Origin of the sequence: Prosthecodimorpha staleyi (assembly GCF_018729455.1) — a bacterium.
GTDB classification, from domain to species: Bacteria; Pseudomonadota; Alphaproteobacteria; order Rhizobiales; family Ancalomicrobiaceae; genus Prosthecodimorpha; species Prosthecodimorpha staleyi.
The window spans coordinates 186,330-242,682 of record NZ_JAHHZF010000009.1 but is presented as its reverse complement, the minus strand read 5'-3'; the positions used below and the strand labels follow the sequence as shown (position 1 = coordinate 242,682).

The 56,353-nt window shown below is 69.4% G+C and carries 53 protein-coding genes (2 of these 53 only partly in view); 25 read left to right on the top strand and 28 right to left on the bottom strand.

Annotation, left to right across the window (positions count from 1 at the left end):
* The 12 genes from KL771_RS19040 to KL771_RS18985 form a co-directional block, all read right to left on the bottom strand.
* Positions 1–739, bottom strand: partial view of a hydantoinase B/oxoprolinase family protein gene (locus KL771_RS19040; protein WP_261970102.1) — the beginning only. The gene continues 1,052 nt to the left of window position 1, outside the view; the window shows 739 of its 1,791 coding nt (coding positions 1–739); the start codon lies at positions 737–739; the stop codon falls past the left edge of the window.
* Positions 736–2,823, bottom strand: coding sequence for a hydantoinase/oxoprolinase family protein (locus tag KL771_RS19035; protein WP_261970101.1), 2,088 nt, complete (start codon positions 2,821–2,823; stop codon positions 736–738). The genes KL771_RS19040 and KL771_RS19035 overlap by 4 nt, the downstream gene beginning before the upstream one ends.
* 212 nt (positions 2,824–3,035) lie before the next feature.
* Positions 3,036–3,731 (bottom strand): ABC transporter ATP-binding protein, encoded by a 696-nt coding sequence (locus KL771_RS19030; protein ID WP_261970100.1) that lies wholly within the window; start codon positions 3,729–3,731, stop codon positions 3,036–3,038.
* On the bottom strand, positions 3,724–4,446 hold the full coding sequence (locus KL771_RS19025) for an ABC transporter ATP-binding protein (RefSeq protein WP_261970099.1): 723 nt from the start codon (positions 4,444–4,446) through the stop codon (positions 3,724–3,726). The genes KL771_RS19030 and KL771_RS19025 overlap by 8 nt, the downstream gene beginning before the upstream one ends.
* On the bottom strand, positions 4,443–5,417 hold the full coding sequence (locus KL771_RS19020) for a branched-chain amino acid ABC transporter permease (protein WP_261970098.1): 975 nt from the start codon (positions 5,415–5,417) through the stop codon (positions 4,443–4,445). The genes KL771_RS19025 and KL771_RS19020 overlap by 4 nt, the downstream gene beginning before the upstream one ends.
* On the bottom strand, positions 5,414–6,289 hold the full coding sequence (locus KL771_RS19015) for a branched-chain amino acid ABC transporter permease (protein ID WP_261970097.1): 876 nt from the start codon (positions 6,287–6,289) through the stop codon (positions 5,414–5,416). Before KL771_RS19015 ends, KL771_RS19020 begins: the two co-directional genes overlap by 4 nt.
* 204 nt (positions 6,290–6,493) lie before the next feature.
* Entirely contained in the window at positions 6,494–7,678 is a 1,185-nt protein-coding gene (locus tag KL771_RS19010) for an ABC transporter substrate-binding protein (protein ID WP_261970096.1), read from the bottom strand.
* Positions 7,679–7,752: 74 nt separating this feature from the next.
* Positions 7,753–8,709, bottom strand: coding sequence for a dihydrodipicolinate synthase family protein (locus KL771_RS19005; protein WP_261970095.1), 957 nt, complete (start codon positions 8,707–8,709; stop codon positions 7,753–7,755).
* Between the two features lie 25 nt (positions 8,710–8,734).
* A complete protein-coding gene (locus KL771_RS19000) occupies positions 8,735–9,589 on the bottom strand; it encodes an IclR family transcriptional regulator (RefSeq protein ID WP_261970094.1) in 855 nt (284 codons plus the stop codon).
* A gap of 98 nt (positions 9,590–9,687) precedes the next feature.
* Positions 9,688–11,577: a hydantoinase B/oxoprolinase family protein gene (locus tag KL771_RS18995; RefSeq protein WP_261970093.1), complete on the bottom strand. Its 1,890-nt coding sequence runs from the start codon at positions 11,575–11,577 to the stop codon at positions 9,688–9,690.
* Positions 11,574–13,661, bottom strand: coding sequence for a hydantoinase/oxoprolinase family protein (locus KL771_RS18990; RefSeq protein ID WP_261970092.1), 2,088 nt, complete (start codon positions 13,659–13,661; stop codon positions 11,574–11,576). Before KL771_RS18990 ends, KL771_RS18995 begins: the two co-directional genes overlap by 4 nt.
* Complete coding sequence (locus tag KL771_RS18985; RefSeq protein WP_261970091.1) at positions 13,661–14,509, bottom strand: fumarylacetoacetate hydrolase family protein; 849 nt, start codon at positions 14,507–14,509, stop codon at positions 13,661–13,663. The genes KL771_RS18990 and KL771_RS18985 overlap by 1 nt, the downstream gene beginning before the upstream one ends.
* Positions 14,510–14,938: 429 nt before the next feature.
* Between KL771_RS18985 and KL771_RS18980 the strand changes: the two genes are divergently transcribed.
* Genes KL771_RS18980 through KL771_RS18960 form a run of 5 tightly spaced genes read left to right on the top strand, consistent with a single transcriptional unit; the run spans position 14,939 to position 19,844 of the window.
* Complete coding sequence (locus KL771_RS18980) at positions 14,939–16,081, top strand: glycosyltransferase family 4 protein (protein ID WP_261970090.1); 1,143 nt, start codon at positions 14,939–14,941, stop codon at positions 16,079–16,081.
* Positions 16,071–16,502 (top strand): PqqD family protein, encoded by a 432-nt coding sequence (locus KL771_RS18975; RefSeq protein ID WP_261970089.1) that lies wholly within the window; start codon positions 16,071–16,073, stop codon positions 16,500–16,502. The genes KL771_RS18980 and KL771_RS18975 overlap by 11 nt, the downstream gene beginning before the upstream one ends.
* Positions 16,499–17,515, top strand: coding sequence for a hypothetical protein (locus KL771_RS18970; protein ID WP_261970088.1), 1,017 nt, complete (start codon positions 16,499–16,501; stop codon positions 17,513–17,515). The genes KL771_RS18975 and KL771_RS18970 overlap by 4 nt, the downstream gene beginning before the upstream one ends.
* Positions 17,512–18,168 carry a glycosyltransferase family 2 protein gene (locus KL771_RS18965; protein ID WP_261970087.1) on the top strand — a complete coding sequence of 219 codons (657 nt, stop codon included), beginning with the start codon at positions 17,512–17,514 and terminating at the stop codon, positions 18,166–18,168. Before KL771_RS18970 ends, KL771_RS18965 begins: the two co-directional genes overlap by 4 nt.
* Positions 18,165–19,844 (top strand): nucleotidyltransferase family protein, encoded by a 1,680-nt coding sequence (locus KL771_RS18960; protein WP_261970086.1) that lies wholly within the window; start codon positions 18,165–18,167, stop codon positions 19,842–19,844. Before KL771_RS18965 ends, KL771_RS18960 begins: the two co-directional genes overlap by 4 nt.
* Positions 19,845–20,009: 165 nt before the next feature.
* On the opposite strand, the gene KL771_RS18955 is transcribed toward KL771_RS18960, so the two are convergent.
* Positions 20,010–20,795: a GntR family transcriptional regulator gene (locus KL771_RS18955; protein ID WP_261970085.1), complete on the bottom strand. Its 786-nt coding sequence runs from the start codon at positions 20,793–20,795 to the stop codon at positions 20,010–20,012.
* A gap of 29 nt (positions 20,796–20,824) precedes the next feature.
* Here KL771_RS18955 and KL771_RS18950 point away from each other — a divergent pair, with 29 nt between their 5' ends.
* From KL771_RS18950 to KL771_RS18905, 10 genes are all read left to right on the top strand, one after another.
* On the top strand, positions 20,825–21,586 hold the full coding sequence (locus tag KL771_RS18950; RefSeq protein WP_261970160.1) for an SDR family NAD(P)-dependent oxidoreductase: 762 nt from the start codon (positions 20,825–20,827) through the stop codon (positions 21,584–21,586).
* A gap of 47 nt (positions 21,587–21,633) precedes the next feature.
* Complete coding sequence (locus tag KL771_RS18945; protein ID WP_261970084.1) at positions 21,634–22,848, top strand: ABC transporter substrate-binding protein; 1,215 nt, start codon at positions 21,634–21,636, stop codon at positions 22,846–22,848.
* Positions 22,849–23,079: 231 nt separating this feature from the next.
* Positions 23,080–23,982 (top strand): branched-chain amino acid ABC transporter permease, encoded by a 903-nt coding sequence (locus KL771_RS18940; RefSeq protein ID WP_261970083.1) that lies wholly within the window; start codon positions 23,080–23,082, stop codon positions 23,980–23,982.
* A gap of 4 nt (positions 23,983–23,986) precedes the next feature.
* Entirely contained in the window at positions 23,987–24,913 is a 927-nt protein-coding gene (locus KL771_RS18935; protein ID WP_261970082.1) for a branched-chain amino acid ABC transporter permease, read from the top strand.
* Positions 24,906–25,679, top strand: coding sequence for an ABC transporter ATP-binding protein (locus KL771_RS18930; RefSeq protein WP_261970081.1), 774 nt, complete (start codon positions 24,906–24,908; stop codon positions 25,677–25,679). Before KL771_RS18935 ends, KL771_RS18930 begins: the two co-directional genes overlap by 8 nt.
* Positions 25,672–26,382 (top strand): ABC transporter ATP-binding protein, encoded by a 711-nt coding sequence (locus KL771_RS18925; protein WP_261970080.1) that lies wholly within the window; start codon positions 25,672–25,674, stop codon positions 26,380–26,382. The genes KL771_RS18930 and KL771_RS18925 overlap by 8 nt, the downstream gene beginning before the upstream one ends.
* Complete coding sequence (locus KL771_RS18920) at positions 26,379–27,230, top strand: SDR family NAD(P)-dependent oxidoreductase (protein WP_261970079.1); 852 nt, start codon at positions 26,379–26,381, stop codon at positions 27,228–27,230. The genes KL771_RS18925 and KL771_RS18920 overlap by 4 nt, the downstream gene beginning before the upstream one ends.
* Complete coding sequence (locus KL771_RS18915) at positions 27,227–27,973, top strand: SDR family NAD(P)-dependent oxidoreductase (protein ID WP_261970078.1); 747 nt, start codon at positions 27,227–27,229, stop codon at positions 27,971–27,973. The genes KL771_RS18920 and KL771_RS18915 overlap by 4 nt, the downstream gene beginning before the upstream one ends.
* Positions 27,974–27,975: 2 nt before the next feature.
* Complete coding sequence (locus KL771_RS18910; RefSeq protein ID WP_261970077.1) at positions 27,976–29,688, top strand: FAD-dependent oxidoreductase; 1,713 nt, start codon at positions 27,976–27,978, stop codon at positions 29,686–29,688.
* Between the two features lie 19 nt (positions 29,689–29,707).
* Entirely contained in the window at positions 29,708–30,307 is a 600-nt protein-coding gene (locus tag KL771_RS18905) for a glutathione S-transferase (protein ID WP_261970076.1), read from the top strand.
* 19 nt (positions 30,308–30,326) lie between these two features.
* Here KL771_RS18905 and KL771_RS18900 read toward each other — a convergent pair whose 3' ends face one another.
* The 7 genes from KL771_RS18900 to KL771_RS18870 form a co-directional block, all read right to left on the bottom strand.
* Positions 30,327–32,078, bottom strand: a complete 1,752-nt coding sequence (locus KL771_RS18900) for a dipeptide ABC transporter ATP-binding protein (RefSeq protein WP_261970075.1) — start codon at positions 32,076–32,078, stop codon at positions 30,327–30,329.
* Between the two features lie 37 nt (positions 32,079–32,115).
* A complete protein-coding gene (locus tag KL771_RS18895; RefSeq protein WP_261970074.1) occupies positions 32,116–32,706 on the bottom strand; it encodes a cupin domain-containing protein in 591 nt (196 codons plus the stop codon).
* 104 nt (positions 32,707–32,810) lie between these two features.
* Complete coding sequence (locus KL771_RS18890; protein ID WP_261970073.1) at positions 32,811–34,283, bottom strand: amidase; 1,473 nt, start codon at positions 34,281–34,283, stop codon at positions 32,811–32,813.
* Entirely contained in the window at positions 34,276–34,770 is a 495-nt protein-coding gene (locus tag KL771_RS18885; RefSeq protein WP_261970072.1) for a GlcG/HbpS family heme-binding protein, read from the bottom strand. Before KL771_RS18885 ends, KL771_RS18890 begins: the two co-directional genes overlap by 8 nt.
* 11 nt (positions 34,771–34,781) lie before the next feature.
* Positions 34,782–35,795 carry an ABC transporter permease gene (locus KL771_RS18880; RefSeq protein ID WP_261970071.1) on the bottom strand — a complete coding sequence of 338 codons (1,014 nt, stop codon included), beginning with the start codon at positions 35,793–35,795 and terminating at the stop codon, positions 34,782–34,784.
* The gene (locus KL771_RS18875) at positions 35,792–36,784 is read right to left on the bottom strand and encodes an ABC transporter permease (RefSeq protein ID WP_261970070.1); all 993 of its coding nucleotides are present in this window, start codon (positions 36,782–36,784) and stop codon (positions 35,792–35,794) included. The genes KL771_RS18880 and KL771_RS18875 overlap by 4 nt, the downstream gene beginning before the upstream one ends.
* A complete protein-coding gene (locus KL771_RS18870; protein ID WP_261970069.1) occupies positions 36,777–38,429 on the bottom strand; it encodes an ABC transporter substrate-binding protein in 1,653 nt (550 codons plus the stop codon). The genes KL771_RS18875 and KL771_RS18870 overlap by 8 nt, the downstream gene beginning before the upstream one ends.
* 322 nt (positions 38,430–38,751) lie before the next feature.
* Here KL771_RS18870 and KL771_RS18865 point away from each other — a divergent pair, with 322 nt between their 5' ends.
* The 10 genes from KL771_RS18865 to KL771_RS18820 all read left to right on the top strand — a co-directional run bounded on the left by KL771_RS18865 (position 38,752) and on the right by KL771_RS18820 (position 47,713).
* Positions 38,752–39,456 (top strand): GntR family transcriptional regulator, encoded by a 705-nt coding sequence (locus KL771_RS18865; RefSeq protein ID WP_261970068.1) that lies wholly within the window; start codon positions 38,752–38,754, stop codon positions 39,454–39,456.
* A gap of 25 nt (positions 39,457–39,481) precedes the next feature.
* The gene (locus KL771_RS18860; RefSeq protein WP_261970067.1) at positions 39,482–40,576 is read left to right on the top strand and encodes an LLM class flavin-dependent oxidoreductase; all 1,095 of its coding nucleotides are present in this window, start codon (positions 39,482–39,484) and stop codon (positions 40,574–40,576) included.
* Positions 40,577–40,586: 10 nt separating this feature from the next.
* The gene (locus KL771_RS18855) at positions 40,587–41,126 is read left to right on the top strand and encodes a flavin reductase family protein (RefSeq protein ID WP_261970066.1); all 540 of its coding nucleotides are present in this window, start codon (positions 40,587–40,589) and stop codon (positions 41,124–41,126) included.
* Positions 41,127–41,130: 4 nt separating this feature from the next.
* Entirely contained in the window at positions 41,131–41,979 is an 849-nt protein-coding gene (locus KL771_RS18850; protein WP_261970065.1) for an HpcH/HpaI aldolase family protein, read from the top strand.
* Positions 41,976–42,494: a 4-vinyl reductase gene (locus KL771_RS18845; protein WP_261970064.1), complete on the top strand. Its 519-nt coding sequence runs from the start codon at positions 41,976–41,978 to the stop codon at positions 42,492–42,494. Before KL771_RS18850 ends, KL771_RS18845 begins: the two co-directional genes overlap by 4 nt.
* 25 nt (positions 42,495–42,519) lie before the next feature.
* Positions 42,520–43,314, top strand: coding sequence for a cyclase family protein (locus KL771_RS18840; protein WP_261970063.1), 795 nt, complete (start codon positions 42,520–42,522; stop codon positions 43,312–43,314).
* 38 nt (positions 43,315–43,352) lie between these two features.
* On the top strand, positions 43,353–44,342 hold the full coding sequence (dctP, locus tag KL771_RS18835) for a TRAP transporter substrate-binding protein DctP (protein WP_261970062.1): 990 nt from the start codon (positions 43,353–43,355) through the stop codon (positions 44,340–44,342).
* Between the two features lie 126 nt (positions 44,343–44,468).
* The gene (locus tag KL771_RS18830; RefSeq protein ID WP_261970061.1) at positions 44,469–44,978 is read left to right on the top strand and encodes a TRAP transporter small permease; all 510 of its coding nucleotides are present in this window, start codon (positions 44,469–44,471) and stop codon (positions 44,976–44,978) included.
* 3 nt (positions 44,979–44,981) lie between these two features.
* A complete protein-coding gene (locus tag KL771_RS18825) occupies positions 44,982–46,292 on the top strand; it encodes a TRAP transporter large permease (protein ID WP_261970060.1) in 1,311 nt (436 codons plus the stop codon).
* A 14-nt stretch (positions 46,293–46,306) separates the two neighbouring features.
* Complete coding sequence (locus tag KL771_RS18820) at positions 46,307–47,713, top strand: FAD-binding oxidoreductase (RefSeq protein ID WP_261970059.1); 1,407 nt, start codon at positions 46,307–46,309, stop codon at positions 47,711–47,713.
* Positions 47,714–47,805: 92 nt separating this feature from the next.
* On the opposite strand, the gene KL771_RS18815 is transcribed toward KL771_RS18820, so the two are convergent.
* The 8 genes from KL771_RS18815 to KL771_RS18780 all read right to left on the bottom strand — a co-directional run.
* Entirely contained in the window at positions 47,806–48,222 is a 417-nt protein-coding gene (locus KL771_RS18815) for a DUF2267 domain-containing protein (RefSeq protein ID WP_261970058.1), read from the bottom strand.
* A gap of 166 nt (positions 48,223–48,388) precedes the next feature.
* On the bottom strand, positions 48,389–49,009 hold the full coding sequence (gene leuD / locus KL771_RS18810) for a 3-isopropylmalate dehydratase small subunit (RefSeq protein WP_261970057.1): 621 nt from the start codon (positions 49,007–49,009) through the stop codon (positions 48,389–48,391).
* Position 49,010: 1 nt separating this feature from the next.
* Complete coding sequence (gene leuC, locus KL771_RS18805) at positions 49,011–50,420, bottom strand: 3-isopropylmalate dehydratase large subunit (protein ID WP_261970056.1); 1,410 nt, start codon at positions 50,418–50,420, stop codon at positions 49,011–49,013.
* Positions 50,417–51,031 carry a cysteine hydrolase family protein gene (locus tag KL771_RS18800; RefSeq protein ID WP_261970055.1) on the bottom strand — a complete coding sequence of 205 codons (615 nt, stop codon included), beginning with the start codon at positions 51,029–51,031 and terminating at the stop codon, positions 50,417–50,419. The genes leuC and KL771_RS18800 overlap by 4 nt, the downstream gene beginning before the upstream one ends.
* Before the next feature lies 1 nt (position 51,032).
* A complete protein-coding gene (locus KL771_RS18795) occupies positions 51,033–53,096 on the bottom strand; it encodes a hydantoinase/oxoprolinase family protein (protein ID WP_261970054.1) in 2,064 nt (687 codons plus the stop codon).
* Positions 53,093–54,847, bottom strand: a complete 1,755-nt coding sequence (locus KL771_RS18790) for a hydantoinase B/oxoprolinase family protein (RefSeq protein WP_261970053.1) — start codon at positions 54,845–54,847, stop codon at positions 53,093–53,095. The genes KL771_RS18795 and KL771_RS18790 overlap by 4 nt, the downstream gene beginning before the upstream one ends.
* Positions 54,844–55,713, bottom strand: a complete 870-nt coding sequence (locus KL771_RS18785; protein WP_261970052.1) for an isocitrate lyase/PEP mutase family protein — start codon at positions 55,711–55,713, stop codon at positions 54,844–54,846. Before KL771_RS18785 ends, KL771_RS18790 begins: the two co-directional genes overlap by 4 nt.
* Positions 55,710–56,353: the end of an MmgE/PrpD family protein gene (locus tag KL771_RS18780; RefSeq protein WP_261970051.1), read on the bottom strand. The gene runs 730 nt beyond the window's last position; only the last 644 of its 1,374 coding nucleotides appear in the window; its start codon lies beyond the right edge, outside the window — the gene reads right to left on this strand; it ends in the stop codon at positions 55,710–55,712. Before KL771_RS18780 ends, KL771_RS18785 begins: the two co-directional genes overlap by 4 nt.

The window sequence follows — 56,353 nt, the reverse complement described above, 5'->3', positions numbered from 1 at the left end:
CCGCGCGCCCGGACGCCAGGCGGCCGAGTGCCGAGACCATCCGGCGTTCCGAATAGTCGAACCAGGCCCGGGTGTGGTCCTCCAGCGCATCCCAGCCGCGCTCGGCACCGAGGTCCAGAAGCTCCTGCTCGCCGATCCGTGCGGCGCCCAGCGCCGCGAGATAGTCGCCGCGCCACTGCTCGGGCACGCGGATGCGCATCTCGCACATCCGGATGATGTCGTCGATGTCCCGGTAGTCGCGCTGCACCAGCACCGCCGGGAAGATCACGGCGCCCTCTTCGTAGACGTCGCGCGCGGTGCCGACATAGGTGGTCGGGATCGAGTTGCCGCAATCGGCCTGGTGGGCCTTGACGAGCGTGGTGAACCGATGCCGGCCCCGGTCGTCGAAGACCGGGATCATGATGGCGTGGTCGGCCGCATGGGTGTTGCCGTGATAGGGCGAATTGTGCAGCACGGCATCGCCGGGGCGCAGATCCGGATGGAACGCCTTCATGGTGGCGTGCATCAGGTCCGGTCCGCGCAGGACGTGGATCGGATAGCACTCCGCGCCGGTGACCAGTTCGCCGTCGGCGGTGAGGATCCCGCAGGAGAAGTCGCGCGCCGTGTTGAGCACGCCGGACCGCCCGGTCTTCAGGAGCGTATGCGCCATCTTGCGGGCGATCGCCTCGAAGCGGTTCTTCAGGATGGCGAGCGCGACCGGGTCGCGATGATGGCGGCGGACGAGCGGCGTGGTGGTCATGCTGCGGCCTCCCGGGGTCCGATTTCGCCGCTCGCTTGGCGGATGGTCGCCATCAGCCCGTGCGCCGTGACGCCGATCTCGGCGCCGGGCGGGACCACGATGGTGGTGTAGGCGGATTCCACGATCAGCGGCCCTGGCACCGCATGGCCGATATCGGCCGGCGTCAGCACCGGGACGGCGATCGCCCCGATCCCTGCGAAAACCGCGCGGCGGCGGCGGGATCCGGGGCGCGGCGGCTCGGCTTCGGCCCGCGGCAGGTCCCGCCCGGCACGCTGCACCGTGCGTGCCCGGAGCCCCCAGGAGACCACCTCGACGGCCGAGCGCGGGTCGCCGATGCCGTAGAGCCGGGCATGCGTCGCGTCGAAGGCGGCGCGGATGGCCGCCAGGTCGCCGGGCCCGGGCATGCCGGCGCCGAGTGGGATCTCGATCTCCCAGATCTGCCGTTCGTAGCGACCCTCCAGGAAATATTCGAGCCTCGGTTCGGCGCCGTCGCCCGCCGTCTCGGCGGCGAGCCGCGCCGACAGGTCTTCGCCGATCTGCGCGAGATCCGCGCCGGAGAGGCTGTCGAGCCGCGCGAAGCGCGTGACCCGGACCTCCCGCAGCATGTCGGACAGGAGGGCGCCGACCGCGCTCATGGCCGGCGCCATGGCGGGAAACAGCACCGCCCGGCAGCCGAGCCGCCGCCCCAGTTCGATCGCACCGAGGCCGGCCGCGCCGCCGCCGGCGACCAGGACGGCGCGCGCCGGATCGACGCCGCGCCGGATGGTGACCTCCTCGATCGCCTGGACCATCTGCTCGCCGGCGACCTCCAGGATTGCCGCGGCCGCGTCCTCGATCCCGATGTCGAGCGCGGCCGCCAAGGGTTCGATCGCGGCGCGTGCGAGCGCGGCGTCGAGCGGCATGCGCCCGCCCAGGAACCCGGCCGGATCGAGATAACCGAGGACCAGCGCGGCATCGGTCACCGTCGCGGCCGTGCCGCCCCGGCCGTAGCAGGCCGGACCCGGCACGGCGCCGGCGCTGGCCGGGCCGACCTGCAGCAATCCACCCTCGTCGACCCCGGCGATCGAGCCGCCGCCGGCACCGACGCTCGACACGTCGACCGAGGGAAATCCGGTGATGTGGCCGCGATAGCGCCCGCCGATCCAGAGTTCCTGGGTCGCCGGCAACCGGCCGTCGGCGACCAGGCTGACGTCGAAGGTGGTGCCGCCGGTGTCGATCACGACCGCGGTGGCGCTGCCGGCATCGGCCTCGGCGAAGGCACGGCCCGCGACGGGCGCCATGGCGGGGCCGGAATTCAGCGCATGGATCGGCGCCCGCGCCATCGCGGCGATCGGGACGACACCGCCCTGGGAGGTGACGGCCAGCGCGGTCCCGGTGAAGCCTTCCTGCCGCAGACGCGTTTCGAACGCGGCGAGATGCGCCGTCATCAACGGCTTCAGCACCGCGTCGAGGCAGGCCGAGGAGGCCCGCCGGTATTCGCGCAGACACGGATTGAGCTGGTGCGAGAGCGTGACGGGCAGGTCCGGGAAGCGTTCGGCCAGGAAGCGGCCGACCGCCAGTTCGTGCGCCGGATTGACGATCGACCAGAGCAGGCAGACCGCGACCGCCTCGATGCGCTCGCGCACCACCGCCTCCGCCAGCCGCTCCAGTCCGACGGGATCGAGCGGCGCCAGGATGCGGCCGGCGGCATCGATCCGCTCCGCGACCTGGAAGGTCAGGCGTCGCGGGACCAGCGGGGCCGGGAACGGCACGGTGTAGTCGAAGGGCTCGGTCCGGCCGCCTTCGCGCAGGAGCAGGATGTCGGGATGGCCGGCCGTGGTCACGAAGGCGGTCCGCGCGCCGCTGCCCGTCACGATGGCGTTGATCGCCTTGGTGCTGGTGTAGATGAAGACCTCCGCGGCGGCGAGGATGGCCCGGCGGCTGGTGCCGTCCGCGGCCGCGGCCGCATCGAGCGCGGCGAGGACGCCCGCGACGGGATCGTCCGGCGTCGAGGGCGCCTTGTGGATCGCGATCGACCCGTCCTCGCGCTCGAGCGCCACGTCCGAGAACGTGCCGCCAATGTCCACGGCGATCCGGTAGGTCATGCTCTCCCTCCGACTTGCATGCCATGCAACAAGCATGCATCGTGCCATCGGAGGGCGGCCGGAGCCGCGGCGCGCGGGGCCGCAACCGCTCGGCTTGCCAAGACCGGCGGCGCACAGAGCGAACGATCCTTCGGCAGTCCGCCACTTCCTTGGGCGACCCGTGCCGCGATCGCATTCCACCTCGCCGCGGCCATCTGCGACCCCCGCGGCCTTCAGAGCAGGGCGCCGAGCATGTCCTCGTTGCGGGTGATCTCTTCGGCGGTGCCGTGGTGCAGCACGGTGCCGTTGCTCATCACATAGATGCGGTCGGACACGTCGGCGGTCAGGGTGGCGTTCTGCTCGACCAGGAACACGGTGACGCCGGCCTCGCGCAGGCGGATCAGCGCCTTGCCGATCTCCTCGATGACGATCGGCGCGAGGCCGAGCGAGGGTTCGTCAAGGACGATCATCTCGGGCTCGGCCATCAGCCCCATGGAGACGGCGAGCATCTGCTGCTGGCCGCCCGACATGGTGCCGGCCGCCTGCCAGCGGCGCTCGGCCAGGATCGGGAACAGGTCGTAGACCCGGCGCATCCGGGCCGCCTTGTTGGCGCCGTCGAACGCATAGGCGCCCATCAGGAGGTTTTCCTCCACCGACATGCGCGCGAAGATTCCCCTTCCCTCGGGCACGATCGACAGGCCGAGGGTGATGCGCTCATGCGCCGGCACGGCGGCGAGATCGCGGCCGCGAAAGGCGATGCGCCCGGCGGCGGGCCTGATGAGGCCGCCGAGCGCCTTGACGGTCGAGGTCTTGCCGGCCCCGTTGGGACCGATCAGGCCGACGATCTCCCCCTTGCCGATGACGATGTCGAGGCCGTCGACCGCCAGGAAGGCGCCGTAGCGAATGGTCAAGCTGCTGATCTCAAGCATGCGCCCGCCCCAAATATTGATCGACGACACGCTTGTCGGCGAGGATTTCGGCCGGCGTCCCCTGCATCAGCTTCTCGCCCGCCAGCATGACGACGACGCTGTCGGCGAGTTCGCGGATCACCTTCATGGCATGCTCGATGACGAACAGGCCGGTGCGCCGGCGCAGGTCGCCGAGCACCTGCAGCATCGCCCGGACCTCGGTGGCGGAAAGCCCGCCGACCGGCTCGTCGAGCATGATCAGACGGGCTCGCTGGACGAGCCGCATCAGGATCTCCAGCCGCCGCTGCTCGAACAGCGTCAGCGACCCGGCCGCCACGTTCAGGCGGTGCCCGAGTTGCAGCCAGTCGAGCGTCGCGGCGATCTCGTCCGCATCCATCCGGTTCGGCGCGTCGACGGTGGCGGTGGCGATGTTGTCGGCGACGGTCAGCTCGCGAAACACCCGCACCGCCTGATAGGTGCGGGTGATGCCGGCGGCGGCCATCCGGTGCGGGCGGAACCTCGTGACCTCGGCGCCGGCAACGCGGACCCGGCCTTCCTGCGGCGCCAGATGGCCGGTAACGACGTTGACGAAGGTCGTCTTGCCGGAGCCGTTCGGCCCGATCATGCCCAGCGTCTCGCCCTCGAACTGGGTGACGCTGACCTTGCGCAGGGCGACCACGCCGCCGAAGCGCATGACGATGTCTTCGGCTTCGAACAGGGGAACGCGGCCGGTCATGCGGCCTCCTTGCGTCTGAGGCCCGGGGACTTCGTGCCGGCGGCGGCGCGGCCGCCGAGGCCGCCCAGGATGCCGCCCGGCAGCAGCACGATCACGCCGATGATGAGCAGGCCGTAGATCACGTCCTTCACCTTGTAATAGTCCTGCAGCAGGAAGGGCAGCGGCGCCAGCAGCACCGTGCCGACGACCGCGCCCCAGATCGTGCCGCGGCCGCCGAAGGCGACCATCAGCCAGATGTTGAGGCTGAGCAGCACGTCGAAGCTGCGCGGCGATACGAAGCCGACATAGGGCGCGTAGAAGGCGCCCCCGACGGCGGCAAAGAGCGAGCCGACGAAGAAGGCGGCGAGCTTCTGGCGGACCACGTCGATGCCGAGCATTTCGGCCAGTTCGTCGTCCTCTCGCACCGCCACCAGCCGGCGGCCGAAGGGCGCCTCGACGATCAGCACCAGCGCCACCATGGCGCCGACCGCCAGCGTCGCCAGGACGAGATCGAAGCCGACCCCCTGCAGCGGCCCGCCGAACCAGGCCGGCGGCGCGATCTGCGAGATGCCGGTGTCGCCGTTGGTCAGGTTGACGAAATAGACGAAGGCCAGCGTGATCACGGTCTGGATCACCAGCGAGCAGAGCGTGAAGTAGAAGCCCTTCAGCCGCAGCGCCGGCAGGCCGAGCCCGACGCCGACCAGGGCGGCGAACAGCGCGGCGATCGGCAGCGCCGTCCAGAACGAGAAGCCCGCCGCCATCAGGCCGACCGCCGCATAGGCGCTGATGCCCGCAATGCCGGCGAACATCAGCGGCATCAGGCCGGCATAACCGTAGAGCAGGCTCATGCCGGCGGTCCACACGACATGCAGGAGCGCGATCCCGCCGATGAAGGCGAAGTAGCGGTTGCCGGCCAGCAGCAGCGGCAGCGCATAGGCGGCGGCAGCGAAGACCACGAGGCCGCGGCCGTGTTTGCGGAGGGCGTCGGTCATCGTGCGAAGAGCCCCGAGGGTTTCATGAGCAGGATCAGCAGCATCGCGCCGAGATACGAGAAGGTGGCAACCGTCGGGCTGGCGAAGGCGCTGACGATCGCCTGGGTGAAGCCGAACACCATGCCGACCGCCACCGCCCCGACGACCGAGCCCGGCCCGCCGATGATCATGATCGCAAAGGCGGTGATCGACATCGACCAGGAGACGGAGAGGTCGAACGAATAGGCGAAGGCGTAGAGCACGCCGCCGGCCGCCACGACCAGGTTGCCGAGCACGAAGGAGAGCCGGTAGATCGCCCGGACGTTGACGCCGCGCAGCGAGGCGGCGTCGCGGTTCTGGAACACCGCCCGGATGGCGCGGCCGTATTTGTGATAGCGCAGCAGCGCGAACAGGGCCGCCAACAGCGCCACGCCGGTGACGAGGGCCGCCAGGCGGCTGTTCGAGACCGGGAAGGGCCCCAGGAAGGTGATGCCGGCCATCAGCGGCGGGATCTGGAACTGGTCGCTCCAGACCCCGTAGGTGACCGAGAACAGGCCGGCCAGGATCTGCGTGATGCCGAGGCTGAGCACGAAATAGGAGACGTTGCGGTTCGGCACGTCGTAGAAGCGGCGGATCAGAACCTGTTCCAGCAGCAGCGAGGCCGGCACGCTGGCGCCGATGACCAGGAGCGCGGCGACGACCGGATGCAGCCCCCAGGAAACCGCGGCCGACCAGAGGGCGAGCGCGGCCAGCAGGAAGAACTGGCCGTTGGCGGCGTTCGGCATCCAGATGCTGCCGTAGATGATCGTCACCCCCGCCGCCACAAGCGAGAAGATGACGCCGAGCATCAGGCCGGTGAAGAGCGTGGAGATGAGGACGAGTTCGGTCGGCATGGACACCCCCGGTCCGGCCCGGCGGCGGGGCTCGGAGCCCCGCGACCGGGCCCAAGGACCCGCCGCGATGAAGACGGAGCTTGTTGCGCCGGCCGATCCGCCGCGCCGCCGCGGCCGGCCCGCTCCGATCGGAAAAAGCTTGCGCAAACAAAATCATGCGGGGGATCATCCGATCCCTTACGGATCGGATGATCCCTTTGCGGGTCACTTGACCAGATCGTAGACCGGGATGATCTCCGGGTCCCAAGTGGTGGTGAAGACCGGCTTCGACTTGTACTCGACCTCGCCCACATCCTGGATCTGCATGAAGTAGATGTATTCCTTGCGGGCGCCGTTCTTGTCGAACTCGATCGGGATGCCGGAGGTGACTTCCTTGCTCTTCAGCGCGGAGAGCGTGTTGCGGAAGACCTCGCGATCGTCGCCGGCCTTCGGGTCGGCATCGATCACCTCGCGGATGATCTGCGAGGTGACGTAGCAGTAGTTCTCGACATAGGACGGCAGGCGCTTGTTCTGGGCCTTGAAGTCGTCGATGAACTTGCGGCCCTCGGCGGTCACGGTATCGAGATTGGCATCGAAGAAGGTGCCATAGAGCGAGCCGACGCTGCGCTTGCCCCAACCCTTGACCTGGGTCGCCATGCCGTAGGGGTGGATGATCTTCTCCGGCTTGATGCCGACATCGAGCAGCTGGTTGGTGATCGTGTTGTCGAAGCCGCCGGCACCGACGACGACAACATAGTCGGGATTGGCGGCCAGCACCTGGGCGGCCTGGACGGTGGCGTCGTTGGAGCCCTGCGGGAACACGATCTCGGGCTCGATCTTCAGCCCCTTCTTGGCGGCCTGGTACTTGAGGCCGGCCGAGATGGCGCGCATCAGGGCGAAGTCGGAATGCATCAGCGCGATCTTGGCGCCCGGCTTCTGCTGGGCGACGAATTCGGCGATGGCATAGCCCCAGCCGGCGGCATTGGGCTCGATGCGGAAGGAATAGCGCGTGCCGGGCTTGGTCAGCTGCGGGAAGGCGGCGACCGGGACGAGGAACGGCACCTTGTTCTGCTCGGCATAACCGTAGATGGCCAGCGCCGTATCCGAACTGGTCGGGCCGCTGAGCGCGATCACCTTGCTCTGGATGTCGAGATTGCGCGCCGCCGCGACCGCCTGGGTCGGCTGGGTCTGGTTGTCGATCTGGATGAATTCGATCTTGCGCTTGCCGGGCGGATTGAGGGTCGCCTCGGCGAATTTCAGCCCCGCCACGCAGGCGGTGCCGAAGAACGACCAGGGGCCAGTCAATTCGGTCACGAAGCCGATCTTGACGGCCTCCTGAGCTGCGGATTGCGCGGACTGCGAAGCGATCAGCGCCAGACCGAGGCCGGCGGCGGCAATTGTCCTGTGCATGGTGATTTCCTCCCGTTGAGCCGATTTTCGGACTTCATTTTCTTGGTTTTCAGGTCTTGGGCCGGATTTCCCGGCTAGCCGACCGGTCTTCCGGTCGTTCCATCGAGCAGGCCCGCCCGGACGAGCGCGGCCCGGATCCGGTCGATTTCCGCCGCGCCGATCTTGACGAGCGGCGGCCGCACCGCGGCGCGCGGCAGGCGGCCGAGCAGCACGAGGGCCTCCTTCATGCGGTTGTGCATGTCGACCCAGGGCTCGGCGTAGAACACGCTGGCGAGCGGATGGATGCGGTCGTTGAGGGCGCGGGCGCGGGCGAGATCGTTCGCCCGGACGGCCTCGAAGAGCTGCGCCTGGAGGTCGGGAATGACGCTGCCGCTGCCCGACAGGAGGCCGTTGCAGCCGAGCACGAGCGAGCTCAGGAGCCAGGCCGAATGGGTCGTCAGTACGTTGACCGGGCGCGCTGCCGACTGCAGCAGGCGCACATGCATCTCGTGCTGCTGGACATTGGCGCACCAGTCCTTGATCGCCGCCACGCTCGGCACCTCGGCGATGAGGCGCGTTAGCGTGTCGCGCGGATAGCCCTGCCCGGTGGCGAGCGGATACTGGAAGGCGATGATCGGCAGATCGCTGGCATCGGCGATGCGCTTGAAATGCTCGACGACCATGTCGGCCGACTGGCCGAGCGTGAAGGGCGCGGGCGGGAAGACCAGCAGCGCCGAGGCCCCGCCGGCCGTCGCCATGCGGGCGATCTCGGCGGCCTGCAGGCTGCCGTCGGCCCAGATGCCGTTGACCAGCGGCATGCGGTCACCGACCGCGTCGAGCGCGACATCGAGCACCCGCCGCTGTTCGTCGAAGCTGCACGAGGCGACCTCGGTCGAATGCGCGTTGATGGTGAGCGCCGAGAGACCGGGCGTCGCCGCCACATCGGCCAGATGCGACCGGAAGCTCGCCTCGTCGATCGAGAGATCGTCGTGGAAGGGCAGCAGAACCGCGGGGATCACCCCGTGCGGTCGGTAGTCGTGACGCCTTGCCATCCTGTCTCCCCCTTTTCTTGTCGTTTCAGATCTTGCGCCAGGCCGGGCGCAGGCTGCGGCGCTCGAGCGGCCAGATGCGTCCGAGCTTCTCGGTGGTCTCGATCAGCACCGGCGCGAAGGCTTCGAGCGCCTCGCGCGTCATGCGGTTGGTCGGCGCGGCGAGGCTGACGGCGCCGACGCATTCCGGCGAGCCGTCGAGCGACGGGATGACGATCGGGGCCGCGATGGCGCCGACGCCGAGCTCCTGCTCCTCGTAGGCGGTGGCGAAGCCGCGCGTCCGCGACAGGTCGAGATCGGCCTTGAGGTCAGTGCGGGTGATCTTGGTGTTGGGCGTCAGCCGGGTGAGGCCCTGCCGTTCCATCAGCCCCCAGGCGCGCTCGAACGGCATGGTCGACAGCCAGGCCTTGCCGATCGCATGGGCGTTGAGGACGATCTCGAGCGAATAGTTCGGGTCGATGCGCACCGAGCGCGTCTGACCGGCGACGGCATAGATCCAGGTCAGCCGCTCGGTGGTCTCGACGATGGCGAGCCGCACCAATTCGCCCGAATGCTCGGCGAGCTGCTTCAGCGGCACCGCCGACTGGTCGAGCAGGCGGCTCTTCTGCAGCTGGCGCAGGCCGAGATTGCTGATCCGGTAGGTCAGCTGGTAGGTCTGGCTGACCTCGTCGCGCCAGACCAGCTCCAGATGCGACAGCGTGTCGAGGAGTTTGACGGCGATCGCCTTGTTGACGCCGAGCTGGCGGGCGACCTCCGAGATGCCGAGCCCGACGGTCGAATCCGCCATGATCTCGACGATGCGGAAGGCGCGCTCGACCGAGACGATGATGTCCTCGGACACCTTCTCGCTCTGACCGGTTCGGAATGGGCTGGCGGTCGGCATGGCGGTCCTCTCTTCGTCAGACGGCAGGGCGTCGCATCCTGCCGCCTCCCCGTGCTGGCGGGCAACGGCGCGGTCTCCGGCCAAAGCCGGAAGCCGCCTCAACAGCAGCGGAAACCGCCGAGGCCGGCCGCCGCGACCGCATGGTTGACCGCCTCGGCGGTCCGGTCCGGGCTCGGCCAGACCAGGCAGCGCGCGCAGCCGCAGGGACCGTCGTCGTCCCGGGCGAAGGGCTTGTCGTGCGGCAGCCCGGCCCGGCGCATCCGCGCCCGGAGCTCCGCGCTGGCGACGCGGTCGGCTCGGCCGGTCGCCGGATCGAGCACCGCGCCGTAGAGTTCGCGCGCCGCCTCGGCCCCGACATAGCCCTGCGCCACGTCGCGCTCGACATCGTCGAGCTTGCGGTCGAGCGGGTTGCCGTAGCCGCCGCCGCCGCCGGAGCGCAGCGTGTAGACATCGCCCTTCTTGAGATGCTGGGCCAGCACCTTGCCGGTCGGATAGCGAACCGGCTCGCCGTCGCGTTCGAGCCCGACTTCGTTGCCGTAGCCGGACAGGCCGCCGAAGAGGCCCCAGGGCCGGCAATCGACGCGGTCGATCTGGGCGTTGAACATGATGTCGCCGAGCGCGCGCACGACCTGCTCGGTGCCGAGCCCGCCGCGCTGCTTGCCGGCGCCGCCGGAATCCTGGCGCAGCGCATAACGCTCGACGATCAGCGGATACTTCGCCTCGACCTGCTCGCTCGGTCCGTTATGGGTGTCGCCGTCGTTGATGGCGACGGTGGCGCTCATGCCGTCCTCGTTGAACTTGGCGCCCCAGCCGCCGCCGATCAGCCCGCCGAGATAGACGTAGAAGCCGTTGTCGCGCGGGTGGCGCCCGTTGATCATGGCGATGACCAGATCGGCGTGATGGCCGGCGATGACGCGGGTCGGCACGGCCGGCGCGAGCGCCTTGAAGATCGTGTCGACGATGGTCATCGGATAGGTCATCCACCAGCGCATCGGCGCGGGCCGCTCGGCGCTGACCACCTTGCCGGACGGCAGGATCACCTCCAGCGAGCGGAAAGTCCCGTCGTTGATCGGCAGGTCCAGGCCCGAGGTGATGCACTTGAAGGCGACCTGTGCGGCCGAGCGGCCGGCGGTTTCGCCGGAATTGTAGAAGCCCTTGACCTGGTCGGAGACGTTGGTCAGGTCGACGGTCATCCGGTCGCCCGCCACCGTCACGCTGACGCGGATCGGGATGCGCTCACCGAGTTCGACGCCGTCGTCGTCCATGAAGGATTCGGCCTCATAGGTGCCGTCTGGGATGCGCGCGACGCTCGCCCGGGCGAGCGCATCGGACTGGTCGAAGATCGAGGAGATCGCGTCGGCGACGGTCGCCTTGCCGTATTTGCGGACGAGTTCGAGAAAGCGCTTCTCGCCGGTGCGGACCGCGGCCACCTGCGCCTTCAGGTCGCCCATGGCGCGCTCGGGCATGCGCACGTTCATGCGGATGATCGAGAGGATCTCCTCGTTCGGCACGCCGCGCCGCCAAGCCTTGACGATCGGCATCTGCAGGCCTTCGGAATAGATGTCGCGCGTCATGCCGTCGAGCGTGCCGCCGATATCCTGCCAATGCGCCATGCAGGCCGCGAAGCCGATCAGCTCGCCGTCGGCGAAGATCGGCACCGAGAAGGTCATGTGGTTGAGATGGCTGCCGGTCGTGTAGGCGTCGTTGGTCAGGAGCACGTCGCCCGGTTCCAGGCCATCCTTGCCGAAATGCCGGATCTTGGCCTTGATGGTCTCGCTCATGCCGCGGATGAACATCGGCAGGCCGATGCCGATCGAGATGGTGTTGCCGTCCGGATCGAACAGCCCGACGGTGAAGTCGAGCGCCTCGTAGATGATCATATTGTAGGCGGTGCGCATCAGGTTGGTCTTCATCTCCTCCGTGGTGGCGATGAATCCGTTCCGGATGATCTCCGTGACGATCGGGTCGGCGGCGGTGGCCTGGGTCATGATTTGGTCTCGACTTCGATCTGCAGGTTGCCGAGGGCATCGACCGTGACCCGGTCGCCGGGGGCGACGACGGTGGTCGAGGCATATTCCTGGATCAGCGCGGGGCCGTCGACGACATGGCCGGCGGTCAGGCGGTCGCGGTGGTAGATCGGCGTCAGGATGCGCCCGCCGAGCACGCCGAATTCGACCGGACGCCGATCGATCAGCGCCACCTCCGGCGAGGGATCGCCAGCCCGGTCGATCGGGGCGAGGTTCGGCTTGTCGATCTCGCCGACGACCGAGACCCGCAGGCTGACGATCTCGGCCCGCTCGTCCGGCGAGGCGTAGCCGTAGCGCTGCTGGTGAACCTCGTCGAAGCGCCGCTTGATGCCGGCGATGTCGCGGCGGTCGAAGAGGTCGCGCGCGATCGTCACCTCCACCGCGTGCTCCTGGCCGACATAGCGCATGTCGGCGGACTGGACGAAGTCGACCGCGACCGGCCCGCCCGCCGCCGCCCGGATCTCGGCCTCGCCGCGCCCGCGCATGTCGGCGAAAATGGTGTCGAACACGTCGAAGGGCGCCTGGTCGAGCCGGGCGAACAGGGTCTGGACGAAATCGCGGCGGAGATTGGAGACCAGCATGCCGTAGGCCGAGAAATGGCCCGGCGCGTTCGGGATGACGACCCGGCCGATCTGCAGTTCGCGCGCCACCAGGGTGGCGTGGAGCGGGCCGGCGCCGCCATAGGCGACCATGGCGAAATCGCGCACGTCGAGGCCGCGCGCGGTGGTGACGCGCTTGACCACATTGGCCATCTGGCTGACCGCGATGCGGATGATGCCGTCGGCGGCCTGGATCGTGTCGATGCCGAGCGGGCCGGCGACATGCTCGGCGATCGCCGCCGCCGCGCCGTCGCGGTCGAGCGGCATCTCGCCGCCGAGGAAGAGATCGGGCGCCAGCCGGCCGAGCACCACATTGGCGTCGGTCACGGTCGGCAGCGTGCCGCCATTGCCGTAGGAGACCGGGCCGGGCTGGGCGCCGGCGCTTTCCGGCCCGACGCGCAGCGCATGGCCGGCCACGACACGGGCGATGCTGCCGCCGCCGGTCCCGACCTCCTCGATGTCGATCATCGGGATCTGGATCGGCAGACCCTCGGCGTAGCCGCCGATCAGGACGTTGCTGGAGGTCAGCTCGACCCCGTCGACGATCACGCCGGCCTTCGCGGTCGTGCCGCCCATGTCGAACGCGATGGCGTTGTCGAGCCCCATGGCGGCGCACAGCCGGCGGGTGCCGATGACGCCGGCGGCGGGACCGGATTCGAGCATCCGGATGCATTCGCGGCTCGCCTGCGCGGCATCATAGAGCCCGCCGGTCGACTGCACGATCAGGAAGGTGCCCGGAAAGCCGGCCTCGGCCAAAAAGGCATTGGATTCAGCCAGATAGTGCTGGACGCGCGGCCCCACATAGGCGTTGGCGGCGACCGTCGAGGTGCGTTCGAACTCGCGATATTCCTTCGAGAGTTCATGCGATGCGGTGACGAAGACGCCCGGCAGGCGGCGACGCAGGATCGCCTGCGCGCGCTCCTCGTGAGCCGGGTTGCGATAGGAATGCAGGAACAGCACCGCCACCGCCTCGACGCCCTCGGCCGCGAGGCGATCGGCCGCTGCCTCGATCTCGGCATCGACGAGGGGCCGCAGCACATCGCCCTCCGCCGTCATGCGCTCGTCGATCTCGATGCGCAGCGCGCGCTCGACCAGCGGCTGGTGCTTGCGAAAGAAGAGATTGTAGGCCTCCGGCCGGTTGATCCGGCCGATTTCGTAGATGTCGCGGAAGCCCTTGGTGGTGATCAGCGCCGTGCGGGCGCCCTTGCGCTCCAAAAGGGCATTGATCGCCACCGTGGTGCCGTGCAGGAAGAGATGCGCATCCGCGAAGGAGCCCTCGGCCTTGGTCACGCCATGCGCCATGCCGTCGATCAGACGCGCCGGGGTCGACAGCGTCTTGCCCAGGCGGATGCGGCGGGTCTGTTCGTCGAAGATGGCCACGTCCGTGAAGGTGCCGCCGACATCGGCGGCGATCCGGAGCGTCGCGGCGGTGCTGGCGGCGGCCATCAGCGCACCTCGTCGCGGACGGGATTGCGCAGGATGCCGATGCCCTCGACCTCGATCTCGACCACGTCGCCATGCTTCATGAACAGCGGCGGCTTGCGGGCGAAGCCGACGCCGGCCGGCGTGCCGGTGGCGATCACGTCGCCGGGCTTCAGCGTCACCGCCTCGCTGAGGCGCGCGATCACCTCGGGCACAGGGAAGAGCAGATCGTCGGTGTTGGCCTCCTGCACGACCTGGCCGTTGAGCCGGGTCTGCAGGCGCAGGCCCTTGATGCCGGGCGGCAGGTCGGCGGCGGGCACCAGCCAGGGGCCGAGCGGGCCGGTCTCGTCGAAATTCTTGCCCAGGGTCCATTGCGGCCCCTTGAACTGGTAGTCGCGGATCGAGCCGTCGTTGAAGATCGTGTAGGCCGCGACGTGGTCGAGCGCGGTCTCCATCGGGATGTTGCGCCCGCCGGTGCCGATGACGGCCGCGATTTCGCCCTCAAAGTCGAGATGGGTCGAGACCAGCGGACGGACGATCGGCGCGCCGTGCGGGATCAGGCCGGTGTCGACGCGCAGGAAATAGACCGGGTAGTTGGGCTTCTCGTAGGGGCTTTCCTTGGCGTGGTCGGCATAGTTGAGGCCGACGCAGAAGATCCGGCCGGGCACGGCGAGCGGCAGGCGGAAGGCTGCGGCGGCTTCGTCGATCGCCGGGCCGGTCGCGGCCGCGACGGCGCGGGCCGTGAGGGCCGGATCGGCCAGGATCGCCAGCGGATCGTCCGGCAGATCGGTATCGATGACGAGCCTCAGCCCGCTACCGGCGTCGATCGCCAGCCGGTTGGTGCCGTCCTGCTGAATTCGGGCAATGCGCATGCCTCTGGCCTCCCCTGCCTCCTGCGCATCGATGGCTCGCCGCAAGAAGCTAACGTCGTTATGGTAACGGTGTAACCCAATGCTGATCAGAGAGCCGGGAGCTGTCAAGTAACGGGTCCGGCCAATCGGAGCTTCTCCGCAAGCCGGCAGGAGAGGCGATCCGGACCTCCCGTTTCGGAACCATGATCGCCGTGCCCGGCGATCCGGACCGCTCGGCGCAAACCGGATCGGATCGGCCGTCGCGGACGAGGTCCGCCGCCGCGATCGGTGCCGCGGAGGGGTGGCGGCCCGGCGGCAGTATTCCCAACCGCGTGCCGGCGCTCAGGCGTATTGCACCATGGTTCGCGCCCGGTTTGGCTCGAGGGCTTCCCTTGCGCATGGGTGAGGTTTGCGTCATCAAACAACCATGACGCTGGGAATCTCCGTCGTATGACCATCGCTTCGCCACGACTCAGGATCCTGGCCTTTTCGCCGCTCTACCTGCCCTTTCTCGGGGGGATCGAGATCCTGCTTCGGACGCTCTTGCCGGCACTCCGGCAGCGCGGAATCGAGATTGCCGTGGTGACCGAATGCGCCGAGGGTCTAGCCTCACGCGAGGAGATGGACGGGACGCGCGTCTACCGGCTGCCGCTGTCCGGCGCCGTCCGGTCACGCAACGCGCTCGAACCGCTCCGGGTGATGCAGCAGTTGCGCGCCATCGTCGCCGAGGAGAGACCGGACGCCCTGCACCTGCATTCGGTGGCCCAGGCGGCCGCCTATTATGTCGAGCGACTTCTCTCCCAGGGAAGCGCGCTGCCCTATCTCGTTTCACTTCATGGGGCTCTTGAGACGGAGGATCAGCTACAGGTCGTTCGCGGTCTGCTCGGCCGCGCCCGGGCGGTCAGCGGCGTCTCGCAGGCCTGCCTCGATTCCGCCGCTCCCTTCCTGCCGACCGGGTCTGCGCGGCAGTTGATCTACAACGGCATTCCGGACACCGATCTCAGATGCGCACCGTGGCGGCAGGGCGAGACGGCGCGGCTGCTCTGCGTCGGCCGCCTGCAGCTGGAGAAGGGCTACGATCTCGCCATCACGGCGCTGGCGATCGCGGTCGCACGCGGCTTCGACGGCCGATTGGCAATCATCGGGCGCGGCGAGCAGGAGCTCAATTTTCGCGCCCTGGCCGCTCGGCTCGGCATCGCCGACCGGGTCGACTTTCTGGGCGAATTGGCCCCGTCGCTGGTCGCGAGGGAGATGGCACGCGCCCATGCGCTGATCGCCCCGTCCCGCCTGCGCGAGGGGTTCGGCCTGGTCGTCGCGGAGGCCGGCCGCATGGGCGTGCCGGCGATCGTGGCCGATACCGGTGGCCTGTCCGAAGTCGTGATCGATGGCCGGAGCGGCCTTGTCGTGCCGCGCGAGGATGCCGATGCACTGGCCGATGCCCTGCTGCGCCTGTTCCGCAGCGAAGGCCATTGGCGGGACCTCGGCACCAAGGCACGCGAACGGATCGTCACCGTGTTCGGCCACGACGCATGCGTCGAGGGCTATGTCCGGTTCTATGCGGATCATCTGGGGGAGAAGCGGCGTGCGCTATGATATCGACGCCCAGCGCGTCACGCATGAGAGGCTGAACGAGGAAGTCCTGATCATCAATGTCGTGTCGGGCGCCTATTATTCCGGTTCGGGCAGCTTCGCTGATCTGTGGAGCCTGCTCGCCCAGGGTGCCCGCGCCGAAGATGCCGCCGCGCATCTCGCCGACACCTACGGTCAGAGCACCGAAGCGATCCTGCCCGGCATTCGCGACAGCATCGGCCACCTGCGCGCCAAGGACCTGATCCGGGAGGCGCCGGATCGCGAGGCGCCGGAGGGCTGGAACCTGCCCGATCTTCCTCGCACCGAATGGCAGGCGCCAAGCTTCGCGGAATATACCGACATGTGGGATCTCATCCAGCTCGACCCGGTCCATGAGGTCGGCGAGGCCGGCTGGCCCTTTGCACCGCCCGAGCACCGAACGTGACCGCCCCGGCGGCATTCCTGGCCGCGACCGGGGCGCAGGCCGATGCCCTGGCGGCCGGTCCATGCATGCGGCACGATTTCGGCATCGGCCCCGCCGGCATCCGTCTGACCGTCGCGGCGCGCGACGCCGGGCCGTTGATCGAAGCCCTGCCGGAGACTGCAACCGATGCACCGCATTGGCGGCTCGCCGCCTGGGACGGGACCGAATCCGGACGCCTGCCGCCGCCGCGTCCCTGGGACGACACGGCCCATGAGCCGCTCGGCATCGTGGCATCGTTCAGCGACGAGACGCAGCGCTGCGCCTACGACCTGCACACCCGGTCGCTGATCGTCGCCGACCTGGCCGGCCGGCGCGCCTACATCTGGTATCCTCGGATCGCGACCCTGCCCGCCTGGGCCAAGGCGTCGCCCTTCCGCATTCCGCTCTCCTGGGCCCTGGCGGACCGCGGCCTGCAGATGGTGCACGGCGCGGCGGTGTCCTGGGGCGGCGGCGCGGCGCTGCTGTGCGGCGACGGCGGATCCGGCAAGTCGACCACGGCGCTGGCCGCCGCACTGGCAGGGTTCGGCTATGTCGGCGACGACTATTGTGCCGTCGATTCCTCAGCCCTCCAGGTGCATATGGTCTATCGGACCGCCAAGGTCCTGCCATCGACCCTGCGGCTGTTGCCCGAACTCGGCCGTTGGATCGTCAATCCGGACCGCATGGCCGAGGAGAAGGGCGTCATCTTCCTCAAGCCGGGCCAACTGGAACTGGTCGCTTCCGCGCCGCTCCGCTGCCTGATCCTGCCGTCGGTTGCCGCCGATGGCGTGGCCGGCCTGGTTCGCGCCACCCCGGCCGAGGCGATTCATGCGCTGCTGCCGAGCACGGTCGGCGGCCTGATGGGCGGGACGCCCGGCACGCCAAGCCATATCCTCCGCCTGGCGCGGCGCCTGCCGGTCTATCGTCTGCGCCTGGCGCCCGATCTCGCGCGGGTGGTCGCCCTGCTGCGCGATGCGATCGGAGAGGGACCATGAGCGACGTTCCGATGATCTCGGTGGTCATGTGCGTCGAGAATGGCGCGCGCTACCTGCAGGAGGCGCTCGACAGCATCGCGCTGAATGCGCTGCCGGGCATGGAAATCCTGATCCTCGACGGCGATTCCACCGACGACACGGTCGCGATCGCCCGCCGCCACGCCTTGGCCCCGCGCATCCTGCGCCAACGCGCGAAAGGCCACCCGCAGGCTCTCAACCAATCGCTCACCGAGGTGCGCGGCACGTGGGTCGCCTATGTGGACTGCGACGACGTCTGGCCGGCAGGCCGTATGCGGGCCCTTTGGGCGGCGGCCGATGCCGGTGCCGGTGAATGGATCTTCGGCCGGGCCGTCAATTGCAACGCCGCGCTGCGTCCCCTGGGGGAGCCGCAGCCCGCGCGGCTGATCACCGCCAGCCTGCTGCACCATTCGATCGCCGACAGGATCGGCCCCTTCCGGACCGACATCACGCATGGCAGCAATATCGACTGGGCCGCCAGGGCCAGCCATGCCGGCATTCGCTTTGCGCCGATCGATGCGCTGGTGCTGCAACGGCGCATCCATGACAGCAATATGGGCATGACCGGCAGACCCAAGGCCATGAGCGATCTGTTCCAGATTCTGCGCGATCACAAGGCACGGAACGGGTCATGAATCCCCTCTCCGCAAGGGAACGCCTGCTGCTGACGGCGGCCCTCGCGGGCGAAGACGCCAAGGCCTTGGCCGCATGGCAGGAATGGTCATCGGCCATCGCCATGGAGGCGGCCCCGCACGCGGAACTGCGCATCCTGCCGGCCGTGCATGCGCGGCTCGCGCGCATCCGCCCCGTGCCGCCGCTGCCGCAGAAGCTGATCGGCACGGCCCGGGCCACCTTCACCCAGAACAGCATTCTGGCCGCCGCCGCCCATGGCGTGTTGCGGGCGCTCGACACCGCCGGCGTGCCGGTGCTGGTCTCCAAGGGCTTCACCCACTGCCTGCAGTTCAAGTCCTTTGCCCGGCGGACGATGGGCGATATCGACATCACCGTGTGGGAATCCGCCCTCGATCGGGCCCTGGAGGTGCTGAAGGCGGAGGGCTGGGAGCCCTGCTACGGGATGACCTGGGCGGCGTTGCGCTCGCGCGTGCGCATCCGGCGCGAGAGCTGGAACTTCGTCAAAGGCGCCGGCAACATCGACCTGCACTGGCGCGTCTCCAACGATCCGCGTGAGGCCTGGCTGGAGGACGCCGTCTGGCGGGAGGCACGGACGGTCGAGTTTCGCGGCCTGCCGGTCCTCGTCCCCTCGCCCGAAGCCTCGCTGCTCGCCGCCCTGCGCCATGCCGCGCACGGCCTTTCCTCCGATGTCATGCAGATGATCGCCGATGCGCCGGACTGGCTCGCACACATCGACCGCACCCGGTTCCTGGACATCGCCCAACGCGCGCAGGTCGGCGGGACCTATGAGATCATGCGCAACACGCTCCAGGAGTTGGGAGCGGACACCGCCCTGCCGCCCCTGACCGGCTCGGTGTCGACCCCGCACTGGCCGCTCGAACGCGAGGACCGTCTGGTCCGCTATCCGCGGCTCTACCGGCTGTGGACGGCCTTGGGGCATCCCGCCGCGATCGAGAAGCCGCTGCTGCGCTGGCTCGGTCCCCTGTCGCGCCCGCTGCAACCGCTCGCCGCCACGCAGGACAAGATCGATCTGCGCGATTGCGCCACGGTCGATGCGGTTGGCGGACCGGGTTGGGGCTGGCCGGAACCGGAGCATACCTGCTGTTGGGCCGACCGGGCCGATGCCCGCCTGCTGCTGCCGCTGCCGGCGCGTGCCGATCAATGGCTGGTGCTGGTTCTCGGCCCGAACCACGCCAGCGGCCCCAATCCCGGCTTCCGCGTCTTCGCCAACGGCCACGAGATCGCCCGCGGCGGCGATGACGGCCGTACGGCGGTGCTGCTGCCGATCCGCGCCCATATGCTGCACGGCGCCTGGGTCGAGCTCGCCATCCGTCCCGTCCGCTATGCCGACGAGCGCCGCGACAGCCTGCACCACCGCCGTACCATCGCGGCAAGCCGGATCGAGATCCTCGACCCGAACAGGCTCGTCGAACGGCTGAGCGAGATGCCCCCCGGCGGCCTCGCCCGCGACATCCTGAACGGCGACGAGCGCAAGGCGGCCAAGCTCGGCCGAATCCGGCAGAAGATGGCCGCGTCCCCGGACCGCCAGAACGATGCGCTTCCGGTCGGCTTCGACGGGCTCTCCTATGTCCTCGCCTATGCCGACCTGTTCGAGCACGAGGTCGATCCCTACCATCACTACCTCAACCATGGCCGCCAGGAAGGCCGTCGCTGGTAGGGCGCCGAAGGGACTGCGCTCCGACTTCACCGCGCCGCTGCGTTCCGTCCGCCGGGGCCGTGTCTAGAGCAAGGTCCGATCAGAGCGGCTCGCTCTGATCGGAGAAAGCTTGCGCAAACAAAAACATGCAGAGCATCATCCGATCCACTCAGATCGGATGATGCTCTAAGCCGCCGGGGCCGGTTCGGCGGCCAGGACGGCGCTCGTCTCCTTGAGCATCCGCATCAGAACCTGTCCGGCGAACTGGACATGCTCGCGCATCAGCGCGTCGGCGCGCTCGGCGTCCCGGTCGGCGATGGCGTGCAGGATGCGGTGGTGGTCGTCGTGCGAGCGCAGGATGACGCGGTGGTCGCGCCAATCGAACACGCGATCCGAGGCGAGCGGCACGTTGTGGCACTGGCGAACGAAGTCGAGCAGGAACGGATTGCGCGATTCCTGCAGGATCGTCTCGTGGAATTCGACGTTCATCTGCCTGTAGGGCGCCAAATCCTCCGGATCGAGCTCCCCCTTGCCGAGCACGCGGTCGCCGCGGCGGATGCAATCCTCCAACCGTGCGATGACATCCCGGCCGAGACCGCGGCGGGCGCAGAGGCCGCAGGCCTGCCCCTCCAGACGGGCGCGCACCGCGAAGGCGGCATCGATTTCGCCGACAGAAAAGCCGCGCACCGCATAGCCGCGGTTCGGCTCGTAGACGAGCAGGCCGAGATTGGCGAGCTGCGCCAGCGCCTCGCGCAGCGGCGTCCGCGAGATGCCGAAGGATTCAGACAACTGCACCTGATGCATGCGCGATCCCGGCGCGAACTCGCCGGCGAGGATGCGCTCGCGCAGCAGGGCGACCAGTTCGGCGGCTGTCGTGGTGACGGGCGGCTTCATGGTCTTTGGATAAATTATTTGCGGATCCTCGGCAACAAGATTGACCGGATAGGGCTTTCCCTCATAGAATTTATCCAAAATGACGCTCTGGGAGAAGCGCAGTGCAGATGGGGAAGGGCCGGACGGCGCTCGTCACGGGCGGTTGCGGAGGAATCGGCGCGGCGATCTGCCGGCGCCTGGCCGATGACGGTTTCACGGTCGCGGTCGTCGATCGCGACGCCGGGGCGGCGGTGGGCCTCGCCACCGCCCTGCCGGGCACCGGACATGTCGGGATCGGCGCCGACGTGGCGGAGGAGATGGCCGTCGAAGCCGCGTTCGCGGCCGCCGAGGCCGCTCTCGGACCGATCGACGTGCTGGTGACCGCGGCCGGCATCCTGATGCTGCGGCCCGACGGCAACCGCAACGCCGTCGCCGAGACGCCGCTGGACGAATGGCAGCGCACGCAGGAGGTCAACGCCACCGGCACCTTCCTGTTCTGCCGCGCCTATGCGCGCCGGGTGACGGAACCGCGCCGGGGCGCCCGCGTGGTGACCGTGTCGTCGGTCGCCGCCCAGCTCGGCGGCTATCGCTCGTCGAGCGCCTATATCGCCAGCAAGTCGGCCGTCATCGGGCTGACCAAGGGTCTCGCCCGCGAACTCGCCCCCTATGGGGTGACCGCCAATTCCGTCGCGCCGGGCCTGATCGACGCGCCGATGCTGCGTCTGTCGCTCGACCCCGCCGACGACGCCCGCGCCGCCGCCGGTATCCCGCTCGGCAGGCTCGGCACGCCCGGGGATGTCGCCGGCGCCGTCGCCTTCCTGGTCTCCGCCGATGCGGCCTATGTCACCGGCTGCACCATCGACGTGAACGGCGGCTACCGCATGCAGTAACCGGCCCGAAGAGCCGGATGAAATTGAAGCAAGCACGGAGGAAACGCATGACCGTCATCAAGAGTACCGCCCTCGCCGCCGGCCTGGCCGCGGCGCTGCTCGGCACCGGCCCGGCCGCGGCCCAGCAGGAGCCCGGCCTGACGCCGACCACGATCAAGATCGGCATGTTCGCGCCCCTGTCCGGCGCCAACATGGCCTATGGTTTCGACGTCGCGAATGCGGCGAAGATGTATTACGACAAGATCAACAAGGAAGGCGGCATTCACGGCCGCAAGATCGAGGTCGTCCTCGAAGACGACCGCTGCAACGCCAACGATCTCGTCGCGGCCGTCAAGAAACTGGTCGAACAGGACCAGGTCTTCATGCTGAACGGCGGTTCCTGCTCGGCCGCCGTGGTGGCCGCCAAGGAATATGTCGTCCGCAACAAGGTGCCTCTGGTGATGCTCAACGCATCCGGTGACGGCGCGCTCTATCCGCCGACCGACTATATTTTCGGCGCCTTCTCGATCTCGCAATATGCCGTCGGCGGCGCGATGATCGACTTCGCGGCCAAGACCTTCGGTGCCAAGAAGGTCGCCTATGTCAACCACGACGACGCCTATGGCGCCTGGAATCTCGAAGGCGCCAAGGCCGACGCGGAAGCCTCGAAGGTCGACCTCGCCGTGGAATCGGTCAATCCGACCATCAACGACGTGACCGCGCCCTTCCTCAAGCTGCGCGCCGCCAACCCGGATGCCCTCCTGATCGTCACCTATGCGCGCCCGGCCGCGCTGATGATCAAGAAGGCGGCCGAGATGGGCTTCAACAAGCCGATCATCCTGTCGGTGACCGGGACCGCGAACCTGTCTCAGCTGATGCAGAATGTCGGCGGCCCGGACGCCCTGAAGAACTTCTACGTCCAGGACGTGCTCGCCGACCTGCCGGGCGGACCCAAGATCAAGTGGGTCTACGACATGTACAAGCAGTCCTATCCGGATCTGGCCGCCAAGCCGGACCATCCGCAGGCCTATATGCCCTACGGCATTCCGTCCGCGATGAGCATCGTCAAGGCCCTGCAGGCGGCCGGGCCGAACCCGACCCGCGAGAAGGTCCTGGAGGCGATGAAGACTCTGAACTTCGATTCCGGCGTCATGGCCGGTCCGGTCGTGTTCGGGCCGAGCGAGCGGGCCGCCAACAAGGCGACCATCTTCATCAAGTTCGACGGCACCAACCAGACCCTGCAGCCCGGCGTCTATTCCAGCCGCTGGAAGTTCAAGGGCTAGAGCAAGATCCGACCAGAGCGGCTCGCCCTGATCGGAAGAAGCTTGCGCAACCAAAAACATGCAGAGCATCATCCGATCCCTTCAGATCGGATGATGCTCCAAGCCTCCCCGGGGACCGGAATCCGGCGCGCACCTCCCCGCGCCGGGCCTTCCGGTGGCAGCGCAGGCCTCTGCGCTGCCGCCTCCCCGTCGCACGTCCATGCCACGCCTGAGCCAGGACCCGCGCGATCGATGGACACAGAACTCATCTACCTCTTCCTGCAGCAGGGCATCGTCTCCGGCATGGTCGTCGGCAGCGTCTACGCCCTGTTGGCACTTTCCATCGTGATGATCTTCAAGACCTCCGAAGTGCCAAACTTCGCGCAGGGCGAGATCTTCATGGCGGCGGGCTATTGCGCGCTGTTCCTGCTGGTCTTCCAGACGACACCGGTCTGGCTCGCCGTACCGCTGACCCTGGTGGTCGCCTTCGCCGGAGCCGCGCTGTTCCGGCGCGTGGTGCTGACGCAGGTCTCCCGGGCGAGCGGCAGCCCGGTCAACCTGGTCATCGCCACGCTCGGGCTCTCCTATGTGCTCAAGGGCCTCGTCCGCCGCACCGGCTTCGGCGACACGCCGCGCTCCTTTCCGGCGCTCGTTTCCACCGACGGCGTGATGATCGGCCAGGCCAGCATCACCCGGCTCGACGTCGCGATCTTCCTGACCGCGCTCGCGGTCATGGCGGTTCTCTTCTGCCTGTTTGCCTATACCAAGGTCGGCCGGGCGATGCGCGCGGTCGGCATGAATCCCAAGGCTGCCCGCCTGATGGGCGTCGACCTGCAGCGCATCCACATGCTGGTCTGGGGCCTGTCGGCCGTCGTCTCCGCCATCGCCGCCCTGCTGATCTCGCCGAAGATCCTGATGACCGCCGAGATGGGCGGCATCGTCACGATGGCCTTCGCGGCCGCCATCGTCGGCGGCTTCACCAGCCTGCCGGGTGCGGTGGTCGGCGGCTTCGTCATCGGCATCGCGGAGAACCTGGTCGGACTTTTCATCTCCTCGCGCGCGATCGTGGTCGCGCCCTTCGTCGCCATCATGCTCGTGCTGATCGTCCGGCCGCAGGGCCTGTTCGGCGGCCGCGTCGCCATCAAGAAGGTCTGAGCCGATGCGGTTCGTCGCCCTCACCGTCGCGGCCGCGATCCTGATCGCGTTGCCGCTCGTGACCACCGGCTATGTGGTCTACCTGGCCAATCTGCTGCTCACCTTCACGGTGCTGTGCCTCGGCATGCATATCGTGATCGGCGAGACCGGCCAGTTCTCGCTCGCCCATGCCGCCTTCTACGGCATCGGCATCTATGCCGCCGGCATCGCCGGCACCAGCTTCGGCACGCCCTTCCCGGTCTCCATCCTGATCGGCGGCCTTGCTGCCGCGGCGATCGGCTTCGTCATCGGCATGGTCGCGCTGCGCATGCGCGACATCTACCTGGCCCTCGCCACCTTCGCCTTCGGCGAGGCGATGCAGTGGGTGTTCTTGAACTGGAATGCCGTCACCGGCGGGCCGAACGGCCTGCGCATCGCGCCGGCCCGGCTTTTCGGGCTGGAGCTGGTGACCGACAAGGATGCCTATCCGTTCGTCGTCGCCACCGCGGTCGCGATGCTGGTGCTGACCGTGATCGTCGCGCGCGCCCGGCTCGGCCGCAGCTTCCGCGCGGTGCGGGAATCCGAGATCGCCGCGCAGGCGATGGGCGTGCCCGTGCAGCGCACCAAGGTCGTCGCCTTCGGCATCTCGGCCTTCTTCGCCGGCATCGCCGGCGGCATGTTCACCCTGTTCTCGACCTATATCCATCCGGACAGCCTCGGCTTTCAGACCACGATCCTGGTCCTCACCATGGTGGTGGTCGGCGGTCTCGGCTCGATCGGCGGGGCAGTCGGCGGCGCGATCGCCTTCGGGCTGATCTCGGAACTGCTCCGGCAGGCGCCGTCCTTCCAGGAGATCGCCTATGGGGCGATCCTGATCCTCTTCATGATGTATGCGCCGAAAGGTCTGTTCGCCTTCCTGGCCGACCGCTTCCGGGGGGCGCGGCATGCCTGAGGCCCGCACCCCTCTCCTGTCGGTCGAGAATCTGACCATCGCCTTCGGCGGTCTCGTCGCGGTGCGCGACTTCTCGATCGCGGTCGCACCGGGCACCATCCACGCCCTGATCGGGCCGAACGGCGCCGGCAAGTCGACCACCTTCAACTGCATCTCGCGCCTCTACCGGCCGAATGCGGGGCGCATCCTGTTCGACGGGCAGGACATCACCCGCCTGCCCTCCTCGGCCATGGCCGGTCTCGGCATCGCCCGCTCCTTCCAGAATCTGGAGCTCTTCAACGAGCTGACCGTCTACGAGAACATCCTGATCGGCGCGCATTGCCATTGCGGCGCCTCGCTGCGCGACCGCCTGTCCGCGCGCCCGCCGCATCTGGCCGCCGAGATCGACCGGATCATCGAGCGCACCGGGCTCGGCGCCTATCGCGAGACGAAGGCCTGCAATCTCGACTTCGGGCACCAGAAGCTGCTCGAACTGGCCCGCGCGCTCGCCATCCGGCCGCGCCTGCTGCTGCTCGACGAGCCCGCCGCCGGCCTGCGCAATCGCGAGATCGCCATCCTGGACGGCCTCTTGACCGACCTCGCGCGCCGCGACGGCCTGACCATCCTGCTGGTCGAGCATGTCATGCAGCTGGTCATGTCGATTTCCGACCGGGTCACGGTCTTGAACTTCGGCACCAAGATCGCCGAGGGCACGCCGCAGGAGGTGAAGTCGAACCCGGCCGTGGTCGAGGCCTATCTCGGCAAGGAGACCGCGCTCCATGGCTGACCTGCTCGAAATCCGCGGCATTTCCGCCTCCTATGGCCGCATCCAGGCGATCGCCGGGGTGAACCTTTCGGTTCCGGACGGGGCCGTGGTCGCGCTCCTCGGCGCCAACGGGGCCGGCAAGACCACCACGCTCAACGCCGTCTCGCGGCTCGTGCCGGTCACCGCCGGCTCGATCCTGTTCGAGGGGCGGCCGATCGAGCGGGCCAGTTCGCACGCGGTCGTGCGCGCCGGCATCTCGCAGGTGCCCGAGGGCCGCGAGGTGTTCCGCGACATGAGCGTGCGCGAGAATCTGGAGATGGGCGCCTATGGCCGCTCCGACCGCACCGGCATCCGCCAGGATATCGACCGCGCCTTCGACTATTTCCCGATCCTGAAGGAGCGGCTGCAGCAGAAGGCCGGCACCCTTTCGGGCGGCGAGCAGCAGATGCTGGTCATCGCCCGCGCGCTGATGGCCCGGCCGCGGCTGCTCCTGCTCGACGAGCCCTCGCTCGGCCTGTCGCCGGTGCTGGTCGAGAAGATCTTCGCCATCATCCGCCGGCTCAATGCCGACGGGCTCGGCATCCTGCTCGTCGAGCAGAACGCCTCGGTGGCGCTGGCCGCCTCGAGCTACGCCTACATCCTGGAGAATGGCGAAGTCGCCGTGGAAGGCCGCTCGGCCGACCTGCGCCACGACGATTCCGTGCGCAGGACCTATATCGGATGAGCGCCGCCGCCCCTGCACGCCGCCTGGACGGGCGCGTCCATCTGGTCACCGGCGCGGCCCGCGGCATCGGTGCGGCGGTCGCCCGCCGGCTTTCCGCCGAGGGCGCGGCGATCGCCGCCGCCGACCTCGACGCGGACGGCCTCGCCGCCCTCGCCGCGGACCTGGAGGCGGCGGGCACGGCGGTGCTGACCGGCCGGTTCGACAGCCGGGACTCCGCCGCCACCGACCGCTTCGTGGCCGAGACCGTCGAGCGCTTCGGCCGGCTCGACGGCGCAGTCCCCTGCGCCGGGATCGCCCGCGCGGCACGCGCCGAGGAGATGACCGACGCCGCCTTCGCGGATGTCCTCGGCATCAACCTGACCGGCGTCTTCTACACCTGCCGGGCCGTCGGCCGCGTCCTGCTCGCGCGCGGAGAGGGCGCGATCGTCACGGTCGCGTCGATCACGGCGCGCGGCGGCCAGCCCGGACGGGCCAATTATGCGGCCTCGAAATGGGGCCTGGTCGGGCTGACCAAGACGCTGGCGCTGGAATGGGGCGGGCGCGGCGTCCGGGTCAACGCGGTGGCGCCGAACGGCGTCGATACGCCGATGATCCGCGACGGCATTCCGCCCGATTTTCTCGACGGCGTCATGCTCGACCGCACGCCGCTTGGTCGGCTCGCCCGCCCGGAGGAGGTCGCCGCCGTGATCGCCTTCCTGCTCGGACCGGACGCCTCCTACGTCAACGGGGCTGTGGTCGAGGTCGACGGCGGGCTGACGGCCGGCTTCCTGACCGCGCGCCACGGCACCGATTTCGCCTCACGGACCATCCCGCCCCCACCCGCCTCTGGACAGCAGAACCGCCCATGACGACCGAACTCCAGCCTCTTCCCCTCGCCGTCGTGACCGGCGCCGCGCGCGGCATCGGCCGCGCCATTGCCGGCCGGCTGGCCGCCGACGGCTTCGAGGTGGTCGTGCTCGACCGCGACGGTGCGGCGGCCGAACGTGCCGCCGGGGAGATCGTCGCCGGCGGCGGCCGGGCGCGGGCGGTGGTGCTCGATCTCCTGGATTCGGACGCGGTCGCCGCATTCGCGGCCGCGGAACGCCCGCTCGCGGCGCTGGTCAACAATGCCGGCATCTTCGACGAACGCGCCTTCTTCGACCTGTCGCTGGAAGATTTCCGGCGCATGTACGACGTGAATCTGGTCGCCCTGTTCGCGCTCTCGCAGGCCGCCGCGCGGCGCATGCTGCCCGGCGCCAAGATCGTCAATATCGCCTCGCGCGCCTTCCTCGGCGCCCGCAATCACGCCCACTATGTCGCCTCGAAGGCCGCCGTGGTCGGCCTGACCCGCGCCATGGCCATGGAACTCGCCGCACGCGGCATCCTGGTCAATGCCGTGGCGCCCGGCCTGATCGACACGCCGCTCCTGCAGGCTCTGACGCCGGAGCGCATGGCGGCGCAGCTTGCCCTGCAGCCGACCGGCAAGGCCGGCCGGCCCGATGACATCGCCAATGCGGTCGCCTTCCTGGCCGCGCCGCAGATGGATTTCGTCACCGGCCAGACCCTGCTGGTCGACGGCGGCAAGTCGCTCGGCGGCGGCATGGGGATCTGATCATGGCGACCGCTTCGTCCTCCGCGGGCTTCGACGAGGTCTTCGACGCCGTCGTGGTCGGCTCCGGCGCCGCCGGCCTCGCCGCAGCTTTGACCGCCGCGATCGGCGGCCTTTCCGTCCTGGTCGTCGAGAAGGCCGATACGATCGGCGGCAGTACGGCGATCTCCGGCGGCGCCGTCTGGGTGCCTGGTCATTCCCATCTCGGCGCGGTCGGGCTGACCGAGAGCCGCGCCGCCGTTATCGACTATCTGCGCGCCCATCTCGGCAACCGCCTGCGCGTCGACATGATCGAGGCCTTTCTCGATCGCGGGCCGGAGATGATCGACTTTCTGGAGCGGCATACCGCGCTCCGTCTGGCACCGCGCGCGGTCTCGCCCGACTACAAGCCCGACCTGCCCGGCGCCGCCGCCGGCGGGCGCACGCTCGATCCGGTCGTCTATGACGGACGGGAGCTCGGCCGCGATTTCGGCCGGCTGCGGGCGCCGCTGAAGGAGTTTCTGGTCTTCGGCGGCATGATGGTCAACCGCAAGGACATCGACACCCTGCTGTCGGCGACGAAGTCGGTACAGGCATTTCTCGGCAGCGCCGCGCTCGTGCTGCGCTTTGCGCGCGACCGGCTGTCCCAGAAGCGCGGCACGCGGCTGCTGATGGGCAATGCACTGGCCGCCCGGCTGTTCAGGTCGGCGCTCGACCGTGCCATCCCGATCCGCGAGCGTCATGCGGCCCGCGATCTGATCGTCGAGGACGGTCGCGTCGTCGGCCTCGTGGTCGAGGGTCCGTCCGGTCCCCGCCGGATCGGCGCGCGCCGTGGCGTGGTGCTCGCCTCGGGCGGCTTTCCGGGCAGCGCGGCCATGCGGCAGGCTCTGCTGCCCCATGCCGACCGGCACTATTCGATGGCGCCTTCCGGCAATGGCGGCGACGGCATCCGGCTGGCGCAGGGCGTCGGAGGCCGGATCGGAACCGACAATGTCGGCAATGCCTTCTGGGCACCTGTTTCAGTGATGCGCGAAGCCGACGGCACCGAGACGCGCTTCCCGCATCTGATCCTCGATCGCGCCAAGCCCGGCCTCGTCGCGGTCGACGGCACCGGCCGCCGCTTCGTCAACGAGGCCAATTCCTACCACGACTTCGTCGAGGCGATGCATCTGGCGCAGGAGACGCGCCCGGCTATCCCGGCCTGGCTCGTGTGCGACGCCGCCTTCATCCGCCGCTACGGCCTCGGTCTGGTCCGTCCGGGATTGCGCCCGCTCGGCCGCTTCCTGAAATCGGGCTATCTGGTCAGGGGCGACACGGTCGAAACGCTGGCCCGCGCCATGGCGGTCGATCCGGCCGCGCTCGCCGACACGGTCGCGCGCATGAACCGATATGCCGAGACCGGGACCGATCCGGATTTCGGCAAGGGGTCGACCGCCTACAACCGCTATCTCGGGGACGCGGCGCACAAGCCCAATCCGTGCCTCGGCCCGATCCGGACCGCGCCCTACTATGCGGTTCGGGTCTGGCCGGGCGACATCGGCACCGCCGCCGGCCTGGAGACCGACCCGCGCGCCCGCGTGCTCGGCGCCGACGGACAGCCGATCCCGGGTCTCTGGGCCTGCGGCAACGACATGAACTCGATCATGGCCGGGACCTATCCGTCGGCCGGAATCACCCTCGGCCCGGCCCTCACCTTCGGCTATATCGCGGGTCTCGACCTCGCATCCGCCACGCCCTGACCGTCGGAGGACGACATCCATGCAGCTCTTCTTCTCCCCGACCTCGCCTTACGTTCGCAAGGTCCTCGTCGCCGCCCTGGAACTGGGCATCGGCGACCGCATCGAAAAGCTCGCCTCGGCGGCCCACCCGATCAACCGGGACCCGACCATCGTCGCCTCGAACCCGCTCGGCCAGGTTCCCACCCTGATCGCCGACGACGGTACCGTGGTGGCCGACAGCCGCGTGATCCTCTCCTATCTGAACGACCTTGCCGGCGGCGCCCTGCTGCCTGCCGATCCGAAGGCGCGCCTGCGCGCCGAGGTCGACCAGTCGCTCGCCGACGGCATCACGGTCGCCGCACTCCTGGTGCGCTATGAGACGGCCGCGCGGCCGGCCGAACGCCTGTGGCCGGAATGGGTCGCCGGGCAGTGGGACAAGGTCCGCACCACGCTTGCCCATTTCGAGGCCAACCCGCCGGGCGGGCGCATCGATGTCGGAACGATCGCGCTGGCCTGCGCGCTCAGCTATCTCGACTTCCGCTTCCCCGATCACGGCTGGCGCAACGGCTGCCCGACGCTCGCCGCCTGGTATGCGGATTTCGAGCAGCGGCCGTCCATGGCGGCGACGCGGCTCGCCTGACGCCGTTCCACGGCCGGCATCAGGTCTCCAGGACGCGATGCCCCTCCCCGCAGGTCCTGTAGCGCCACGCCATCGTGTACCCAGCCGGACCGGTGCGATGGCGCGCCGTTCCGGGGACCGGCACCGTCTCGGCCGTGCGGCCGGCCCCCGAGGCGACCAACGCGCGCGTGTAGGGATGCTGCGGATCGGCCAGCACGCGGTCGACCGGACCGATCTCGACGATCCGGCCGAATCGCATCACCGCGACGCGGTGGGCGATGCGGGCGACCACGGCGAGGTCGTGCGTGATGAAGAGATAGGAAAGTCCCTGCGCCGCCTGCAGGTCCTGGAACAGTTGCAGCACCTGCAGCCGGGTCGTGGCGTCGAGCGCGGAAACCGCCTCGTCGGCGATCAGGATGCGGGGTCGGGTCGCCAGCGCCCGGGCGATGCCGAGCCTCTGGCGCTGACCGCCCGACAGTTCGTGCGGCAGGCGATCCAAATGGCTGGCGTCGAGCCCGACTTCGACCAGCAGGGCCTCGGCCTTTCTCCGCAGCACATCCCGCCGGGTTTCGCCCTGCAGCACCAACGGTTCGACGACCGACCGCCAGGCTCGGAACTGCGGATCGAGCGAGGCTTGCGGATCCTGAAAGACATACTGGATGCGGGATCGCGCCTCGGCCGGCCGATCCCGAAGGTCGGCCCCGGCGATCCAGACGCCGCCGTCGGCGATCGGGGTCAGCCCGAGAATGGCCCGGGCGAGCGTGGTCTTGCCGCTGCCGCTTTCGCCGACCACGGCCAGCGTCTCGCCTTGCGCGAGCGACAATCCGACCCCGTCGACGGCGAACAAGTGCTGAGAACGCCCCCAAGGCACTCTCTTTCCGCCGACCGGAAAGGTGACGGTGAGGTCGCGCACTTCGAGAGCGGCGGGGGTGGCCGGGTCGGGTGCCGGGATCGCGCGCCGCGCCGTCGCCGGAGCGGCCGGCAGGCCGGCAGCGATCAAGGTCCGGGTATAGGGCGACTGCGGGTTCGCCATCAGCGCGGCGGTCGGCCCGCTTTCGACGATCCGTCCGCGCAGCATGACGGCGGCGCGCTCGGCGAAGGATGCGACGAGGCCCATATCGTGCGAGATCAGCAGGATGGCGCAGCCGACCTCGCGGCGCAGCTGGCCGAGCAGCAGCATGATCTCGGCCTGCACGGTGGCATCGAGTGCGGTGGTCGGCTCGTCGGCGATCAGAAGCGCCGGCTTGCAGGCGATCGCGGCAGCGATGACCACGCGCTGGCGCATGCCGCCCGACAGGTGGTGCGGCCGCAGACCGGCGACCCGTCGCGCGTCGGCGACCCGGGCCAGATCGAGCAGACGGACGCTCTCTGCCCGCGCCGCCGCCCAGCCGAGCCCCCGATGCGCGACCAGCGTCTCGGCGATCTGGTCGCCGACGGCCAGGAGCGGGTTGAGGGCGCTCATCGGCTCCTGGAACACCATGCCGATCCGGCTGCCGCGGATCGCGCGCATCGCGCGTTGCGAACAGGCGAGCAGATCACGGCCTTCGAATGCGATCGTCCCCTCGGCAACCAGGGCCGGAGGCGCGATGAGCCCCATGATCGCCTGCATCGCCATGCTCTTGCCCGACCCGGATTCGCCAACCAGGGCCAGCACCTCGCCGGAGGCGACCGAGAAGGAGACACGGTCGAGAATGCGGCGCGGTCCGGCGATCGTCAGGACGTCCGTCGAAAGGTCTCTCACGTCCAGAAGCGGCGCGGCCGGCTCCCTGACCGGCAACGATGAGCTCGTCATGCGCTCCCCTCCGGGGCAACCGCATGCGGGGGCGCCGTCAATGGACCTGCGGCGTGTTCACCCAGATGACGCGCGCGGGCACGGTCCCGATGTTGCGATAGCTGTTGGTCAGATGGTTCTTGAAGAAGAACGAATCGCCCGTCGACAGGCTGTAGGTGGTCGCGTCGATGGTCAGTTCGATCTGTCCCTCGATGACGAAGCCCAGCGTCTCGCCCTGGTGGGTGATCATGTCCTCCTTCGATCCGCCCGGCTCGACGACATGGATGTTGCCCTCCAGCAGGTTGCCGGCGCCGAACGGCACCAGCCGCTCGTAGCTGACCCCGGTCCCGCCGCGGATCGGATCGGTCGTGGTCACCGTGCGCTGGCCGGCGCGCTGGATGATGCCTGGCGAGGAGATGTCGGCACCGAAGAAGGAGGCGAGATCGCGGTCGAGCGCTTCGACCAGCCGCTGCAGCATCGGCACCGACGGGATCACCCGGCCGCTCTCGATCTTGGAGATCGAGCTCTCCGTACAGCCGACCTTCTCGGCCAGTTCGCGCATGCGGATGCCGGCCAGGATGCGGGCATGCTTCACGCGCGCACCGATCTGGAGATCGTTCGATTTCTGCTTGCTGTTGTCGCCGGCCATGGTCCGATCCGCTTCTCTGCGGGCCTCGATCGCGACCCCGCAACATGTCCGTTGATCCTTGACCGGAACGCTCCCCGATTGGCAATCCCGTCCATGATTGAAAATCATGCATCGGCGGACCTCGCGCACACCGCGAGCGGCGGGACCCGATCGCGCCAGGGCAGCAGCTGTTCGACCGCCGCGCAGGCGGTCAGCACGGTCGCGTCGCCGAGATGGCGGCCCATGATCTGCAAGCCGACCGGAAGTCCGGCCGCGGTGAAGCCCGCCGGCACCGTGGCGGCCGGCTGGCCGGTCAGGTTGGCGAGCGACGAGAAGGGCGTCCAGGCGCTCGGCAGGACCGGCCGGCCGTCGATCCGCTCCGGCCCCTCGCAGTCGATCGCGAAGGCCGCGACGGCCGTGGTCGGCGTCAGCAGGAGATCGAACCGTGCCATGAAGCGGCTCATCGCATTGGCGATGGTTTTGCGGGCAAGGATCGCGGCGGTGAAATCGTCGGCGCTCCAGGGATGGGCCAGCAGCCGGCCGAGCGCCCCGCCGAACCGGTAGTCGCGCTCCCCGGCCATCCGGCGCAGGCCTTCCCGGTCGGTGTCGAGCGCCACGATAGCCTCGAAGGCGGATTGCGGGTCCGGGATCGGCGGGTCGACCGCTTCGATCCGGCAGCCGAGCGCGGCGGCGAGGCGCAGGGCCGCGTCGGTGGCGATGCGGCGAACCTCGGGATCGACGGCGGCGAAGCCGAGATCGCCGCTGAAGGCGATGGTCAGGCCGCGCAGCGTTTCCGGCGGCGCGATCCGGAAGGCGGCGGACTCGGCCGGGATCGAGTGGCGATCGAGCGCCGTCGGCCCGGCCATCACGTCGAGGGCCAGCGCCGCATCCGCGACAGTCCGGGACAGTGGGCCGATATGCTCCAGCGATTCCCAGCCGGAAGCCCCCGGATAACGCTCGTCGCGGCAGCCCGGATAGAGCGGCACCCGCCCCCACGAGGCCTTCACGCCGACCACGCCGCAGAGCGCCGCTGGGATGCGGATCGAACCCCCGCCATCGCTGCCGAGCCCGAAGGGGACCATGCCGCTGGCGACCGCGGCGGCCGTGCCGGCGCTGGAACCGCCGGAGGTCAGCGCCGGGTTCCAGGGATTGCGGGTGGTCGGAAAGAGCGGGTTGTGGCCGACCGGGCCGTAGCCGAATTCCGACACGTTGGTCTTGCCGAGCACGATCGCCCCGGCCGCCTCGAGCCGGTCGACGACCACGTCGCTCTCGTCGGGCACGAAATCGGCATAGAGCGGCGAGCCGAAGGTGGTGCGCAGGCCGCGGGTCGCGATCAGGTCCTTGACGGCGATCGGCACCCCAGCGAGCGGACCGACGGCCCCGCCGCGCGCGATCCCCGCGTCGATTGCGGCGGCGCGCGCGAAAGCCTCGTCGCGGGCCAGGGTGCAGAAGGCCATCAGGGTCCCGTCGAGCGCCTCGATCCGGTCGAAGGCCGCCGCCACCGCCGCCGAGGCCGTGAGCGCGCGCGACCGGATCGCGGCTGCCAGCGCGGTTGCGGTCTCAAATGGGGCGTCGCGGGGGCCGGCGGCGTCAGCCACGAACTTTCTCCGGATGCGAGCCGCGCACGATGCCGGTGTCCTCGGCGCCCATCGGGGTGAAATCCGCGAACATGTCGGCCCCAGGGATCGCCGCCGCGCCGGCGCGCGCCACGGCGAGGTCCTGCGCGCCGGTGCCCGATCCGGCCGCGACCGCGCCGACCACCAGGCCGCCGACCTTGATCGGCAAGCCGCCGATCAGGTTGGTCCACTGGCTGTCGGAGGCGAGCGCGATCTGGATCTCGACATCGGCATGCGCCCCGCCGGTCGGCTCGCCGGAGAGCGCCGCGGTGCGCGCCTTGCAGGTCGACGAGATCACGCTCAGCGCCTTGGAGCCGTCCATGCGCCCGAAGGCCAGGAGATTGCCGCCGAGATCGACGACCGCGATGCACATCGGCTGGCCGATCCGCTCGGCCTCGGCGATCGCCGCGTCGAGCACCTTCAGGCCTCCGGCGAGGGTCAGAATTCGGGCATCCTTGAGATCGGCCATGTTGGGTCCTGTCAGGTGAGGCGAAGGCGCGGATCGAGCGCGAAGGAGATCAGGTCGACGACCAGATGGACGGCGAGCGAGAGCGCTGCGGTGACGACGACGAAGCCGAGCGCGGCGTTGATGTCGGCGTTGAGCACGGCGGAGACGGCGTATTGCCCGGCCCCGCCCCAGGAGAAGACGACCTCGATCAGCACGGCGCCGCCGAGCAGCGTGCCGTAGAGCGTGCCGACCACGGTGACGACGGACGGCAGCGCGTTGCGCAGCACATGCGCCGAGACGCGGGCGTTCGACAGGCCCTTGGCGTCGGCGAAGCGGACGAAGTCGCTGTCCTGCAGCCGCTCCACGGTGGTGCGCGTCATCTTCAGGATCGGCACCGCGCTGGTCAGCCCGAGCGTCGCGACCGGCAGCGCCAGTTGGCCGAGCGCGGCGAGCGCCGTGGCGCCATCGCCGGCGAGGAGCGCGTCGATGAGATACGACCCGGTGATCCGGTCCGGCGGCAGGACGGCGAAGTCGAGCCGGCCGAGCGGCGGCGGTGCCCAGCCGAGGAGCGTGTAGAAGACGTAGATCAGCAGGAGCGCGATCCAGAAATCCGGCATCGCGCCGGCGCCGAGCCCGTAGCCGTCGGCCAACCGCGCGACGCGGCCATGGGCGTTGCGCCCGGCGGCGAGGCCGAGCGGCACGCCGATGGCGAGCGCCAGCGCGAGGCCGAGCGTGACCAGTTCGAGCGTCGCCGGGATGCGGATCGCCAGATCGGTCAGGACCGGGTTGGTGGTCTGCCAGGAGCGGCCGAGATCGCCATGGGCGAGACGGACCAGATACTCCCAGAGCTGCACCGGCAGCGGCTGGTCGAGGCCGAGTTCGGCGCGCAGCTTCGCGATCGCCTCGGTGGTCGCCAGCGGCCCGAGCATCATCGGGGCCGGGTCGCCGGGGATCAGTTTCAGAAGCAGGAAGCTGACCAGCACCACGCCGAGAAGCTGCGGCACGAAGGCGATCAGCCGGAACAGGATCGGTCCGAGCGCGGTCATGGCGTCGCGGCTCCGGGCCTGGCATCGGCGGACGGCCGGGATCGGCGCGCGGCGACGAAGGCGGCCCACTCGCGCCGGGAGGTACGCGTGCGTTCGCGTGGATTGCACCAGGCCTCGATGCTGGCGCCGACGGCGCTGAAGCCGAAGATGGTCAGGGCCAGCGCCAGGCCGGGAAACACCGACGGCCACCATTGCCCGGTGATCACGTTCTGAAAGCCGTTGGCGATCATGCCGCCCCATTCGGGGGTCGGCGCCCGCACGCCGGCGCCGATGAAGCTGAGGCCCGCGGTCAGCAGCACCGCGGCGCCGATGCCGCCGGCGATCTGGGCGAGCAGCACCGCGAGCGCATTGGGCACGACATGGCGGGCGAGCGCATAGGCATCGCCCGCTCCGGCGAGCATCGCTGCCTCGAAATAGGGTTGCGTGCGGATGGTCAGCGTCTGCGTCCGCATCAGGCGCAGATAGACCGGGATGTTGACGATGCCGATCGCCAGCACGATCGAGGTCACGCCCTGGCCGAGCACCGCGACCAGGACCAGCGCCAGCGCGAAGACCGGGAAGGCCTGGACCACGTCGGACAGGCGCATCGCCAGGATGGCGACGAGGCCCTTGAGGCCCGGCCGTCCGTCCCACAGGCCCAGAACCGCGCCGAGGAGACCGCCGACGAGCGCGGCGAGCAGGGTCGAGAACAGCGCGATGGCGAGATCGACCCGCGGGGCATGGAGAACCCGGCTGAAGATGTCGAGGCCGGCCGTGTCGGTGCCCATCGGATAGGCGAGGCTCGGGGCGACCAGATAGACGCCGGCATTGGCGTCGACCGGCGAGCGCAGCGGCAGGAACGGCGCCACGAGGGCCATCGCCACGACCGCGCCGACGATCAGATAGCCGGCCAGGAAGACCGGCCGGCGGCGGACGAAGGTGAGGAAGTCCGCGCCGGCCTCCGCCGGCGCGGGATCATGGGAGGGCGGAACAGGCCCCGGTTCAGCCACGCGCGAAATCCTGGAAGGAGAGGCGGTTGGAGGTGTAGTAGACGAGACCCTTGATGTCCTTGGCATGGGCCAGCTGGTAGCCCGAATAGGCGATCATCGCCCAGGGCGCATCGCGCATGATCACCTCCTGCGCCTTGGTGACCGCGGCCATGCGATCGGCCTCGACCAGCGTCGACAGGCTCTGGTCGATCAGCGCATCGGCTTCCGGGCTGACATAGTTGGCGAAGTCGACGAAGGACGTGGACTTGAAATAGAGGTTCAGCGAGAAGCCCGGATCGGGCGTCCAGGGCGCGTCGAGGCTGAAGATCATCGGCTCGGTGCGCTTGGTCAGGCTGTCGAAGAAGGTGCCGGCCGGCAGCTTCTTCAGTTCGAGCTTGATGCCGATCTCCTTCAGCGCGGTCTGGTACATGATCGCGATCGGCTCCTCGATCGGGTTGCCGGCATTGTAGGCCAGCACCGTGGAGAAGCCGTCCGGCAGGCCCGCCTCCTTGAGGAGCGCGCGCGCCTTGGCGATGTCGGTGTCGTAGTTGAAGAACTTGTCGGTCGCACCCGGATAGAAGGGCGGCATCAGACCGGTCTGCTTGACGCCGAAGCCCTGCAGGATCGTGGCGATGATCGCATCGCGCGGCATGGCATAGTTCATCGCCTGCCGGATCTTGGCATTGTCGAAGGGCTTGAACTTGTTGTTCAGGATGATCCACAGCATCTGCGAGGCATCAACGGTGGTCAGCGTCGCCTTCGGATCGCCCGCCAGGCTCTTCATCTCGGTCGGCGAGAGATACTGGGCGATGTCGACGGCCCCGCCCTTGAGCAGCGACAGCCGCGTCGCCGAGGCCGGCACCTCGCGGAAGATCACGGTCTCGAAATAGGGCTTCGGGCCGTAATAGTCCGGCCGGGCGGTGGCGACGAGCTGCTGGCCGCGCGTGATCTCCTTCAGCGCGTAGGGGCCGAAGCCGGCGACGTTGGTGTCGAGATACTTGCGCGCCCACGGATCGTCGGCGGTCGCCATCTCCTTGCACTTCTTGGCGTCGAAGATTGGATTGGCGAGGTGGCCGCAGACGATCATCAGGATCGGGTTCGGCTTGTCGATGTTGAACGAGACCGTGTGGTCGCCCTCGACCTTGACCTGGTCCTTGGAGGCGAGGCCCATCACGCCGGTCATGAAGGCGCCGGCGCCCTTGACCTCGAACTTGCGGTCGAAGGTGTATTTCACGTCCGCCGCCGTCAGCGGATTGCCGTGATTGCTGGTCACGCCCTTGCGCAGATGGAAGCGCGCGGTCTTGCCGTCGGCGGAGAATTCCCACTTCTCCGCCAGCTTGCCGCGCAGATTGTAGCCGCCCGGCTTGGACTTGTCGGCGGCGAGATTCTCCCGCAGCACGCCCGGCGCCTTCGGGTCGGGGATCGTGTCGAACTCGATCAGGTAGTCGTAGAAGGCCCCGACGGTGTCGATGGTTCCGAGGCTCAGGGAATTCTCGACATCGAGGCTGAGCGGGGTCGCGGGCGCGGCGATGGCCAGCGTCTTGGCGCGCGTTTGCGCCATCGCAGAACCGAGGCCGCCGGGCAGCAGCAGGGCTGCGCCGGCGGCGGCGCCGGATTGCATCAGGCTCCGCCGCGACATTGCTGGCATCCAACCGACTTTCGACATGGCACCCTCCTGGCCGACATTCTGGTTCACGAGACATTCCTGTCAATCAAGTTCCATGCCAAACCCGGGTCACGGCGACAGGCCGAGCCTTTCTGCGCCGGACCGAGAACCGGACGGAACCGGGCCGCGCGGCGCCGATGCAAGCTGCATGATTTATGATCATGTTTCTTGTGCGACGCGCCGATCCTTTGGGCAGCGGCGGGCTCCGACACCGGGGTGGGTAAAAACGCGGCAAACGCCGTCGCAATGGCCATTGACAGGCCCGAACGGTCCCGACTAGGCTCAAACAACATACAGTATACAGTTAGCCGGCGAGGCCAGAATGACCCTCGGTAGCGCAGCCCCCGTCGAGAGCATCGGCCGCCGCGACAGTCTCGCCGAGCAGGTCTATGCCGATCTCCTGACCCGGCTGCGGCACGGCCGGGTCGCCCCCGACCAGCGGCTGGTCGACGTCGAACTCGCCCGCGGCTACGGCCTGTCGCGCATGCCGGTGCGCGACGCGCTGCTGCGTCTGGTCGCCGAGGGCTATCTCGTCGGCACGACGCGCGGCTTCAAGGTGCCGGCGCTGGCGTCCCAGGACGTACGCGACATCTTCGAGATCCGCCGCCTGCTGGAGCCGCAGGCCGCCGCCTCCGCGGCCGGCGCCATGTCGGACGAGGCACTCGAAGCGCTCGGCGCCGCGCACGCCGAATGCCGGCGCGCCCACGGCACCGACGATATCGACGCCATGATCGTCTCCAACATGGCCTTCCGCGCCGCCTGGCTCGGCCGGGTCGCGAACCGCCGGCTGGCGGAGACCATCTTCCGCTTCGTCGATCACGTGCAGGCCGTCCGCCTCGCCACGCTGCGCCATCGCGATACGCGGGCGATCGTGGTCGACGGCCTCGGGCACCTGCGCGCCGCCTTCCAGGCGCGGGATCCGGAGCTGGCCGCAGCCTGCATGGGCCGGTTCGTCGACGATGCCCAAGCCGCCTTCTTCCGCGCCGCCGGGGTCGAGGGGCCCCACGACGGGCCGGCACACTCATGAACTCCGTCGAAACAAGAGGGGCGCCGTGAACAAGCCGCATCCGCTCAAGGGACCGAACACATTCAAGCTCGGCGTCTTTTCCGCCAATGCCGACGGCGGTCTGGCGATCACCGATGTGCCGGAACGCTGGAGAGCGGGCTGGGACGACAATCTGACCGCCGTCGGCATCGCCGACCGCGCCGGCCTGGAATTCTTCCTGCCGATCGCGCGCTGGAAGGGCTTCGGCGGCAAGAACCGAGTGCGCGAATGGTCTTTCGAGACCTTCACCTGGGCGGCGGGCCTGGCGGCCTCGACCGAGCGGATCGGCCTGTTCATGACCGTCCATGTACCGATCGTGCATCCGGTCTATGCCGCCAAGGCACTCGCCACCGTCGACCACATCTCCGGCGGCCGCGCCGGCCTCAACATCGTCTGCGGCTGGAACCCGTCCGAATTCGGCATGTTCGGCATCGAACTCGGCGGCGACGGCTATGCCCGCGCCGGCGAGTGGATCGAGATCATCGAGCGCTGCTACGGCACCGCGCAGCCCTTCGACTTCGACGGCCAGTTCTACAAACTGAAGCAGGTCGTCTCGCGCCCGGCCAGCCTCCAGGTGCCCCGCCCGGTGACCATGAACGCCGCCTTCGGCCCGCCCGGCCGCGACTATGCCGCCCGCCACTGCGACTATCTGTTCTCGACCTTCACCGACATCGAGGATGGCGGCCGGCATGTCGCCGACATGCGCGAGCGTTCGAAGGCCTATCAGCGCGAGGTCGGCGTCTACACGGTCTGCCACGTCGTCGCCCGCGAGACGCAGAAGGAGGCCGAGGACTATTACGAGCGCTATGCCGTCGCCGAGGCCGACCATGCCGCCGTCGACCAGCATATGAGCCAGAAGGTCGAATTCGCCAATTCGCACGACCGGCACGCCTTCGACCTCTACCGCAAACGCTTCGCCGGCGGCGCCGGCTCCTATCCGCTGGTCGGCACGCCGGAATTCATCGTCGACGAGATGCTGAAGATCTCGCGCGCGGGCTATGCCGGCGCGGCGCTGACCTTCGTCAACTACGCCTACGAACTGCCCTTCTTCTGCGACCGCGTCCTGCCTCTGATGAAGCAGGCCGGTCTGCGCGTGGCGTGAGGAGAGGCCGATGACCGCCCTGCCCCGCGTCGCCGGCCGGACCTCTGGAAGCGCCCGCTTCAAGCTCGGCATGCGCTCCCTGGTCGGCGGCGTGACGGTCATCGGCGCCCACGGCCCCGACGGACATCCGGTCGGGCTGACCGCGACGGCGGTCTCCTCGCTGACCGCCGATCCGCCGTCCCTGCTCGTCTGCGTCAACCGGCAGAGCACGATCGCCGCCGCCCTGGTCATGGGGGCCGCCTTCTCGGTCAACGTGCTGACCGAGGCGCAGACGGAGGTCGCGCAGGCCTTCGGCGGCCAGCGTCCGGTGCGCGGCACGAGCCGTTTCGCCTTCGGCAACTGGCTGCGCTCCGCCGACAGCGAGGTGCCGCTGCTGCACGGCTGCCGGGTCGCCTTCGAATGCGTGGTCGCCGACCTGCACGACTGGGCGACCCACCACATCGTCGTCGGCACCGTCGCCGACATCCACTTCTTCGATGCCGAGGCCGGCCCCCTCGCCTATGCGGACGGCGAGTACAAGGTCATCCGCCCGCTCACGCCAGAGACCTGAACCGATGTTCGATCCGAAGCGACCGACGCTGAAGACCATGATCGCCTCCGGACGCTGCATCGGTGCGGCGTGGTTTTCGCTCGGTTCGGCCGCGCTGGTCGAACTGGCGCTGAAGAGCGAGCCGGATTGCATCGTCATCGACATGCAGCATGGTTTGTGGGACCGGCGCGAGTTGGAGGCGGTGATCGGCATGGTGCCGAGCCGGATTCCCGTGATCGTTCGGGTCGCGGAGAATTCCGCCCTGGCGATCGGCACGGCGCTCGATGCCGGTGCCGAGGGCGTGATCGTGCCGCTGGTCGAATCCGCCAAGGAGGCGCGCGCGGCCGTCCGCCACGCGCTCTATCCGCCGCACGGCAACCGCTCCGGCGGCGGCATCCGGCCTCTGAAGGACTTCCAGTCCTATGTCGCCGGGGCCGACGGCATCGCCGTGATCGTGATGATCGAGACCGAGAAAGGCCTCGCGGCGGCCGAGGACATCATCGCGGTCGACGGCATCGACATGGTGTTCATCGGCACCGGCGACCTGTCGCTGTCGCTCGGCGCCTTCCCGGTCCACCGTCACGACCACACGGTCGCCTGCGCGGACATCCACAAGGCCTGCCGGGCCGGCTACATGCCGTGCGGCATCTTCACCGGCCGGCCGGAATTCGCCGCGATCGCGCGCGGCCAGGGCTACCGGCTGGTGACCATCGCCAACGACATCGACATGGTCCAGCGCAGCTTCGTCGAGGCGGCCAAACGCTTCCGCGACCCGCCGGCGCCGGCCGTCACGCAGGTCTCCGCCGCCGGAACCGCCAGCCTGCCGGCCGGTTCCGGTCCGGCGCTGGAAAACAAGCGGAAGGGCGACGCATGAGCGCGACACAGAGCTTCAAGGACCGTCTGACCCTGGACGAGGAGACAGGCGCCTGGTGGGATCAGAGCCGCCGCTATCTCTTGATCCGTCCGGACGCTCTGATGGGCATCTTCCGCGAGCTTCCCGCCGACCGGCGCGCCGAGGCTTTCGCGGCGCTCGCCCGCTCGATCACCCGCCAGGGCGCCGACAGTGCGCGCGCCTATCGGGCGATGGGCGGCGAAGGCGCCGGACTGCTCGACATCGTCGCGTCGACCGCGCCGCAACTGGGCTGGGGCCGCTGGCAGTTCACGCTCGAACCTGGGATCCTGCGGCTGACCGTCGCCAACAGCCCGTTCGCGGCCGGCTACGGCCCGTCGGACGAGCCGGTCTGCCATCCGATCAAGGGCATGATGGCGGCGGTCGGCGAGATGGTGCTCGGTCGGCCCGTCACGGTCGTCGAGACGGCTTGTGCGGCGATGGGGGCATCGGACTGCAGGTTCGAGGCCCGGCCGGCCGACGGGCCGGCGGCGCAATAGCGGCATTCACAGCGGAGGGTTCGACATGGGCAAGAGCAGCCTCGAGAAACTGGCCAGGGACATCGCCAAGCGCAGGATCCGGGTGATCGACCTGACGCAATTGCTGAAGCCCTCGACGCCGGTGATCCAGCTTCCGCCCAATTTCGCGCCGTCGGCGCCGTTCTCGATCTCCGAGATCTCGCGCTACGACGAACGCGGACCGGCCTGGTACTGGAACAACATCGCCTGCGGCGAGCATACCGGCACCCATTTCGACGCGCCGATCCACTGGATTTCCGGCCGCCACCTGACCGACGGCGCGACCCACACGATCGACCCGCAGCGCTTCATCGCGCCGGCCTGCGTGCTCGACTTCTCGGCCGAATGCGCCCGCGACGAGCGCTTTCTGGTCACGCCGAAGCACATCAAGGCCTGGGAGAAGAAACACGGCGAGATCCCGGCGGGATCCTGGGTGCTGATGCGCTCCGACTGGTCGAAGCGCTCCGACCCGGCCGCCTTCCTGAACATGAAGGAAGACGGCCCGCATGTGCCCGGCCCGGGGCCGGATGCCGTGCGCTACCTGATCGAGGAACGGGATGTGCATGGCTGGGGCGTGGAGGCGGTCGGGACGGATGCCGGTCAGGCCTTCGCCTTCGAGCCGCCCTTCCCGGCGCATGCGCTGATGCATGGGGCGAACAAGTTCGGCCTCGCCAGCCTGTGCAACCTGGACCAGCTGCCGGCGACCGGCGCGGTGCTGATCACGGCGCCACTCAAGATCGAGAACGGATCCGGCAGCCCGCTGCGCGTGCTGGCGCTGGTCGACGACCGGGACGAAGACTGAGATCGACGGTTACGCATCGAGGACGAGGGGATCGAGCCATGAGCATCACCAGGAGAACATTCGCCAAATCCGCGCTGGCTCTGGCCGGTGTCGGCATCGTTCGGCCGGCCCGCGCCGCCGAGGTCACGCTGAACGCCGTGCATTTCACGCCGGCGCAGGTGAGCTATGCCCGCAGCTTCCTGGCCTTCGTCGCCAAGCTGAACGAGCGCGGCAAGGGCGTGGTCCAGATCAAGGTCCGCGGCGGCCCGGAAATCCTGCCGCTCGGCCAGCTCGGCGACGCGCAGAAGTCGGGCCTGGTCGACATGATCAACTGCCCGGCCGGCCCCTATCTGAACCTCGTTCCCGAGGGCGAGGTGTTCTCGGCCACGTCGAAGACCCCGGCGGAACTCAGGGCCAATGGCGGCTTCGCGCTGATCAACGAGATCTACGGCAAGAAGGGCAATGCCTTCGTGCTCGCCCATGTTGACGGCGGCGCCGGCTTCCACATCTTCACCGTCGATGAACCCGCCCGGACAGCGGACGGATCGATCGACTTCTCCAAGCTGAAGATCCGCAGCTCCGCGCTCTACCGCGACTTCCTGGAAAAGCTCGGCGCCAGCGTCGTGGTCCAGGGCCCCGGCGAGGTCTACACCTCGCTCGAACGCGGTCTCGTCAACGCCAACGCCTATTCGGTCGCCGGCTATGCCGGCTTCGGCTGGAACAAGTTCACCAAGTTCCGGATCGATCCGAGTTTCTTCCAGACCGACGTGCTGATCTCGATCAACAAGGCGAAGTGGGACTCGCTGCCCGCGGAGGCCAAGACGATCCTGCAGACGGTGGCGATCGAGCACGAGGCGGAGAGCATCGCCGCCAGCCTGAAGACCACCGCCGACGAGGGCAAGGCCCTGATCGACGGCGGCATGAAGGTCGTCGCCATGCCGGAGGCGCAGAAGACGCTGTTCCTGGACACTGCCACTCAGGCCAGCTGGTCCCGGCTTGAAAAGCGCGATCCGTCCAATATCGCGGCGCTGCGCGCGAAGTTCGGCTGATCGGCCGGGCACGGACGGCTTGCCGTCCGTGCCGCCCCTCGACACCGCCACCGCCATTTGCCGTTGTCGACTGGACGCCTCCGGCGAGGCGCTCAGCGCGCGCCCATGCCGTTTCCGGAGGATGCGTTGCAGAAACTCTTCGACTTGAGCGGTCTGGCCGCTTCGCTTCTGGCCCACGCGACCCGCGTGATCCTCGGCGTCATCGTGCTGCTGGTCCTCTACGACGTGGCCGCGCGCAATCTGGCCCGACCGATCGCCTGGAGCGCCTCGGTGATCGAGATCCTTCTGATCTACGTCGCCTTCCTGCCGATGCCGGCGCTGGTCCGCCAGAAAGGGCATGTCTGCGCCGACTTCCTGCGCCACGCCCTGCCGGACGCGGCCCGGCGCGGTGCCGAGAAGCTGGTCTGCCTGCTGTGCATCGGCATCTGCGCCTATCTGGGCCTGATCGCCTTCCAGCTGCTCGTCGAGAACATCCGCTCAGGCGACTACGACGTGCGCTCCTTCGACGTGCCGCGCTGGGCGATCTACCTGCCGATGGTGATCGGCCTCTGGCTCTCGGTGATCGAGTTCCTCCGCTTTCTGACCGGCGCAGACTCCCTCTACGCCATCGACGCGCGCGACATCGAGGGGTTCTGAGCCATGGAATGGTATGTCGCCCTCGCCGTGATGATCGGCTTGATCCTGACCCTGATGGGCTTCGGCGTGCCGGTCGCCTTCGCCTTCTTCGCGACCAACATCGTGTCGATCTTCCTGTTCATGGGCGGCGGCCTCGGCATCCGCCAGATGGTCGCCAATTTCGGCGAGGCGGTCTCGATCTACGCCCTGACGCCGCTGCCGCTGTTCCTGATCATGGGCAGCCTGTTCTTCCGCTCCGGCCTCGGCGACAACGTCTTCCACGCCGTCGACCTGTGCATCGGCCGGGTCCGGGCGCGGCTCTCCTATATCGTCGTGCTGTCCGGCGCGGTCTTCGCGGCGCTTTCGGGATCGAGCATCGCCAATACCGGCATGATGGGCTCCGCCATGGTGCCGGAGATGCTGAAGCGGGGCTACAAGCCGCATATGAGCTTCGGCCCGATCCTCGGCGCCGGCGGGCTGGCGGTGATCATCCCGCCCTCCTCGCTCGCGGTGCTGCTCGGTTCGCTCGCCCAGATCGATGTCGGCGCCCTGCTGATCGCCGGCTTCCTGCCCGGCATCCTGCTCACCGTCATGTACATGGCGCTGATCACCGCGCAGGTGACGATCGACCCGGACGCCGCGCCGAACTACGACGCCCCGGTCGCCACGACGGCGGAGAAGCTCCGCGCCATCGTGGCGAACGTCATCCCGATGGGCGTCATCGTGCTGATGGTGATCGGCTCGATCATCGCCGGCATCGCCTCGCCGACCGAGTCCGCTGCGCTCGGCTGTCTCGGCGTGCTCGGTCTCCTGCTCGGCTACCGGCGCTTCTCGTGGGGTGTCATCTGGAAGGCGCTCGACGACGCCATGAAGGTCTCCGGCATGACCTTCCTGATCATCGCCGCCTCCACGACCTTCGCCCAGGCGCTCGCCTTCTCGGGCGCCTCGAACGGCATGATCCAGTGGTTCCTGTCCTTCGACCTGCCGCCGATGTCGATGCTGTTCGTGATGATCGGCATCATCCTGATCCTCGGCATGTTCATGGATCAGCTGTCGATGATGCTGATCACGCTGCCGGTCTTCATCCCGATCGCCAACCAGTTCGGCTTCGACCTTGTCTGGTTCGGCCTGCTGCTGCTCCTGTCCTACGAAGTCGGCTTCACCACGCCGCCCTTCGGCCTCCTGCTGTTCATCATGCTCGGCGTGGCGCCTCCGGGCACGACCCTCAAGACGGTCGCGTTCGCCGCCCTGCCCTACATCCTGTGCACCATGCTGCTGATCGTCCTGATCGCGTTTTTCCCGGCGATCGCGCTCTTCCTGCCGCGGCTGCTGTGATCGGAGTGCCATCCATGACCCAGGACACGGCCGCCACCCTGGCCGCCCTCGCCGCCGCCCTGCCGACCGGCATCCTGTCGACCGGCGCGGCGATCGGCGAAGCGCACTGGCACGACTGGAGCGACCAGGATCCGGTGCCGCCGCTGGCGCTCGTCCGGCCGCGCTCGACGGCGGAAGTCTCCGCCGCGCTCGTCGCGCTCGGACGGCTCGGCCTCGCCGTGGTGCCCCAGGGCGGGTTGACGGGCCTCGCCGGCGGTGCCCATCCGTCGGCCGGGGCCGTCGCGCTGTCGCTCGAACGCATGAACGGCATCGCGGCGATCGACGAGATCGGGCTGACCATGACGGTCGAGGCCGGTACCCCGCTCGCCGCCGTGCAGGCCGCTGCCGACGCCGTCGGGCTGCAATATCCGGTCGATCTCGGCGCGCGCGGGTCCTGCACGATTGGCGGCAATCTCTCGACCAATGCCGGCGGCGTCCGGGTGATCCGCTATGGCATGACGCGGGAGAACGTGCTCGGCCTGGAATTCGTGCTGGCCGACGGCACCATCGTCGATGCCCTCAACACCATGATCAAGAACAATGCCGGCTACGACCTGAAGCAGTTGCTGATCGGCGCCGAGGGCACGCTCGGGATCATCACGCGGGCGGTGCTCCGGCTGCAGCCGAAGCCGACGACGGTCGCCACCGCGCTTTGCGCCCTGCCGGATTTCGACGCCGTGACGGCGCTTCTGAAGCAGCTTCGCCGCAGCCTTGGCCCCGCCCTGACAGTGTTCGAGGGGATGTGGCCGAGCTTCCACGACTTCATGGCCGACAATCTGGCCCTGGCGCGCAAGCCCTTCGCCCGGCAGCACGGCGCCTATGTGCTGGTCGAGGCGAGCGGGTTCGGCGACGCGAGCATCCAGGAGCGGCTGGAAATCGTGCTCGCCGATCTGATCGAGAGCGGCATCCTGGAGGACGTGGTGATCGCGGCCTCCGAACGCGACGCGCGCGATCTGTGGACCGTGCGCGAGAGCGTTTCCGAATATGGCCGCGTCCTCGGCCGCATCCTCGGCTACGACCTGGGAGTGCCGATCCATGCCATGGGCGCGCTGGTCGCGGCCCTGGAGACCGAGATCCCGGCACGCTTCCCGGATGCCAGGACGCTCTGCTACGGCCATGTCGGCGACGGCAATCTGCATGTCGTGGTCAACGTGCCGTCCGCAGGCCTGCACCAGCCGCACGACGAGGTCGATGCGATCGTCTTCGCCCTGACCGGGCGCTTCGGCGGCACCATTTCGGCCGAGCACGGCATCGGCACGCTCAAGAAGCCCTACCTGCATCTCGCCCGCTCGCCGGAAGCGCTCGACGTGATGCGCCGGATCAAGCGCGCCCTCGACCCGGCCACGATCCTCAATCCGGGCAAGCTGCTGCCCGATCCGTAGGCACTGCCGGCTTCCGCGGTTCCGCCGGGGATAATGGCGGGGATCACCTCGGGCTCCCCAGGGCGAGCGGCGCCGTCTCGGGGTGACGGACGCTACTCCCAGAAGTCCCGCGCCGGCGCCGGCAGGCGGGTCAGGACATGCTCGAAGGCTCCGGCCTCGACATGACGGCGCAGCACGCTCGCAACGTCGCGGATCGCCGTATCGGGCGAGAAATTGTGATCGGCCCGCAGTGCCTTGACCTCCTCGGTCATGGCCGTGCGGTCCCAAATGGTGGATCGGGGCTCGTCCGGATCCCAGTCCTGCACGAACAGGGCGCGCACCATCGCCGGCAGGATTTGCGCGAAGACGATCGCCTCCCTGAGGGTCAGTCGCCGCCGGAAGCAGATCAGCACCGCCTGGATGGTCGTGTAGGCCTGGTTCCGCGTCGTCAGGCCGGTCGCCTCGACCACCTCCGTCAGAACCTGGTCGAAGTCCTGGGCGGCAAGACGGTAGTCCATCGGCATGGGCATGGGTGGACGGACCAATGAGGGTTTGACCAGAGACTTGAAGACCGGCCGGTCATGCCACGGCTTGTCCCTGCGATCCATCGGAAGCCCCCTCGCCGGCCGAAAAGGTGGGCCGGGACACGGACCCGGCCATGTCAGGCGCGCGGGTCATGGCCGGCCCGGTCCGGCGTCAGCCGGCGTGGCCCGGGACAATCCAGGGCGCCTCGGTGCGGCGGGTGCGGGCGAAGGCGGCGATCTCGGCGGCGTGGCGCTGCGCCAGGTCGATGTCGTCCCAGCCGTTGAGGAGCTGCAGGCGGCGCACCGGATCGATCGCGAAGGCGATCGCGTGGTCGCCGACGGCGATCGATTGCGCCGCAAGATCGACCAGCACGACGCACTCCGGCGCGGCCTCGACCGCGGCCAGCAGGCCTTCGGCGTCGTCCTCCGTCACGGTCGCCGGCAGGAGGCCGTTCTTGACCGCATTCGAGGCGAAGATGTCGCCGAAGGACGGCGCGATCACGCAGCCGATGCCGTAGTCGACCAGGGCATAGACGGCGGCCTCGCGCGACGAGCCGGTGCCGAAATTGCGCCGCGCGACCAGGATGCGGGCACCGGCGCGGTGCGGATCGTCGAGCACGAAGCCCGGCACCGGCGTGCCGTCCGGGCCGAAGCGCAGGTCGTGCAGCAGGAAGTTTCCATAGCCGGCACTGCGCGGGCGGCTCATGAAGCGCGCCGGGATCAGCTGGTCGGTGTCGACATTGGCGAGGCCGAGCGGACAGGCACGCGCCTCCAGGCGGGTGAAGGGCTGCATGTCAGGCCTCGCGATCGGGTTCGGTCAGCCGGCGGACGTCGGTCAGCCGGCCGGTCACCGCCGCGGCCGCCACCATGGCGGGCGACATCAGATGCGTCCGCGAGCCCGGTCCCTGGCGGCCGCGGAAATTGCGGTTGGTGGTCGAGGCGCAACGCTCGCCGGCGGGCACGATGTCGCCGTTCATGCCGACGCACATCGAGCAGCCGGGATCGGCCCAGGTCAGCCCGGCCTCGATGAAGATGCGGTCGAGCCCCTCGGCCTCGGCGGCGCGCTTGACCGCGAGCGAGCCCGGCGCGACCAGCCCGGGCACGACCGCCCGCCGTCCCTTCAGCACCGCGGCGGCGGCGCGCAGATCGTCCAGCCGGCCATTGGTGCAGGAGCCGATAAAGACCCGGTCGACCGTGATCGCGTCGAGCCGCATGCCGGGCGTCAGGCCCATATAGTCGAGCGCCGCCGCCACCGTCGCGGCCCGGGCCGGATCGCCGGCTTGCGGCGACGGCGCCGTACCGGTCACCGGCAGCGCCTCCTCCGGGCTGGTCCCCCAGGTCACGGTCGGCGCAACCGCGGCTGCATCGAGGCGAACGTCACGGTCGAACACGGCGTCGGGATCACTCGCTAGACCACGCCACTCAGCGACGGCGCGCTCGAACACTTCTCCGGCCGGCGCCAGCGGCCTGCCGTGCAGATAGGCGAAGGTCGTCTCGTCCGGTGCCACCATGGCGCAGCGCGCACCGGCCTCGATCGACATGTTGCAGAGCGTCAGCCGCCCCTCCATCGACAAGGCCCGGATCGCCGCGCCCTGATACTCGACCGCATGGCCGCGCGCGCCATCCGCCCCAATCGCGGCGATGACATGGAGTGCCAGATCCTTGGCGCCGACATGGGCACCGAGTTGGCCGTCGACGGTGATCCGCATCCGCTTTGGCTTCCTCTGCCACAGCGTCTGGGTCATCAGCACATGGGCGACCTCCGAGGCACCGATACCGAACGCATAGGCACCGAAGGCACCGTGGGTCGAGGTGTGGCTGTCGCCGCAGACGATCAGCAGGCCCGGCAGGGTCAGGCCCTGCTCGGGACCGACCACATGCACGATGCCCTGGCCCGGATCGTCCAGGCCGAACAGGCGGAAGCCGTGGCGCGCGGCATTGTCGGAAAGCCGGGCGACCATGCCGGCGATCTCCGGATCGGCGATCACCGGCCGGCCGCGGGTCGGCACATAGTGGTCGGCGACGCCGAAGGTCAGTGCCGGTTCGGCGACGGTCGCACCGCGCTGGTCGAGCGTGCGGAAGGCGTGGTGCGAACCCTCGTGGACGAAGTGGCGGTCGACCCACAGCAGGCTCTCGCCGTCCTCGCGGGTGAGGATGACATGGGCGTCCCACAGCTTGTCGAACAGGGTCCGCGCGCCGGTCATGCGGCTTCCACCTCGGCCAGCATGGCGGCGATCGTGGTGACGCGGGCGACCGGCCTCAGCGCCTCGATCGCGGTGCGGTGCGTCTCGACCGAGAAGGCGGCGCAGCCGTCCTCGAGCACGGTCGCGTCGATGTCGCGGACATGGGCGTCGCGCACCGTGGAGGCGACACCGCCATTGGTGACGATGCCGCCGACGATCAGGCGGGTGATGCCGAGCTTGCGCAGGACCCATTCCAGCCGGGTCATGTAGAAGGCCGAATAGGCCAGTTTCTCGATCACCACATCGACCGGCTGTAGTGCATCGACCGTGGCGTTGCCCCAGGAGCCGGGCGCGAAGTCGCCCCGGCCGAGGAAGGGCCGCAGCGCCTTCAGATGCGGCGAGATGATCGGCTCGCCGCCGCGCCCCGGCACCAGCGTGAACTGGGTGGCGATGACCAGCCCGCCCTTCGCGCGGACGGCTTCCGCCAGCGGCTTCAGCCGCCCCGGCAGCGCGGCGATCTCGGGCGCCGACTGGCCGGCCCGGCCATAGGCGCCGTTCGGGTCGAGGAAGTCGTTCTGCAGGTCGACGGTCAGCAGCGCCGTCGCGGCCATGTCGAGGGGGCTGTGGGCCATGTCAGGTCCGCTCCACGATCAGGTTGCCGAAGGGATCGACCCGGGCGACGAGGCCCGGATCGACCACGGTCGTGGCGTCGGGCTGCTCCAGGATGGCCGGGCCGGCGATCTCGGCGCCGACCGGCAATGCCAGCCGGTCCCAGATGGTTGCGTCGTGCCAGCCGCCGTCGAACCAGACCGGCCGGGTGCCGCGGCGGGCGGCCTCCAGCGAGGCGTCGGGTGCGGGCGCCAGCGCCATCAGGTCGAAGGCCGGCCGGCGCCCGATCGCGGCGGTGCGCAGGTTGACGATGCGCACCGGGATGCCGGGCAGGAGCCGCGAGAAGGCCTGCGAATAGGCGGCCTCAAAGGCGGTCCGCACGATCGCCTCGGTGACGCCGGTGGTCTCAACACCGGTCGCCCCGCCGTCCAGTGTGACCGGCAGCGGGACCGCGACGGTGTGGGTCTGGCCCTGGTAGTGCATGTCGAGTTCGTAGACCACGTCGACCGCTTCGACGGCGAGCCCGGCCCCGGCGACGACCGCGCGCGCCTCGCCGCCGGCCTCGACCATGCGCGCATCGAGCCGCGCCGCATCGAGCCCGTCGAGCGACAGGTTCACGGTGGCGACCTGGTCGTGGCGGATGTCGGCGATGATGCAACCGAGCGCCGAGGTGATGCCGGGATAGCGCGGCACCAGCGCGCCTTTCAGTCCGACATCGCGGATCAGCGCCCCGACATGCAGCGCCCCGCCGCCGCCGAAGGGCACGGCGGTGAAGCGGGTCGGGTCGTGGCCGCGTTCGATCGAGACCAGCCGGATCGCGCCGGCCATCTTGGCATTGGCGACCCGCACCACCGCTTCCGCGGCGGCCTCCGGCGAGAGCCCGAGCGGTTCGCCGATGGCGGTGGCGAGCGCCACGCGGGCGGCCTCGACATCGAGCCGCGCCAGCTTGCCGCCGATCGGCCGGTCGGCATTGATCCGGCCGAGCACCAGATTGGCGTCGGTCAGGGTCGGACGCGTGTTGCCCTGGCCGTAGGCGACCGGGCCGGGCCGCGAGCCGGCGCTTTCCGGACCGACCGCGATCAGCCCGCCGGCATCGACATGGGCGATCGAACCGCCGCCGGCGCCGATCGTGGTGATCTCGATCATCGGCGTGCGCACGACGAGGCCGAAATCGATCACCGTCTGGGCGGCCAGCGCCGCCTTGCCGCCGGCGACCAGCGACACGTCGAAGGAGGTGCCACCGAGATCGGCCGTGACGATGTCGGCGTATCCGGCCGCCCCGGCGATCGCCGCGGCCGCGATCACGCCGGCCGCCGGACCCGACAGGGCGGTGCGCACCGGCAGCCGCCGGGCGGTCGCCGTCGACATCACGCCGCCGTTCGACTGCACGATGTGGAACGAGCCGGCGAAGCCCCCGGCCGCAAGGGCCTCGTCGAGCTTGCCCAGATAGCTGGCGACGACCGGCTGCAGATAGGCGTTGAGGGTCGTCGTCGAGGTCCGCTCGAACTCGCGGATCTCGGGCAGGACTTGCGCCGAATGGGCGATATGGGCATTCGGCCAGACCGCGCGGGCCGCCTCGAAGGCGGCGCGTTCGTTGGCCGGGTTGGCATAGGCGTTGACGAAGACGATGGCGAGCGCCTCGGCGCCCCGCGCCAGCAATGCGGCCGCTGCCGCCCGCACGGCGTCGAGATCGACGGCGAGGCGCACGGTGCCGTCGGCGAGCGTGCGCTCGGGCACCTCCAGGCGCATGTCGCGCGGCACGACCGGCTCGAAATCGCCCCACAGGCCCCAGGTGTGCGGCCGGTCGCGGCGGCGCATCTCCAGCGCGTCGCGGAAGCCCGGCGTGGTGATGATGCCGACCCGGGCGCCCTTGCGCTCCAGGAGCGCGTTAGTGCCGACCGTGGTGCCGTGCACGATCGCGTCGAGATCGGCGACCGGCCCGAGCCGGGTCAGCCCGTCCATGAAGCCGACCGCCTCGTCGCCCCGGTTCGACGGCGCCTTGGCGGTCCGGAAGGTGCGGCTCTCCTCGTCGAAATAGGCGAGATCCGTGAAGGTGCCGCCGACATCGACCCCGACGATCCTGGTCATGCCGACCTCCCGGCGCGCAGCGCCGCCGTTTCCGCGACATCGATCGCGCCGTCCGCCGCGACGGCGACGCCGTAGTCGGCCGCCGCCTTCGCGACCGAGACGAAGCCGCGGCGGACATCGCGCGCGACCGCCTCCGGATCGCGCCGCCGGGGATCGCCCCAGCCGCCGCCCCCGGGCGTCTCCAGCCGCAGACGTTCGCCGGCCTTGAGCCGCACGCCGGTCACCTTGGAGGCCATCGGCGGTTCCTTGGGGCCGTCGGGACTGTCGTAGACGAAGCGGTTCAGGGCCGCCGGATGGCCGCCGGCGACGCCGAACGGCGCGTAGCGGCCGCGCTCGCCGAGAAGCGACACGTCGGCTCCGTCCGGCGCCAGCACCTCAAGCGCATAGACGGCGCCGAGGCCGCCGCGATGCAGGCCGGGACCGGCGCTGTCGGGCCGCAGGCCCCATTCGGTGAACATCACGGGATGCGCCGCCTCCAGGATCTCTGCCGGCGGCATGGTGGCGGTGGAGATCGGGTTGTTGGCGTGGTTGAGGCCGTCGGAGGCCGGATTGCCGCCGAGCCCGCCGCCGAAGAACGAGAAGAGGACGAAGCGCTCGCCGGTCGCGCGGTGGCCGGCGACCGAGAGCGCGTTGATGGTGCCGAAGGGCGCGGCCGTGGCGCGGGCCGGATCGGCTGCGGCGAGCGCGCCGAAGACGACGCCGATCATGCGCAGGATGGTTTCCGTGTAGCCGGCCACCGGGCGCGGCGCCGAGACGCCCAGGAAGGTCGTCTCGGGAATGACGAAGCGGATCGGATCGAGGCAGCCCGCATTGGCCGGCACGCCGGTGAAGACATGCTTCAGGGCCACGTAGCAGGCCGCGACCGCCGTCGAGCGGGCGATGTTGACCGGCCCCCGGCAGGGCGGCGAGGAACGCGAGAAGTCGAGCGTCAGCGTCTCGCCCGCGACCGTCAGGTCGAGCGCGATGGTCAGCGGCTCGTCGACGATGCCGTCATTGTCGAGATGGTCGACGAAGCTGTAGGTGCCGTCCGGCAGCGCGCGGATATTCTCGCGCATCAGCGCGGCGGCGCGCGCCGAGGCCGCGTCCAAGGCGGCGGTGACGGTCGCCTCGCCGTACTCGTCGATCAGCGCATGGAAGCGGCGCTCGCCGAGATCGAGGGCGTTGAGCTGGCCGTTGAGATCGCCCCAGTTGGAGCGCGGCAGGCGCGAATTGGCCTGCAGCACGTCGACGATGTCCTGCTGCAGCACGCCGGCCCGGAACAGCTTCACGGGCGGGATCAGCACGCCCTCCTGGAAGCACTCGGTCGCCTGCGGATTGTAGCCGCCCGGCACGTTGCCGCCGATGTCGAGCCAGTGGCCGACCGAGGCGAGCCAGGCGAACAGTCGCCCGCCGCGCATGAGCGGGCGGACCAGCCGGAAGTCGTTGAGATGCGTGCCGCCGGCATAGGGGTCGTTGAAGATGAAGGTGTCGCCGGCCTCCAGCCCCGCGCCGGCCGCGACCTTGTCGATCACCGCCTTCACGGCGAAGGCCATCGCGCCGACGAAGATCGGCAGGCCCTTGGAACCCTGCACCAGCGTCGCGCCGGTCTCGGCGTGATAGAGCCCGTGGCAGGCGTCGCGTGCCTCGGCGATGATCGGGTTGAAGGCGGAACGGTAGAGGGTCGCGTCCATCTCGTCGGCGACCTGCTCCAGGCGGCCGGTCAGGATCGAGAAGACGACCGGATCGAGGCCGGCTGCGGTCGGGGCGGTCATGCGTCGCCTTCGTAGTGCTTGCCGAGAGCCAGGATCTCGGGCGTACCGATCACGGCATTGAGGGTATCGAAGTCGAACATCCGGTTGCGGAAGGCGTCCGAGCCGCCGTCGCGCAGCAGCGTCGCGTAGAAGTCCTCGGCCGCCCGGGCCACGGCGCGCACGACGCCGCCGGGGAAGATCACCAGCGCGAAGCCGAGCGCCTCCAGTTCGGCGGCCGCCATCATCGGGGTGCGCCCACCCTCGACCATGTTGGCCATCAGCGGCAGCCGGCCGCCGAGCGCCTCGGCGATCGCGGCCAACTGCTCACGCGAGCCCGGCGCCTCGACGAAGAGCGCATCGGCTCCGGCCTCGGCATAGCGCCCGGCCCGCTCGATCGCCGCCGCGAAGCCTTCCACCGCAATCGCGTCGGTGCGGGCGATGACGAGGGTTTCGGCGCTGTGGCGCGCGTCGGCGGCCGCGGCGATCTTGCCGACCATCTCGGCCGTGGTGACAAGGCGCTTCTCGGCCAGATGGCCGCAGCGCTTGGGGTAGCTCTGGTCCTCGATCTGGAGCGCATTGGCGCCGGCGCGCTCGAACAGGCGCATGGTCCGCTGCATGTTGAGCGCGTTGCCGTGGCCGTTGTCGGCATCGACGATCAGCGGCGTGGCAACCCGGTCGCGGATCACCAGGACCGTGTCGGCGACCTCGGTCATCGCGGCCAGCCCGATATCCGGCTGGCCGAGCCGCGTATAGGAGATCGCCGCGCCGGAGACGTAGAGCGCCTCGGCGCCGGCCTTCACGGCCAGGAGTGCGGTCAGAGGGTCGTAGACGCCCGGCGCCAGCAGGATCGGCTTGGCCGCGAGGCGGGCCTTCAACGATTGGGTCATTTCATGTCGATCAGTTCGAGGATGCCGCCGAGCGAGGCGGCTTTGTCGAGGCCCAGGACCGCCCGGGCGACAGCACCGGCGGCTTCGGTGCCGATGGCCGGTGCCGCCACCTCCATGAACTTCGCCTCGACCTCGGCGGCGTCGTAGGGGTCTTCGGTATCGCCCTTGTTGGTCAGCGCCTCGGCCGTGAAGACCCGGCCGTCGGTCAGCGAAACCGTCACCCGGGCGGGCCGCAGGCCGGGCAGCATCGCGGTCAGGGCCGGATCCTCGTCGACGCGGACCCGCCGCGCCAGCGCCCGCGTGACGGCATCGGCACGGGCCGGGTCGCGGAAGGCGTCGAGCGTGGCGGCGCCATGAACGATGAAGGTGGCGAGCGAAAAGGGCATGGAGAATTTCGCCGCCAGCATGCTGGCCGGCTCCGAATGGTCGAGCTGGGCGGCCCAGACATAGGTCTTGACCTCGATGGCGCGGATCGCCTCGGGATCGAGCCGGCCGCCGGCCTCCGCGACGATGCGCGCCAGGGCATCGAGGGCGCCGTGATTGTAGCGGCAGGCGGCATGGCGCTTGAAATAGTTGCGCGCGATCTCCCAGCGCGTTCCCAGTTCGCGCACCATCTCCTCGGGCCGCCAGTCCTCCGCGG

What these genes read in the sequence shown, in the direction of transcription:
- KL771_RS19005 (WP_261970095.1), bottom strand. Translation starts at nt 8,709, where the DNA reads ATGGCAAGGCGTCACGACTACCGACCGCACGGGGTGATCCCCGCGGTT.
- KL771_RS18885 (WP_261970072.1), bottom strand. Translation starts at nt 34,770, where the DNA reads ATGGCCGATCTCAAGGATGCCCGAATTCTGACCCTCGCCGGAGGCCTG.
- KL771_RS18915 (WP_261970078.1), top strand. Translation starts at nt 27,227, where the DNA reads ATGACGACCGAACTCCAGCCTCTTCCCCTCGCCGTCGTGACCGGCGCC.
- KL771_RS18785 (WP_261970052.1), bottom strand. Translation starts at nt 55,713, where the DNA reads ATGACCCAATCGTTGAAGGCCCGCCTCGCGGCCAAGCCGATCCTGCTG.
- KL771_RS19035 (WP_261970101.1), bottom strand. Translation starts at nt 2,823, where the DNA reads ATGACCTACCGGATCGCCGTGGACATTGGCGGCACGTTCTCGGACGTG.
- KL771_RS18930 (WP_261970081.1), top strand. Translation starts at nt 24,906, where the DNA reads ATGCCTGAGGCCCGCACCCCTCTCCTGTCGGTCGAGAATCTGACCATC.
- KL771_RS18800 (WP_261970055.1), bottom strand. Translation starts at nt 51,031, where the DNA reads ATGGCCCACAGCCCCCTCGACATGGCCGCGACGGCGCTGCTGACCGTC.
- KL771_RS18980 (WP_261970090.1), top strand. Translation starts at nt 14,939, where the DNA reads ATGACCATCGCTTCGCCACGACTCAGGATCCTGGCCTTTTCGCCGCTC.
- KL771_RS18945 (WP_261970084.1), top strand. Translation starts at nt 21,634, where the DNA reads ATGACCGTCATCAAGAGTACCGCCCTCGCCGCCGGCCTGGCCGCGGCG.
- KL771_RS18840 (WP_261970063.1), top strand. Translation starts at nt 42,520, where the DNA reads ATGGGCAAGAGCAGCCTCGAGAAACTGGCCAGGGACATCGCCAAGCGC.
- KL771_RS18935 (WP_261970082.1), top strand. Translation starts at nt 23,987, where the DNA reads ATGCGGTTCGTCGCCCTCACCGTCGCGGCCGCGATCCTGATCGCGTTG.
- KL771_RS18965 (WP_261970087.1), top strand. Translation starts at nt 17,512, where the DNA reads ATGAGCGACGTTCCGATGATCTCGGTGGTCATGTGCGTCGAGAATGGC.
- KL771_RS18995 (WP_261970093.1), bottom strand. Translation starts at nt 11,577, where the DNA reads ATGACCCAGGCCACCGCCGCCGACCCGATCGTCACGGAGATCATCCGG.
- KL771_RS18815 (WP_261970058.1), bottom strand. Translation starts at nt 48,222, where the DNA reads ATGCCCATGCCGATGGACTACCGTCTTGCCGCCCAGGACTTCGACCAG.
- leuC (WP_261970056.1), bottom strand. Translation starts at nt 50,420, where the DNA reads ATGACCGGCGCGCGGACCCTGTTCGACAAGCTGTGGGACGCCCATGTC.
- KL771_RS18895 (WP_261970074.1), bottom strand. Translation starts at nt 32,706, where the DNA reads ATGGCCGGCGACAACAGCAAGCAGAAATCGAACGATCTCCAGATCGGT.
- KL771_RS18845 (WP_261970064.1), top strand. Translation starts at nt 41,976, where the DNA reads ATGAGCGCGACACAGAGCTTCAAGGACCGTCTGACCCTGGACGAGGAG.
- KL771_RS19020 (WP_261970098.1), bottom strand. Translation starts at nt 5,417, where the DNA reads ATGACCGACGCCCTCCGCAAACACGGCCGCGGCCTCGTGGTCTTCGCT.
- KL771_RS18820 (WP_261970059.1), top strand. Translation starts at nt 46,307, where the DNA reads ATGACCCAGGACACGGCCGCCACCCTGGCCGCCCTCGCCGCCGCCCTG.
- dctP (WP_261970062.1), top strand. Translation starts at nt 43,353, where the DNA reads ATGAGCATCACCAGGAGAACATTCGCCAAATCCGCGCTGGCTCTGGCC.
- KL771_RS19015 (WP_261970097.1), bottom strand. Translation starts at nt 6,289, where the DNA reads ATGCCGACCGAACTCGTCCTCATCTCCACGCTCTTCACCGGCCTGATG.
- KL771_RS18795 (WP_261970054.1), bottom strand. Translation starts at nt 53,096, where the DNA reads ATGACCAGGATCGTCGGGGTCGATGTCGGCGGCACCTTCACGGATCTC.
- KL771_RS19025 (WP_261970099.1), bottom strand. Translation starts at nt 4,446, where the DNA reads ATGACCGGCCGCGTTCCCCTGTTCGAAGCCGAAGACATCGTCATGCGC.
- KL771_RS18960 (WP_261970086.1), top strand. Translation starts at nt 18,165, where the DNA reads ATGAATCCCCTCTCCGCAAGGGAACGCCTGCTGCTGACGGCGGCCCTC.
- KL771_RS18985 (WP_261970091.1), bottom strand. Translation starts at nt 14,509, where the DNA reads ATGCGCATTGCCCGAATTCAGCAGGACGGCACCAACCGGCTGGCGATC.
- KL771_RS18870 (WP_261970069.1), bottom strand. Translation starts at nt 38,429, where the DNA reads ATGTCGAAAGTCGGTTGGATGCCAGCAATGTCGCGGCGGAGCCTGATG.
- KL771_RS19010 (WP_261970096.1), bottom strand. Translation starts at nt 7,678, where the DNA reads ATGCACAGGACAATTGCCGCCGCCGGCCTCGGTCTGGCGCTGATCGCT.
- KL771_RS18790 (WP_261970053.1), bottom strand. Translation starts at nt 54,847, where the DNA reads ATGACCGCCCCGACCGCAGCCGGCCTCGATCCGGTCGTCTTCTCGATC.
- KL771_RS18850 (WP_261970065.1), top strand. Translation starts at nt 41,131, where the DNA reads ATGTTCGATCCGAAGCGACCGACGCTGAAGACCATGATCGCCTCCGGA.
- KL771_RS18825 (WP_261970060.1), top strand. Translation starts at nt 44,982, where the DNA reads ATGGAATGGTATGTCGCCCTCGCCGTGATGATCGGCTTGATCCTGACC.
- KL771_RS18940 (WP_261970083.1), top strand. Translation starts at nt 23,080, where the DNA reads ATGGACACAGAACTCATCTACCTCTTCCTGCAGCAGGGCATCGTCTCC.
- KL771_RS18855 (WP_261970066.1), top strand. Translation starts at nt 40,587, where the DNA reads ATGACCGCCCTGCCCCGCGTCGCCGGCCGGACCTCTGGAAGCGCCCGC.
- KL771_RS18950 (WP_261970160.1), top strand. Translation starts at nt 20,825, where the DNA reads ATGGGGAAGGGCCGGACGGCGCTCGTCACGGGCGGTTGCGGAGGAATC.
- KL771_RS18990 (WP_261970092.1), bottom strand. Translation starts at nt 13,661, where the DNA reads ATGGCCGCCGCCAGCACCGCCGCGACGCTCCGGATCGCCGCCGATGTC.
- KL771_RS19000 (WP_261970094.1), bottom strand. Translation starts at nt 9,589, where the DNA reads ATGCCGACCGCCAGCCCATTCCGAACCGGTCAGAGCGAGAAGGTGTCC.
- KL771_RS18880 (WP_261970071.1), bottom strand. Translation starts at nt 35,795, where the DNA reads ATGACCGCGCTCGGACCGATCCTGTTCCGGCTGATCGCCTTCGTGCCG.
- KL771_RS18910 (WP_261970077.1), top strand. Translation starts at nt 27,976, where the DNA reads ATGGCGACCGCTTCGTCCTCCGCGGGCTTCGACGAGGTCTTCGACGCC.
- KL771_RS18920 (WP_261970079.1), top strand. Translation starts at nt 26,379, where the DNA reads ATGAGCGCCGCCGCCCCTGCACGCCGCCTGGACGGGCGCGTCCATCTG.
- KL771_RS18925 (WP_261970080.1), top strand. Translation starts at nt 25,672, where the DNA reads ATGGCTGACCTGCTCGAAATCCGCGGCATTTCCGCCTCCTATGGCCGC.
- KL771_RS19030 (WP_261970100.1), bottom strand. Translation starts at nt 3,731, where the DNA reads ATGCTTGAGATCAGCAGCTTGACCATTCGCTACGGCGCCTTCCTGGCG.
- KL771_RS18905 (WP_261970076.1), top strand. Translation starts at nt 29,708, where the DNA reads ATGCAGCTCTTCTTCTCCCCGACCTCGCCTTACGTTCGCAAGGTCCTC.
- leuD (WP_261970057.1), bottom strand. Translation starts at nt 49,009, where the DNA reads ATGCAGCCCTTCACCCGCCTGGAGGCGCGTGCCTGTCCGCTCGGCCTC.
- KL771_RS18865 (WP_261970068.1), top strand. Translation starts at nt 38,752, where the DNA reads ATGACCCTCGGTAGCGCAGCCCCCGTCGAGAGCATCGGCCGCCGCGAC.
- KL771_RS18900 (WP_261970075.1), bottom strand. Translation starts at nt 32,078, where the DNA reads ATGACGAGCTCATCGTTGCCGGTCAGGGAGCCGGCCGCGCCGCTTCTG.